Annotated in this window: 54 protein-coding genes, 1 pseudogene and 3 riboswitches (1 of these 58 running past the window's edge); of the genes and pseudogenes, 19 read left to right on the top strand and 36 right to left on the bottom strand. The window is 38.2% G+C overall.

Annotated elements, in window-relative coordinates; all coding sequences use genetic code 11:
* The 7 genes from HNQ85_RS14760 to HNQ85_RS14730 form a co-directional block, all read right to left on the bottom strand.
* Positions 1–394, bottom strand: the 5' end (the start) of a protein-coding gene (locus tag HNQ85_RS14760) for a GGDEF domain-containing protein (protein WP_181538492.1). It extends 707 nt beyond the left edge of the window; the window shows 394 of its 1,101 coding nt (coding positions 1–394); the start codon lies at positions 392–394; its stop codon lies beyond the left edge, outside the window.
* Positions 395–765: 371 nt separating this feature from the next.
* Entirely contained in the window at positions 766–1,422 is a 657-nt protein-coding gene (locus HNQ85_RS14755; protein WP_181538491.1) for a TetR/AcrR family transcriptional regulator, read from the bottom strand.
* A gap of 13 nt (positions 1,423–1,435) precedes the next feature.
* Complete coding sequence (locus tag HNQ85_RS14750; RefSeq protein ID WP_181538490.1) at positions 1,436–2,464, bottom strand: ABC transporter permease; 1,029 nt, start codon at positions 2,462–2,464, stop codon at positions 1,436–1,438.
* Positions 2,461–3,189: an ABC transporter ATP-binding protein gene (locus HNQ85_RS14745; protein WP_181538489.1), complete on the bottom strand. Its 729-nt coding sequence runs from the start codon at positions 3,187–3,189 to the stop codon at positions 2,461–2,463. Before HNQ85_RS14745 ends, HNQ85_RS14750 begins: the two co-directional genes overlap by 4 nt.
* 358 nt (positions 3,190–3,547) lie before the next feature.
* Positions 3,548–4,015 (bottom strand): NUDIX domain-containing protein, encoded by a 468-nt coding sequence (locus tag HNQ85_RS14740; protein ID WP_181538545.1) that lies wholly within the window; start codon positions 4,013–4,015, stop codon positions 3,548–3,550.
* Between the two features lie 91 nt (positions 4,016–4,106).
* On the bottom strand, positions 4,107–7,154 hold the full coding sequence (locus HNQ85_RS14735; protein WP_181538488.1) for an efflux RND transporter permease subunit: 3,048 nt from the start codon (positions 7,152–7,154) through the stop codon (positions 4,107–4,109).
* A gap of 411 nt (positions 7,155–7,565) precedes the next feature.
* A complete protein-coding gene (locus tag HNQ85_RS14730) occupies positions 7,566–9,224 on the bottom strand; it encodes a M3 family oligoendopeptidase (RefSeq protein WP_409994145.1) in 1,659 nt (552 codons plus the stop codon).
* Positions 9,225–9,434: 210 nt separating this feature from the next.
* A riboswitch (Lysine riboswitch) is annotated at positions 9,435–9,617 on the top strand.
* A 96-nt stretch (positions 9,618–9,713) separates the two neighbouring features.
* Here HNQ85_RS14730 and HNQ85_RS14725 point away from each other — a divergent pair.
* Positions 9,714–11,138: an amino acid permease gene (locus tag HNQ85_RS14725; protein WP_181538486.1), complete on the top strand. Its 1,425-nt coding sequence runs from the start codon at positions 9,714–9,716 to the stop codon at positions 11,136–11,138.
* Between the two features lie 76 nt (positions 11,139–11,214).
* Here the strand turns inward: HNQ85_RS14725 and HNQ85_RS14720 are convergent, their stop codons facing one another.
* Complete coding sequence (locus HNQ85_RS14720) at positions 11,215–11,778, bottom strand: phosphate propanoyltransferase (protein ID WP_181538485.1); 564 nt, start codon at positions 11,776–11,778, stop codon at positions 11,215–11,217.
* An 87-nt stretch (positions 11,779–11,865) separates the two neighbouring features.
* Positions 11,866–12,306 carry a MarR family winged helix-turn-helix transcriptional regulator gene (locus HNQ85_RS14715; RefSeq protein WP_181538484.1) on the bottom strand — a complete coding sequence of 147 codons (441 nt, stop codon included), beginning with the start codon at positions 12,304–12,306 and terminating at the stop codon, positions 11,866–11,868.
* A 181-nt stretch (positions 12,307–12,487) separates the two neighbouring features.
* Between HNQ85_RS14715 and HNQ85_RS14710 the strand changes: the two genes are divergently transcribed.
* Together HNQ85_RS14710 and HNQ85_RS14705 are read left to right on the top strand one after the other, a co-directional pair.
* Positions 12,488–13,996: an ATP-binding protein gene (locus tag HNQ85_RS14710; protein ID WP_181538483.1), complete on the top strand. Its 1,509-nt coding sequence runs from the start codon at positions 12,488–12,490 to the stop codon at positions 13,994–13,996.
* A 357-nt stretch (positions 13,997–14,353) separates the two neighbouring features.
* Positions 14,354–14,770 (top strand): hypothetical protein, encoded by a 417-nt coding sequence (locus tag HNQ85_RS14705; RefSeq protein WP_181538482.1) that lies wholly within the window; start codon positions 14,354–14,356, stop codon positions 14,768–14,770.
* A 106-nt stretch (positions 14,771–14,876) separates the two neighbouring features.
* Here HNQ85_RS14705 and HNQ85_RS14700 read toward each other — a convergent pair whose 3' ends face one another.
* Positions 14,877–15,023, bottom strand: coding sequence for a hypothetical protein (locus HNQ85_RS14700; RefSeq protein WP_181538481.1), 147 nt, complete (start codon positions 15,021–15,023; stop codon positions 14,877–14,879).
* 240 nt (positions 15,024–15,263) lie between these two features.
* Here HNQ85_RS14700 and HNQ85_RS14695 point away from each other — a divergent pair, with 240 nt between their 5' ends.
* A complete protein-coding gene (locus HNQ85_RS14695) occupies positions 15,264–16,118 on the top strand; it encodes a GNAT family N-acetyltransferase (protein ID WP_181538480.1) in 855 nt (284 codons plus the stop codon).
* Positions 16,119–16,659: 541 nt separating this feature from the next.
* Here the strand turns inward: HNQ85_RS14695 and HNQ85_RS14690 are convergent.
* The 5 genes from HNQ85_RS14690 to HNQ85_RS14670 form a co-directional block, all read right to left on the bottom strand.
* Positions 16,660–17,202, bottom strand: a complete 543-nt coding sequence (locus HNQ85_RS14690) for a 1,2-dihydroxy-3-keto-5-methylthiopentene dioxygenase (RefSeq protein WP_181538479.1) — start codon at positions 17,200–17,202, stop codon at positions 16,660–16,662.
* Positions 17,203–17,356: 154 nt separating this feature from the next.
* A complete protein-coding gene (locus HNQ85_RS14685) occupies positions 17,357–17,986 on the bottom strand; it encodes a methylthioribulose 1-phosphate dehydratase (protein ID WP_181538478.1) in 630 nt (209 codons plus the stop codon).
* Positions 17,983–18,642: a 2-hydroxy-3-keto-5-methylthiopentenyl-1-phosphate phosphatase gene (locus HNQ85_RS14680; RefSeq protein WP_181538477.1), complete on the bottom strand. Its 660-nt coding sequence runs from the start codon at positions 18,640–18,642 to the stop codon at positions 17,983–17,985. The genes HNQ85_RS14685 and HNQ85_RS14680 overlap by 4 nt, the downstream gene beginning before the upstream one ends.
* Positions 18,639–19,880: a 2,3-diketo-5-methylthiopentyl-1-phosphate enolase gene (mtnW, locus tag HNQ85_RS14675; RefSeq protein WP_181538476.1), complete on the bottom strand. Its 1,242-nt coding sequence runs from the start codon at positions 19,878–19,880 to the stop codon at positions 18,639–18,641. The genes HNQ85_RS14680 and mtnW overlap by 4 nt, the downstream gene beginning before the upstream one ends.
* 199 nt (positions 19,881–20,079) lie before the next feature.
* Positions 20,080–20,187, bottom strand: a riboswitch (SAM riboswitch).
* Between the two features lie 92 nt (positions 20,188–20,279).
* Positions 20,280–21,464, bottom strand: a complete 1,185-nt coding sequence (locus HNQ85_RS14670) for a pyridoxal phosphate-dependent aminotransferase (protein WP_181538475.1) — start codon at positions 21,462–21,464, stop codon at positions 20,280–20,282.
* 99 nt (positions 21,465–21,563) lie between these two features.
* Here HNQ85_RS14670 and HNQ85_RS14665 point away from each other — a divergent pair, with 99 nt between their 5' ends.
* The 6 genes from HNQ85_RS14665 to HNQ85_RS14640 all read left to right on the top strand — a co-directional run bounded on the left by HNQ85_RS14665 (position 21,564) and on the right by HNQ85_RS14640 (position 28,751).
* Positions 21,564–22,352 (top strand): carbon-nitrogen family hydrolase, encoded by a 789-nt coding sequence (locus HNQ85_RS14665; protein ID WP_181538474.1) that lies wholly within the window; start codon positions 21,564–21,566, stop codon positions 22,350–22,352.
* A gap of 127 nt (positions 22,353–22,479) precedes the next feature.
* Positions 22,480–22,637: riboswitch (SAM riboswitch) on the top strand.
* Positions 22,638–22,780: 143 nt separating this feature from the next.
* On the top strand, positions 22,781–23,980 hold the full coding sequence (gene mtnK, locus HNQ85_RS14660) for an S-methyl-5-thioribose kinase (protein ID WP_181538473.1): 1,200 nt from the start codon (positions 22,781–22,783) through the stop codon (positions 23,978–23,980).
* A 17-nt stretch (positions 23,981–23,997) separates the two neighbouring features.
* Complete coding sequence (gene mtnA / locus HNQ85_RS14655) at positions 23,998–25,056, top strand: S-methyl-5-thioribose-1-phosphate isomerase (RefSeq protein ID WP_181538472.1); 1,059 nt, start codon at positions 23,998–24,000, stop codon at positions 25,054–25,056.
* A 64-nt stretch (positions 25,057–25,120) separates the two neighbouring features.
* Positions 25,121–26,248, top strand: a complete 1,128-nt coding sequence (locus tag HNQ85_RS14650; protein ID WP_181538471.1) for a substrate-binding domain-containing protein — start codon at positions 25,121–25,123, stop codon at positions 26,246–26,248.
* Complete coding sequence (locus tag HNQ85_RS14645) at positions 26,248–27,762, top strand: sugar ABC transporter ATP-binding protein (RefSeq protein WP_181538470.1); 1,515 nt, start codon at positions 26,248–26,250, stop codon at positions 27,760–27,762. The genes HNQ85_RS14650 and HNQ85_RS14645 overlap by 1 nt, the downstream gene beginning before the upstream one ends.
* Complete coding sequence (locus tag HNQ85_RS14640; RefSeq protein WP_181538469.1) at positions 27,741–28,751, top strand: ABC transporter permease subunit; 1,011 nt, start codon at positions 27,741–27,743, stop codon at positions 28,749–28,751. The genes HNQ85_RS14645 and HNQ85_RS14640 overlap by 22 nt, the downstream gene beginning before the upstream one ends.
* Before the next feature lie 99 nt (positions 28,752–28,850).
* Here the strand turns inward: HNQ85_RS14640 and HNQ85_RS14635 are convergent, their stop codons facing one another.
* Positions 28,851–29,363, bottom strand: coding sequence for a methylated-DNA--[protein]-cysteine S-methyltransferase (locus HNQ85_RS14635; protein WP_181538468.1), 513 nt, complete (start codon positions 29,361–29,363; stop codon positions 28,851–28,853).
* The gene (locus HNQ85_RS14630; protein WP_181538467.1) at positions 29,347–31,569 is read right to left on the bottom strand and encodes a PAS domain S-box protein; all 2,223 of its coding nucleotides are present in this window, start codon (positions 31,567–31,569) and stop codon (positions 29,347–29,349) included. Before HNQ85_RS14630 ends, HNQ85_RS14635 begins: the two co-directional genes overlap by 17 nt.
* Positions 31,570–31,866: 297 nt before the next feature.
* On the opposite strand from HNQ85_RS14630, the gene HNQ85_RS14625 reads away from it, so the two are divergent.
* Complete coding sequence (locus HNQ85_RS14625) at positions 31,867–33,636, top strand: B12-binding domain-containing radical SAM protein (protein WP_181538466.1); 1,770 nt, start codon at positions 31,867–31,869, stop codon at positions 33,634–33,636.
* A gap of 64 nt (positions 33,637–33,700) precedes the next feature.
* On the opposite strand, the gene HNQ85_RS14620 is transcribed toward HNQ85_RS14625, so the two are convergent.
* From HNQ85_RS14620 to HNQ85_RS14610, 3 genes are all read right to left on the bottom strand, one after another.
* Positions 33,701–33,865: a hypothetical protein gene (locus HNQ85_RS14620; protein ID WP_181538465.1), complete on the bottom strand. Its 165-nt coding sequence runs from the start codon at positions 33,863–33,865 to the stop codon at positions 33,701–33,703.
* 2 nt (positions 33,866–33,867) lie between these two features.
* Complete coding sequence (locus tag HNQ85_RS14615; protein ID WP_181538464.1) at positions 33,868–34,023, bottom strand: hypothetical protein; 156 nt, start codon at positions 34,021–34,023, stop codon at positions 33,868–33,870.
* 72 nt (positions 34,024–34,095) lie between these two features.
* Entirely contained in the window at positions 34,096–34,239 is a 144-nt protein-coding gene (locus tag HNQ85_RS14610; RefSeq protein ID WP_181538463.1) for a hypothetical protein, read from the bottom strand.
* 102 nt (positions 34,240–34,341) lie between these two features.
* On the opposite strand from HNQ85_RS14610, the gene HNQ85_RS14605 reads away from it, so the two are divergent.
* Positions 34,342–34,689, top strand: coding sequence for a DUF3905 domain-containing protein (locus HNQ85_RS14605; protein ID WP_181538462.1), 348 nt, complete (start codon positions 34,342–34,344; stop codon positions 34,687–34,689).
* Here HNQ85_RS14605 and HNQ85_RS14600 read toward each other — a convergent pair.
* The 11 genes from HNQ85_RS14600 to phaR form a co-directional block, all read right to left on the bottom strand.
* Entirely contained in the window at positions 34,649–35,221 is a 573-nt protein-coding gene (locus HNQ85_RS14600; RefSeq protein WP_181538461.1) for a hypothetical protein, read from the bottom strand. The genes HNQ85_RS14605 and HNQ85_RS14600 overlap by 41 nt on opposite strands.
* 74 nt (positions 35,222–35,295) lie before the next feature.
* Complete coding sequence (locus tag HNQ85_RS14595) at positions 35,296–36,432, bottom strand: zinc-dependent alcohol dehydrogenase (protein WP_181538460.1); 1,137 nt, start codon at positions 36,430–36,432, stop codon at positions 35,296–35,298.
* On the bottom strand, positions 36,429–37,691 hold the full coding sequence (locus HNQ85_RS14590; protein ID WP_181538459.1) for an MFS transporter: 1,263 nt from the start codon (positions 37,689–37,691) through the stop codon (positions 36,429–36,431). Before HNQ85_RS14590 ends, HNQ85_RS14595 begins: the two co-directional genes overlap by 4 nt.
* A 277-nt stretch (positions 37,692–37,968) precedes the next feature.
* Positions 37,969–38,796 (bottom strand): carbohydrate ABC transporter permease, encoded by an 828-nt coding sequence (locus tag HNQ85_RS14585; protein WP_181538458.1) that lies wholly within the window; start codon positions 38,794–38,796, stop codon positions 37,969–37,971.
* A gap of 11 nt (positions 38,797–38,807) precedes the next feature.
* A complete protein-coding gene (locus HNQ85_RS14580) occupies positions 38,808–39,707 on the bottom strand; it encodes a carbohydrate ABC transporter permease (RefSeq protein WP_181538457.1) in 900 nt (299 codons plus the stop codon).
* 150 nt (positions 39,708–39,857) lie between these two features.
* Positions 39,858–41,129: an ABC transporter substrate-binding protein gene (locus HNQ85_RS14575; protein WP_181538456.1), complete on the bottom strand. Its 1,272-nt coding sequence runs from the start codon at positions 41,127–41,129 to the stop codon at positions 39,858–39,860.
* 60 nt (positions 41,130–41,189) lie between these two features.
* Positions 41,190–43,286, bottom strand: coding sequence for an amylo-alpha-1,6-glucosidase (locus HNQ85_RS14570; protein ID WP_181538455.1), 2,097 nt, complete (start codon positions 43,284–43,286; stop codon positions 41,190–41,192).
* Between the two features lie 101 nt (positions 43,287–43,387).
* Entirely contained in the window at positions 43,388–44,404 is a 1,017-nt protein-coding gene (locus HNQ85_RS14565) for a substrate-binding domain-containing protein (protein ID WP_181538454.1), read from the bottom strand.
* A 192-nt stretch (positions 44,405–44,596) separates the two neighbouring features.
* Positions 44,597–45,691, bottom strand: coding sequence for a class III poly(R)-hydroxyalkanoic acid synthase subunit PhaC (gene phaC / locus HNQ85_RS14560; protein WP_181538453.1), 1,095 nt, complete (start codon positions 45,689–45,691; stop codon positions 44,597–44,599).
* 50 nt (positions 45,692–45,741) lie between these two features.
* Entirely contained in the window at positions 45,742–46,485 is a 744-nt protein-coding gene (locus HNQ85_RS14555) for a 3-oxoacyl-ACP reductase (protein WP_181538452.1), read from the bottom strand.
* Between the two features lie 77 nt (positions 46,486–46,562).
* Positions 46,563–46,988 carry a polyhydroxyalkanoic acid synthase subunit PhaR gene (phaR, locus tag HNQ85_RS14550; RefSeq protein WP_181538451.1) on the bottom strand — a complete coding sequence of 142 codons (426 nt, stop codon included), beginning with the start codon at positions 46,986–46,988 and terminating at the stop codon, positions 46,563–46,565.
* 220 nt (positions 46,989–47,208) lie between these two features.
* On the opposite strand from phaR, the gene phaQ reads away from it, so the two are divergent.
* From phaQ to HNQ85_RS14530, 4 genes are all read left to right on the top strand, one after another.
* Positions 47,209–47,649, top strand: coding sequence for a poly-beta-hydroxybutyrate-responsive repressor (phaQ, locus tag HNQ85_RS14545; RefSeq protein ID WP_181538450.1), 441 nt, complete (start codon positions 47,209–47,211; stop codon positions 47,647–47,649).
* 28 nt (positions 47,650–47,677) lie between these two features.
* Positions 47,678–48,187 carry a hypothetical protein gene (locus HNQ85_RS14540; protein ID WP_181538449.1) on the top strand — a complete coding sequence of 170 codons (510 nt, stop codon included), beginning with the start codon at positions 47,678–47,680 and terminating at the stop codon, positions 48,185–48,187.
* Positions 48,184–48,645 carry a MaoC/PaaZ C-terminal domain-containing protein gene (locus HNQ85_RS14535; protein WP_181538544.1) on the top strand — a complete coding sequence of 154 codons (462 nt, stop codon included), beginning with the start codon at positions 48,184–48,186 and terminating at the stop codon, positions 48,643–48,645. Before HNQ85_RS14540 ends, HNQ85_RS14535 begins: the two co-directional genes overlap by 4 nt.
* A 118-nt stretch (positions 48,646–48,763) precedes the next feature.
* On the top strand, positions 48,764–48,970 hold the full coding sequence (locus HNQ85_RS14530; RefSeq protein ID WP_181538448.1) for an alpha/beta-type small acid-soluble spore protein: 207 nt from the start codon (positions 48,764–48,766) through the stop codon (positions 48,968–48,970).
* A 123-nt stretch (positions 48,971–49,093) separates the two neighbouring features.
* On the opposite strand, the gene HNQ85_RS14525 is transcribed toward HNQ85_RS14530, so the two are convergent.
* From HNQ85_RS14525 to HNQ85_RS14505, 5 genes and pseudogenes are all read right to left on the bottom strand, one after another.
* The gene (locus HNQ85_RS14525; RefSeq protein WP_181538447.1) at positions 49,094–49,600 is read right to left on the bottom strand and encodes a ferritin; all 507 of its coding nucleotides are present in this window, start codon (positions 49,598–49,600) and stop codon (positions 49,094–49,096) included.
* 69 nt (positions 49,601–49,669) lie between these two features.
* Positions 49,670–50,878: an anti-sigma factor domain-containing protein gene (locus HNQ85_RS14520; protein ID WP_181538446.1), complete on the bottom strand. Its 1,209-nt coding sequence runs from the start codon at positions 50,876–50,878 to the stop codon at positions 49,670–49,672.
* Entirely contained in the window at positions 50,879–51,619 is a 741-nt protein-coding gene (sigI, locus tag HNQ85_RS14515; protein WP_343046540.1) for an RNA polymerase sigma factor SigI, read from the bottom strand.
* 303 nt (positions 51,620–51,922) lie between these two features.
* Positions 51,923–53,335 carry an amino acid permease gene (locus tag HNQ85_RS14510; RefSeq protein ID WP_181538444.1) on the bottom strand — a complete coding sequence of 471 codons (1,413 nt, stop codon included), beginning with the start codon at positions 53,333–53,335 and terminating at the stop codon, positions 51,923–51,925.
* 289 nt (positions 53,336–53,624) lie between these two features.
* Positions 53,625–53,906, bottom strand: a pseudogene (locus HNQ85_RS14505) (amino acid permease C-terminal domain-containing protein); the annotation flags it as partial.
* Positions 53,907–54,214: 308 nt separating this feature from the next.
* Here HNQ85_RS14505 and HNQ85_RS14500 point away from each other — a divergent pair.
* The 3 genes from HNQ85_RS14500 to HNQ85_RS14490 form a co-directional block, all read left to right on the top strand.
* Positions 54,215–54,574: a DUF485 domain-containing protein gene (locus HNQ85_RS14500; RefSeq protein ID WP_181538442.1), complete on the top strand. Its 360-nt coding sequence runs from the start codon at positions 54,215–54,217 to the stop codon at positions 54,572–54,574.
* Entirely contained in the window at positions 54,571–56,112 is a 1,542-nt protein-coding gene (locus tag HNQ85_RS14495) for a solute symporter family protein (protein WP_181538441.1), read from the top strand. Before HNQ85_RS14500 ends, HNQ85_RS14495 begins: the two co-directional genes overlap by 4 nt.
* Before the next feature lie 247 nt (positions 56,113–56,359).
* A partial coding sequence (locus tag HNQ85_RS14490; protein ID WP_181538440.1) for a DUF5667 domain-containing protein occupies positions 56,360–57,671 on the top strand: 1,312 nt, incomplete at its 3' end.

Below are 57,671 nucleotides of genomic sequence, written 5' to 3'. Positions count from 1 at the left end.
CAGCAATAACACTGCCAGTGGATATGATAGCACCTTTTATATTCCAATAAAACGCAGCATGCATAATTACCAAATATGTCATTGGCGCTAGCGGACTGTTCACTCCTCCTGTGACAATAAGCAACCACATCGCCACAAGAAAGTCAAAGCAAACTCCTATTTGAAGGATTTGTTTCGCTGTATGACTTCCTTCTGTTATCATTTTCCATAAGCTATATTGTGTGATTAATATGTAACACAGACTGATTATAAATAAAGCGGAAACCGAGTCTCTCTCCAAATGAAAAAATGCTTGAACTGGTTCAATACAAAATAAAACGACACATATCCCCAATAGAAACCACCTTACGAAAGAGAAAGCCCACTCCATTTTATAACCCTTTAATTTATTCATACCATTCATTTCCTCTTCATTTTTCTGTATTATAAGAATATTACAACACAATATAATACCACAATTTGTTATTTTTTACTATATTTAAAATATTCAGTTATCTAAAATATGTATTCGACTATTGCGTCAAATGTTTGACTCCAAGCACCACTTTCATAGTATTTTTGAACACAATTCCGAAAGAAGTCTCCTAATTCCAGCAAAGTTAAGTGGTAAGTAGTTCACAAGCCTGATAGACAAAAAACGAGACTGACCCAAAAGCAAAGTGTCAGACCCGACAACCACAACAATACATAACATTAGATGAGAACACCATTATATATGGTTTCGAGTGAGGTCAGACACTTTTGGATCAGCCCCGTCTTATCCTTTTATTTTCTTGTTAATCCATGCATAAGAAATTGAATGGTCCGTTCCATTTCAGATTCGTCATCCCATTCTTGGTCCGGCAAGATGATAAATCGAGTAAGTAAAAATCCGGCAATTGTGGTGACCGTCATGCGAATGACAGTTGTTGGCGGAAGCTCAACAATTTCACCTTTTGTTTGAAAATATTCAATAATTCTTTTAAATTTCTCATATACGTTCTCGATAAATACAGCTTGAAATTGTTCCTTAATATCAGAGTGAAACGCCAGTTCCTGCCAAAAGATGCGAATAAGCGGCAAATGCTTTTTTACAAATTCGTAACGATTTTTCATGAGCGCTCGAATAAAATCTTCATAGCTTTTGTATTGATTTTCAAACACTTCCTTAACAAATTCCTTTGCTAAAAACGGAGCAACGACTTTTGTTACAGTCGGAGTGACGATGGCTAACAGCAAATCTTTTTTTGTTTTATAGTGGCGGAAAATCGTTCCTTCGGCAACACCTGCCCGTTTGGCAATTTCACTCGTTGAGGTTGCTGCATATCCTTTTTCGGCAAACATTTCAATCGCCGCTTCTAAAATTTTCGCTTGTTTATCGCTCAGTTTTACTTCTTCATCATTTACTTTCAATAGCTCTTTTAGCCATTGTTGATCATTCATTTGTTTTTACTCCTTACAATCTTCGATATTTCTTTAATGCTATCACATTTAATACCATAAATAACAGAGAAAAGCCAAGTAAAGCATACACATCTAACGCGATTTCTTCCCAGCCGTTACCGCGAATCATAATCTCCCTCAGTGCGTCCGCCCCATATGTTAGCGGCATAATGACACTTAATGAGCGGAGCCATTCTGTCATTGTTTCTAAGTTAAATAGCCCTGAGAAGAAAATTTGCGGAACAACGACTAACGGAATAAATTGAAACATTTGGAGTTCATTGTTTGCAAATGCGGACAATAACGTTCCTAATGTTAAAGCTGTCATTGCTAGTAAGAAAGTAATGAACAGCACATATAAAAATGATCCCTCCATCATCATGTCAAGAATGTCAATGGCAAACCAAGATATTAAACTCGCTTGAAATGTCGTAAAAATACCGAACCCGATTACATAACCAATAACGATTTCCCAACGTCTTAACGGTGTTGCTAATAATCGCTCTAGTGTTCCACCTGTTCGTTCACGAAGAAAGGATACTCCCGCAATTAGAAAAACGAAAAAGAAAACAAAAAATCCGATTAACACAGGACCAAAGTTATCGAATAGCGCCATATCTTCCGAACCATGTAAATAAATCGTTTTTAAATCCAGTGATTGCGTTTGCGGCGCTAACGCTTGAAACGCATTTTGTACAGAAACAAGAACCGCTTTATTGACCGATGGGTCGCTACCTTCCAATGTAATTTTCGGCGCTTGATCATTCATTTCAATAAAGGCGTCGATTTTCTGTTTTTCTAATTGATTGTTTGCCGTTTCCTTGGTCATTTCTTTAATTACAGCATCATTTTTTTCTAACTTTTCAACGATGACATCCGGTACATCTTTGGCAACTCCAATCGTCGGTTTATATTCTTCTCCATTAAATACTAAGTTCATTAAAAATAAGACAAACATTGGAGCAAAAATCATTAACCCTAGCGTTCGTTTATCACGGAAAAACTGGCGAATAATTCGCACGACGATGGCACGAACTCTCATTTCCTTGCACCTCCGAAATATAAAAATGCTTCTTCAATCGTTTGTGAATTTGTCCTTTTCTTCAACTCTTCCGGGCTTCCTACAGCAATCAGGCGACCATCGCGAATCATCGCCAATCTCTGACATTTCTCTGCTTCATCCATCACATGAGTTGTAACAACAATCGTTGTTCCTTTTTGCCTAATTCGTTCAAGTTCTTCCCAAATGGATTGTCGAAGCACCGGATCAATCCCTACAGTCGGCTCATCCAAAATTAATACTTCTGGTTCGTGCAGCAAACAAGCGGCAAGTGATAAGCGCCGTTTCATTCCTCCAGAATAATTGTTTACCGTCTTTTTCATATGTTCTGATAAATTCACAAGCTCCATCACTTCCTCAATCCGTTGCTTTTGCTTTTTTCCTTTTAGGCCGTAAATCGCTGCAAAAAATTGCAAGTTCTCTAGAGCCGTCAGCTCTCCATATAACGCATCAGACTGTGCCATAAAGCCAATGCGCTTCATAACTTGTAAATTGGGCATTTTTGTATTTAGCACATGAATGGTTCCGCTTGTTGCTTCAGCAATTCCGGCAATCATTTTCACTAATGTTGTTTTCCCTGCTCCTGAAGGACCAAGCATACCGAAAATTTCCCCTTTTTTAACATCCATAGTAATGTCTTCAATCACGATCTTTTTCCCAAATCGTTTCGATACATGTTCAACACGTATACATACCGTTTCCGACATATGGTTTCCTCCATTTCTTAATGAGTGATTACTCACTTTCATTATATAATGATACAACCCCATTTGTTAAGTGAGTAATCACTCATTATCGATGAAAAATTTTTTAGGAATAAATCCTTTTCATTTATTCCTCTACCAAATATCCTCAATGTTCTTCCAACCATCACGCAGTGCTTTAAGTGCTTTGTTACCAAGGTCTCCCCTTAAACAACACCTGTATTTTTAAAGTCCCTCATAAAATAAATCATAAGCAATCACTGAAATCAAAGAGAGTATTTCACCCATTTATACTCGAACGTTCAATCATCTTAAAAAATATAACATTCTTCATTTTCATACGTGCGCAATCTTTCCCTTGCTAATAAGTCAGTGTATGTTCCTCAATCAATTCCAATGTTTTTCGGTTTTTGGCGTACTCAATAATATGTTGTTTAATGTTTGGATATAAGATAATTTCATGTAACTTACTAAGAGGAATCCATTTAACCCCTGTCTGATTAAGATCACGAGTTTCTGGAAGCTTGGGGACGGAGTGTTCCTTTCGTTTGCAATCAAATATAATGCTGATTTGATGAATAGTTGTATCGGATGATTTACTTAACAAATGAGGAGCCATCTCGTGAACAAAAGCGATTGGTCCAACCTCGACTTCAATTGCTGCTTCTTCCCACGCCTCCCGTTTGACTGCTTCAATTAACGACTCTCCCTTTTCTACTCCTCCTGCAGGAAGATTGTAGTGAACCCCGTTTTCATCTTCAAATTCAACAAGAAGCACTGCGTCATTTTCAATAATTAAAGCACAAGCTCGGACACGAATATGATACATAAAATCATTCTCCCTTCTTTCGTAAAGGATATATTTACTATATTCAACAAATAAGGAAGAAACTTCCCAACCAGCTTCTTCCTTCTCTACTTTAATAATTTGCCGCGCGTTCAAGTCCAAGTTCACTTTTCTTTTTCTTAGCCGAATGGAGCAAACTGTAAAGTACGGGTACGATAATTAACGTTAAAAACGTTGATGTTGTTAGTCCGCCGATAACGACCACTGCCAATGATTGTGATACTAATCCCGCATGGCTGGAAAATGCCATTGGAATTAACGCTCCTACTGTCGCAATCGCTGTCATTAAAATCGGACGAAGACGAACAACACCTGCTTCCAGCAATGCTTGATGTTTTTCCATACCGCGTTTTTCGTTTTGTTTTACACGGTCAATTAAGACAATCGCATTTGTCACAACAATTCCGTTAAGCATCAGCAAGCCAATCATCGCCGGCATACCGATTGGTTCGCGAACGGTCCATAATCCTGCCAATGCTCCGATAACAGAGAACGGAATGGCAAATAAAATAACGAAAGGAGCTCTTCCTTCGCCGAAAGCAATAACCATCACCAAATATACGAGCAAAATACTAACAGCAATCGCAATCGACATATTGCGGAAGCCTTCTTCCATCGCGGCTGACGCCCCTTCTTTATACCAGGAAACACCGCTTGGAAGGTCTAATTTGTTCAATGCTTCATCTGCTTTTTTACTGATTTCTCCTGTATTTGATTCAGTAATGGTCGCTTGTACTAATACATACTCTTTACCGTTCAAATGGTTGATAGCCACGCGGTTTTTGACTCGTTCAAGTGTTCCTACTTCTTTTAAAGCTACTGGTTGACCAAGCATGTTCGTTACTGTTTGCTCACCAAGCGCTTCAAGAGAATCAACATCATCAAGTTTTACATTAACAAGAAGTTCTGTCGTTGTATCATCAATCATCATTTTTGTCACAACATCTCCGGCAATATAGCTGCGCAAACTTTGTGCCACTGTTGCTGGAAGAAGATGATGCTCTGCTAGTTTTTCATCGTCCAGATTAATTTTAATTTCCGGTTTTTCCCCTTCAAGCGATGTTTTTATGTCAGCAAGTCCGTCAATGTTCTTAAGTGCATCAGCCATCTGTTCGCTTGCTTCTTCAATTTTTTTCATGTTCGGTCCATTTACGATAAATTGAAGCTGGGACGAGGCACCACCCGTCATATCTCCAACCCCATTCATCGTAATCTCTTTTGCCCCTTTCACATCTGTCAACTCTTCGCGAATTTCCTTAATGAGAGAATCTACATCCTCGATCGATTCTTTTATGATGAAAGAAACTCTTGCACTTCCCTCTCCAACAGATGTGGAAATTTGTTCAATATCTTCCTTCTCTATTAATATTCTTTCGACTTTTGCTGCTATTTCATTTGTGCGTTCAGCACTTGCTCCTTGTTCCATTGTTACATGGATATGGTAAGAACGGGACGTTTCCTGAGGTAAAAATGTCGTACCAAGCTTTGGAGCAATCAATATAACACTGCTCACTAAAAGAGCAAAGGCAATAGCAAGTGTCAACCAGCGATGGGAAAGCGCCCAGTTCAACGATTTTCGATACAAGTGCTGCAAGCTGCTTTCACGATGTTCTTCTGGTTCAAGTTTTAATAAGAAAATTCTTGCGAATAATGGAACAACGGTAATGGCTACTAATAGTGAAAACAATAATGAGATAACAATTGTCCATGCAAGCGGCGCAAAGAATCGACCAACAATTCCTGGAACAAATGCCATTGGTAAAAATACCGCAACCGTTGTAATCGTAGAAGAGGTAATCGCTGAAGCAACTTCTCTTGTTGATTGCTCCACTAGCTCGTCATTCCGTTCTTTCGCTGCGCGGATGCGGCGGAAAATATTTTCGATAACGACAATAGAATCGTCAACAACACGTCCGACAGCGACCGCAATTCCCGAAAGTGTCATAATATTTAACGTATAACCTAAGAAGAAATGAAGAACTAAAAACGATGTAAAGATCGAAAGTGGAATGGAGATAATCGCAATAATCGTAGAACGAACATTTCTTAAAAATAATAGGGTTACGACTACTGCCATTACCGCACCCAAAATAGCTTCCCGCAGCATAGCGTAGACTGACTCTTTAATGGTAGTGGACTGATCCAACAATGTTTCAATCTTATATCCTTTTGGCAGTTCTAAATCTTCAAGCTTTTCCTTTGCTTCTTTTACAATCGCAACCGTATTGGCACCACTTTCCGGAACTAACCCGAATGTTACTGCTTCTTTACCGTTAATTCGTGTATAGCTCTTTTCTTCGCTATCAAAAGCGACTTCTGCTATATCTCCTAATTGAACCGATGTTACTGGCATTTCACCAGGCTTTGTTGGCATCTTCGGTTTCGGCAGTAAAATGCGGATATTTTTTACGCTATCGAGCGAGGTTAGTTCTTTATTAACACGCACTGGCAAAATTTCATCGTTCACCGTCAAATCACCAGTCGGAATTGACAGATTGTTAGCCATAATCATCTGTTTCACATGGTCAACGGTTAATCCATATTCTTTTAATTGTTCCGGCTTCAGGCGAACATACACTTTTTGATCTTCTAATCCCGATGTTTCTACTTTATCAACTCCGTCAATTCCTTCTAGTGTCGGAACGATTTCATTTTTCACAAACGTCTGTAGCTCTCGGTCTTCGCCAGTTCCATAGATACCTGCTGAGTAGATGACTGGGTTATCGGGAGTTTGCCGGAAAAACTCCGGTTTCTCTGCTCCCTCCGGCAATTTTATTTTGTCAACTGCTTGACGCATTAACTCTTCTCCCTTATCCATATCAACACTCATCTTATATTCGGCAGTAAGCGAAACACCCCAAGGCGTTCCGTCAGTATACACATTTTCCACACCATCAATATTCATTACTTCTTTTTCCAAAGGCTCCCCGATATCTTTCATTGCCTGCTCAGGCGATGCACCGGGATAAGGGATAAAAACGGTCAAATATGGAATATCGACGTTCGGATACTTTTCGATATTCATATTCATTACCGAATAAATCCCGCCGCCAATTAGCATGATAATTATTAGACATAAAGCAACCGTATTTCTCATACTAAAGCGGATAATCGACCTCATAAACTCTCCTCCTGTTATGGCAACTTTATTGATTCATTCTACACATTCTTCAATTTATTGCGTTTTTCCCGCTTTAAAACAAAAAATAAAAAATTCAACAACATATTTACATTTTTTTGCAGTTTCCCCCTATCCCCCTCAATCGGATACTTTCTGTCTAGTCAATTACCGATCGAAAATTGGATTCTTAAGCATTGAACGATATTGAAATACGGTCATCGCGTCAAATAGTTTCATCATTTTTATTCATCGTGTTCAACTGTCACAATTGTTATTATCCTTTATCCCTTTCATGGTAATGCTTCGAACAACAGTTATTCATAAATCAAGCTTTTCAAGTTTATAAATTAGATATTTTTCTCTCTCTAAACGAACAAAAGCCTGACATCAACAAAGATGTCAAGCTTTTGTTTATAGTTGTTTATCATCAATGCTATTCAGCCAGCTTTCGATTTCTCCAATCACGGATTGAACGCATCCTTCCTCAAATGGTGAAATTAAGTTAGCTGTTTTGACAAGTTCTGTGAACGATTTGCTTCCGCCTTGCTGACAAAGCGTTAAATAATCATTCCAGGCTTGCTCACGATTTTCTCTTGAACGTTTCCAAAATTGGAAAGCGCAAATTTGTGCTAACGTATAATCAATATAGTAAAAGGCTGTTGTATAAATATGACTTTGGCGCTGCCAAAAACCGCCTCTTTCTAAATAATCGTTTCCATCGTAATCCCTTGTCGGCATATATTTTTTCTCTATCTCACGCCATACTCGCTTGCGTTCTGCCGGAGTTACATTTGGATTTTCATAAACAAAATGCTGAAACTCATCGACAGCTACTCCATAAGGTAAAAATAATAATGCTGAACTTAAATGATTAAACTTGTACTTTTCTGTATCTTCTTTAAAGAACAGTTCCATCCACGGCCATGTAAAGAACTCCATGCTCATTGAATGAATTTCGCACGCTTCTAAAGTCGGCCAGTTATACTCCGGAATTTCAAAATGACGGCTTTCATACACTTGGAAAGCGTGACCGGCTTCATGTGTTAAAACATCAATATCGCCAGATGTTCCCGTAAAATTGGAGAAAATAAACGGTGCTTTGTAATTTTCAATGTATGTACAATATCCACCGCTTGCTTTTCCTTTTTTCGCAACAAGGTCCATCAGTTCGTTTTCCGTCATAAAGCGGAAAAACTCATCTGTTTCAGGCGATAGCTCCTTATACATCTTTTTTCCATTTTCAATAATCCACTCCGCGTCTCCTTTTGGAGTTGGGTTTCCTGTTTGAAATGAAAATGCTTCATCATAATATTTCAGCTTATCAACTCCAATGCGTTCGCGTTGGCGTTCATAAAGCTTTATCGCCACAGGAACGATAAATTCTTTTACTTGCTCGCGGAATTTCGCAACCATCTCTGAATTATAATCCGTCCGACCTAAGCGGGCATAACCGAGCTCCACAAAATTTTTAAATCCAAGCTTTTGAGTGATTTTCGTGCGTACTTTTACAAGTTGATCATAAATATCATCGAACTTTTCTTCATGTTCTTTAAAAAAGTTTACTCTAGCCTCACTCGCACGTTTGCGCATTTCACGATCCGGAGACTCTGCAAATGGCTGCAATTGTGCAAGCGTTCTTTCTTCGCCTTCAAAGAAAATTTTCGCTGAAGCTACTAATTTCGTATATTCACTTGTCAGCTTATTTTCTAACTGTAAATCTTCTATAATTTCAGGAGAAAATGTTTTTAATTGAGTTTCTGCCAAAGCAAAGAGTTGTTTTCCCCATTTTTTCTCCAGTTCAGAACGAAAACGAGAGTTTACCAACGCTTTATAATATTCCGTCACTAAACCTTGCATCTCTGGCTCCACTTCATCGAAAAAGTCTTGCTCCTGCTTGTAAAATTCATCATTTGTATCAACAGTATGGCGAATATAACAAATATTTGTCATCGTGTTGAAATCGTTGCGAATTGCATTCATCTCTTTCATCGCTTCATCTTGAATTTCAACGTTTTCTGCCCGTTTAAATTTTTGCAATGCAGCTTGAAACTTTGTTTTTACTTCATCCATATTTGGCCGCTTATATTGATAATCGGTAAATTTCAAACGAATTTCTCCTTTCTTACATTTTTCAACCTTACATTTTATTCAACAAACAATGGTATATTCCTTTTTCATTATAAAACAAAAATATTATTGTATAAAAATACCGTTGACTAAACTTTCATAAACATGTATGATTATGACATCAATTGAATAGTTTTTCTTTCTCGTCAACTTAAATGAGATAGAGGCTGCAATGAATAAGAGTATTTGAAGGAGATGGAGAGAAATCGATGATTTCAAATGAAAGGATTCATTGCCGAAGTTTGTAGCGAACTCTGGCGCTACAAGCTGGGACTGTTTCCGAATAGGGGCAGAACTGCCATCGTTTTTATAAAACGATGGTGAGCTATCGGTCTTAAGTTTGATGCGGTTGTTTAGTACGCCTGTAGAAAACTTAGGGTGTATTTTTTTGTGTAAAAATTTGTGTATAAGCGATGGAAAGGAGATATAACATTGCAGCAAAATAAACTAGGAATTTGGCTTCTAACGGCATTAGTTGTCGGAAACATGGTAGGGTCAGGTATATTTATGCTTCCTCGTACTCTAGCAGAAGCAGCAAGTCCTGCCGGTGTAATTCTAGCATGGCTACTAACAGGAGCAGGGGTGCTTATGACAGCTCTCGTGTTTGGAAGTTTAGCGATTCGCAAGCCGGAGTTAAATGGCGGACCGCAAATTTATGCGAAAGAGCTGTTCCCAAAAGGGTCTAATGCCTCAATATTGTCTGGCTTTATGTCTTCATGGGGATATTGGATCGGAAATTTTGCCGGAAACGTAGCAATCATCACGACATTTACGAGCTATTTGTCCACATTCTTTCCGATTTTAACGAGCAAACAATCATTGTTTATGATTGGCTCTCTAGATTTGAAGCTTGGAAATTTCTTGACATTTATTATCTGTACCCTTTTACTGTGGGGAATGCATTTTATTATTTTACGCGGCATTGAAGGCGCTGGAAAATTAAACTTTATTGCTACAGCCGCGAAAGTACTCGGATTTTTCTTATTTATTGTCATTAGTCTGTTCGCTTTTGAAAAAAGTAATATTGGTCCGTTCGCTGCGCCGCGTTATGACGAAGCAGGACAAACAATCGGACTTTTAAGCCAAGTAAACAACGCAGCTGTTACGACATTGTGGGCCTTTATTGGCATTGAATCGGCAATCGTATTTGCTTCACGCGCTCGAAAACAATCAGATGTAAAACGGGCAACCATTCTTGGACTTTTAATTGCCCTTGCCATTTATATTAGTATCAGCGTACTTGTTATGGGCTTGCTGCCGCAAGAAGAGCTTATTCAATCAGAAAAACCGCTTGTTGATGCGATTGAAACCATTTTAGGCTCAAACGGCGCTTACATTCTTGCTGGTCTTGGTTTAATCAGCTTATTAGGTTCTACATTAGGCTGGGTATTATTAAGTGCTGAAGTTCCTTACCAAGCGGCAAAGCAAGGATTATTTATTCCTGCGTTTTTAAAAGAAAACAAAAAAGGAATGCCAAAGTTTTCATTGATTATTTCCAACGGACTGGCACAAATCTTTATTTTTTCAACGATCTCTAATTCCATGTCAGCAGCATTTGACTTTGTTATTTATATCGCGACATTGGCATATCTCGTTCCTTATTTAATCGCCTCTTTGTTCCAGTTAAAGCTTACGATCACTGGGGAAACATATGAACTTTCCAATAAAGGGCGAGTTGCTGACGGTATCATTGCTGCCTTGGCAACCATTTATTCAATTTGGGTCATCATTGCCGGAACGGCGGATTTAAAAACATTTATGCTTGGAGTTGCCTTGCTTGCGAGCGGAATTTTCTTCTATCCACAATTGAAAAAAAGTGAGCAAAAAACCGTTCAATCAGAAAAAATTTCTGCATAATGAATCAACATTTTCTAACATAACGGAAACGCAGGCTGATCCAAAAAAGTTTACTTTAGGATCAGCCTCTTTGTTTTTATAATAACAGCTCTACGTGATCCCCCGTTTTCAATCCAGCGGCGTTGGCTTCGTCTGTATCAATATGCATATCTAAAGCAAACTTTTCATTCACGCGAACAACCACTTCATCAAAAATTAAGGCGCGCTCTCCAAATGTTTTTACTTTAACAACTTGATTATCTTTTACACCAAATTTCTCGGCATCGCTAGGCGCCATATGAATGTGACGCTTAGCAATAATCACTCCCTTGTCGACGGTGATAGTACCTTTAGGTCCATGAATGATGATTCCTGGTGTACCTTCAATATCTCCCGATAAGCGAACAGGAGCATTTATTCCAAGCTTAAAGCTATCCGTTTTCGAAATTTCCAGTTGCGTCATCGGCCGTGCAGGTCCTAGAATACGGACATTTTCGATTGTACCTTTTGGCCCCTCAACTGTAACCGTTTCATTGGCGGCAAATTGCCCCGGCTGAGACAATCCTTTTAATACTGTAAGCTCAAATTGTGGGCCAAATAATTGAGCCAAGTGTTCCTGTGACAAATGGATATGCCGATTAGAAACTCCTACTGGAATCATTTTAAATGAATAACCTCCTACGTCATTTCTTTTTATTATCTTTCCCTTATTTGCAAAAAAATAAAGCGGCCGCTTTAAGCAGCCGCTTTATTTTTTTGCACTATATCCTAATTTTTTGAGCAATTCGATCAACTGTTCTTTCTCCTGAACCGTAAGTCCTGAGACAATTTCATGAATCGTTTGTTCATGCTCAGGAAATACATTTTCAATAAATTGCTTCCCTTTTTCCGTAATCGAAGCATAAGTAACACGTCTATCTTTTTCGCAAGCTTTTCGGACAATCAGCCCTTTTTGTTCCAGCTTATCGACTACATAGGTAATACTTCCACTAGCAAGCAAAATTTTTTCACCGATTTGCTGCAACGGCTGATCGCCTTTATGATAAAGCAACTCTAAAACGGCAAATTCTGTCGGATTGACACCGAAACTATGAATCGATTTATTTACTTGATCGTTGACCGCCCGATATGCCCGTGATAAAACAATAAACAATTTTAGCGATTGATCTAACTCTTCTCTTCTTGTCATTTGTATCAAACCCTTTAATCTCGAATTCAAAATAATTTTACTGAAAATATAATATTTTGTCAATCAAGCTCGTTATGAGCGAGAGATTTTCTAATAAATCCATATCTATTAATGACTGATTCATTTTTATTATATTATAATGTATAGTATGAGCAATGATTGTTCTAAGGAGAAATAGCTAATGAAACAAAATAGGTTCAGAAATCTAGCATTATATATCGTAATTGTTATCATTCCTTCCATTATAGGAATTTTTTATTTTACACATGCAAAATATAATGACTTAGTTCGTGAGAATATAACTGAAACAAAAAAAATGGTTGACCTTCATAAAAATCATATTGAACAGTTTATCGGAGAAACCGTTACAAGTTTAGAAATGCTGTCTCTTGTACTAAGCAGCGAAAATCAGTTACTTTCAAATAATCAATATATAAAAGATATATTAATGAAAACATATTATAAAGATCCTCGTTTTTTTGGTATTTATTTAACAAACCCTAATGGTGAAATGATAACAGGAACGAGGACTGCTCAAGAAAGAAAGACGATTTTTTACCGCGATTATTTTCAAACAGCGCTGCAAACACGGAAAACTTCCATCTCTGAAGCATATTATAATGAGAAAAGCGACCAATTTATCGTGACAATTGCTAGCCCTGTTTTTAATCAAGCTAACAAAATTCAAGCATTTTTAGTCGCTGATTTACGTCTTGATTATATTGAAAATATTATTAAACTTGTTAATCCGGATTTATCTTTAAAAATTTATGATATGAATCACGTTGTGATTGCTGAAACGAAACAGCAAGAAAATGATGATGACAAAGAATTTTCAGTTACGAGTTATCTAAACAATGTACCTTGGATGATTGCCGCAAAACCGTTGCCGTTCGACTATCAAAAACTGCTGTCATTATCGGTTGTATATATTTTGCTTATTCTAGTAATTACTCATATTATATTTTTATTAATTAAGTATATATTGCTAAAACGAAAAGCAATGTATGAACGCATGCAAAACGAAGCACAAAAATTAGAGTTAGTCGGCACATTAGCAGCGAGCACAGCTCACGAAATTCGTAATCCGCTTACAGGAATTAAAGGGTTTATTCAATTGCTAAGTGAAAAATACAAAGATGAAGAATCCCAACTTTACTTTTCAGTGATTAAGAAAGAAATTAATCGAATCAATCAAATTGTCAGCGAGTTTTTAATGTTGGGAAAGCCGACCGTACAAAAATTTGAGCTTCACGATTTGCAGGAAATTATTGAAGAGCTATCACCGATTATCGATTCTCAGGCTCATTTGCATAACGTCGTTTATCAAACGTTCATTGAACCAGCTCCGTTAACCGTTCTTTGCTCGAAAGACCATATTAAGCAAGTGATTTTAAATTTAACAAAAAATGCGCTTGAAGCGATGCCTTTAGGCGGAGTCTTAACCGTTTCTTTAAGTAAAGAAAATGATGTATGTAAGCTAGAGATTTCTGATACGGGTCAAGGAATTCCAGAAGAAGCTCTATCCAAAATTTTTACACCATTTTTTACGATGAAAAATACAGGAACGGGGTTAGGCCTTGTCGTATGTCAACGGATTATTCATATGCATAAAGGGAAGATTGAGGTAAAAAGCAAAATTAATGAAGGAACCGTTGTAACGATTTTCTTGCCTATTAATAAAGAATAAGTATTACATCCTGTATAACAAAAATTCATTTTAGAAGGATAGACATGGAACAAAAGACACATCGTCTGCTCTTTCAAGTTTGTTTAGGTGTCTTTTACCGGTTCCATTCCCCATCACTTGTATAACATTTGATAAAGAATCGTTTTCAGTTACTATGAACAAACAACAATCGACTCCTTTATTCTCGGATGGATGACAATCATTTTTTTGAAAACTTTTTTAGGACATACACTCAAGCATGTGTATGTCTTTTTTATTCGTTCTACCATTAAAAAACTTAAATGAATCGTTTGGATCGCATGATTTTGTTTTTACTTGGACATGTTAATAATAAAATGAACAAAATAGGTGAAACATATGACTGAACTTCATCATCCGTTTTATTTAAAGTTAAAAGAAATGCTGAAAAATGCTACACACACAATAAAAGATGCAATGGCAGATTTAATGGAACAAGAGCTGGTTACCATTGAAGAAATTGCTGAAATGATGAAACAACATCCGGACACATTGATTGAACAGCAAACTTTACTTGGAATTACATATCGTTTTTATCGTCTAACAATTGAGAATATGGCGTTTTATATGGAAACACGAGTGATAAACAATAAAAAACATCTTGAGCGAGTTTTATTTGTAACTTTTGGAACAACAGAACATTCACTTTTAACATATCGTTCTTATGACGATCAAATGCAGCTAAATAAACCAATAAAAGTAAACAACACCATTAAAACCCTTGTGAAAGACGGTATTGAAAAAAGTTTTGTCTAACAAAAAGAGGCTACACCATAAGTGTCTGACTTCACGCGTAACTCACAATATATATGATGGTTACCATGTCTGACACTTGCTTTTGGTTCAGCCTCTTCCAATTTATTTATCCTTTAATGCCCTGTAGCCATTCTTGATAACAATCTGGACATAATGTCTCTTCTCGTTCCTCATCATTCGTGTAAAAAGAAACTTGATGGATTGTTTCTTGTTCATCTATATCAGATTCGCAGTAAAAGCATTTCTCAGACATTGTTTTTCCCTCCCTTAGTCATTATTTTGGGCGGGTCAAACAATTATTTTTCCTGTTAACTCGTTCCATTTATTTAGAAGTGTATAAATTTATGTTATCTTCACCTTCAACATCTAATCCTCACTATCCTAGAAATTTTATCTTGTCATCTTTTCTCTCTATACTTATTATAAACAGTAATCCATTTCCATACCTTGGCTTTTTTGTTTGGATTTTAATAACTATAGTGAGGGAAAGATGATGAACAAAGAAATAATAATAGATCGTATCCACTTACATGATCTGCCGGCTTTATTAAAGCTTGCTGAAAGTGTCGGCTGGTTTTTTGATCCTAAGCGTGCGAACATGTATGTCTCTTCTGGAACCATGTACGGCCACCGAACAGGAAATCGTTTCATATCAAGCGCTGCGTTGTTTCAGTATGGAGCAGTCTTTTCTTCACTTGGAATTGTGATTGTTCACCCTGAATATCAAGGACAAGGACTTGGAAAAAGTCTTGTTCAGCGATGTCTGCACCAAGCAGAACAAATGAACATGCCTGTATCGCTTGTTGCTACTTCGGAAGGCTATCCTTTATATAAATCACTCGGATTTCGTACATTCGGATCTATCCATCGATTGAGCTTGAAGAATTTAGCAAGACAACGATTAGACATAGGCTGTAGCGGACTGGACGAGTTATGTGCTGCTGATTTGCCTGACATCATTCGTCTTGACAAAATTGTATTTGGCGCTGATCGAAGCCGTTTATACCGACAACTTTTTAAACAAATGGATACGGGATTTATTGTCAAGGAACAAGACAAAAGGATTCGCGGATTTGTTATGACGTTTCAAGTCGGAACCGTTCTTCATATTGGTCCGTTGCTTGCTGAACATGCAGAAATTGCGTTACGACTAATACAACCGTTTCTGTTCTTTTCCACACAATCCGTTAGAATCGATGTTCCTGATAAGCAAATCTATTTTATAAAGCAACTTCAAAAATTGGGTTTTCAGGAAACCCTCATATCTCCGCTTATGCTCAAAAATGCCGATACGTTGCCAGGAAAGCGCGATTATATGTTTGCTATTGCTGATCCAGCACTTGGTTAAACCTATTAAAATTCAGGCAAAACAATGGCAATCGTCGTCTTATGAATGACAGTTATGTAAAAAAACGTTACTATTATATTGATAAAATGATAGATTGGGATGGAACAAATAGAACAGCATCGAGAATGGAAATATTACTTTCTATTATTTATTATTTACCAGCTTTTTATGGGGCGGTAATTTGGTTGCTGGAAAATTTCTTCTCGTTGGGCATGCCTCTCCTCTTGCACTGACAGAAATGTGCTGGTTTTTGGCGATTGTTTGTCTTATCCTGTTTGTTTGAGAGAAAATAAACGATTCAAACCAAAAATTAGTTAGAATACTAACCTATTTTTAAGGCTTTTTATAATTTAGGTCTTGATCAAGTAACTTCAGTCTTTTTTGCACGCTTTCATCAACCGACCTGCACCATTAGTTGAAAAAGAAAATCAACAACGTTATTACATGAATTCAATTCATTCCAACTGTGAACGAAAATAAAGTAAAGAAATAAAAAGCGTAGAAATCAAAGAATGACCTCTACGCTTTTTCGCTCTTTCGCTTATTTAATGACTTCTTCTTTTTCTTCATAAGGATGCGCAACCCAACCTGATGGGTCAATGAACAAGCGAACCGCTACTACTTGGCGGTCTTCCATCAATGTGAAGAAGTGCGGATTGCCTTCTGGTACTGAAATAACATCACCAGCTTCTAGCTCGACATCAAAATAACCCGTTTCCTTATCTCCCTTGATGATAAAAATACCGTGACCTGCTGTAATCGCTCGAACTTCGTCTTCCGTATGAACATGTACTTGTTCGAACTTCTTCAGTAATTCATCTAGGTTCGGAGTAGCATCTGATAAAGCTACCACATCCCAAGTTTTATAACCTCTTCTTGCGGCTAAATCTTCAATCTCTTCTTTGAAGATGGTTAAAATCTCTTCCTTTTCTTCGTCAGTAAGTACAAATTTTTCTTTCAAACGATCTGGTAATTTACTTATATCCCAATGCTCATAAAGAACACCCTGCTTTTCTAAAAAACTTAATACATTCTCATGACCTTTAATAATTTCCCCTGTGTTTCTGATTTTAATGACTGCCATTTTGACTTCTCCTCCCTATATTTATTTGTTTGATTAAAAAATCCATCATATAATGAAACCGTCTAAGCATTTTACATAGAAACAATCTTTATTCTGCTACCTCGTCCTGTAGCCGAAGCATCAACATCAAAATTTGAAAACTAGTTTCAAGCGTCTAAACTAAAGTAGTGACACGCTTAGAAGCTAATAGTTTTACATGATAACTAAATAAAAATTCCCACGCTTCTAAAAACTTCTTCGCTTCAAATGCGTCGCGTCCCCATACGGTAATTCCGTGATTGCGAATAAGAACCGCCCCAGCATCGTCTTTTACATGCTTCGAAAATTCCTCAGCCAAGGTTGGAATATGGGCGTAATTTTTGATAATGGGGATGCGAATGATAGCATCTTCTTCCCATAAACCGAACGCTTTAATAATCTCTTGTCCGGTAAATGACACTTCTTTGGCATCACCGTAAAGTTCAGAAATAACATTATTGTCAACCGTATGAACATGAAGAACGCATCCAGCCTTTGTTTTGTTATAGATCTCCACATGCAAAAGCGTTTCAGCAGAAGGTTTCAAATGTGTTTGTTCCGCTGGCTTGCCGAATGAATCAACAAGGAGAAAATCTTCAGTTGTCCGCTTTCGCTTATCCTTTCCGCTTGCAGTGACAAGAAAAGTAAGTGGTTCATCAGTTACTTTGATGGAAAGATTGCCGCTTGTAGCGAAAAACCAATCGCGCTTTGCTAATTCATCCTTCACATCCGCTAACTCTTCCCATTTTTTTACTAGCAAACTCATACGTTCACCTCCATCCTCTCTAACAAATCAATAACATCAAAAAATGTAGAAAATGGTGTATGGGAAAGACCTAGTTCCTTGCATTTTGCAAGGAGAAAATCACGAGCAATGACATGGTCAGCTAATTTTGCCGCCTGCAAATCGGTAATTGAATCGCCAATGACAATCGTGAATGGTTTATTCTTTGCTAGCTTTCTTAACAGCGACGGCTTACAGCAGCCGCATTCATTTTTACAATGCTCATCGCAAGGATACGGCCATAAAATTTTAATCGTCTCCCCGCTAAAATCAGAACCATTGCAAAAAATTTTTTCTTTTTCTACCAACCCTTGAAGAAGCGGATAGACAAAAAAATCGATTCCACCACTGACAATATAAAGCGGGATATCGTTTTGTTTTGTATAGGCAACAAATTCAGAAAATCCATCGCGAATAACAGCGTTTTCTAATACAAATTCCGTAATATTCTCTTTCCAGTTTGACGGAAGCAGGGAAAACATCCTGCCTACTCCCTCCTGAATGGATATGCGCTGCGCCAACACATCATCCTTAATGGCTTCCCATTCAGGAGGAGCAAATTGTTTCATAATGGCGACAATGTTATCACTGTTTGTAATGGTTCCATCAAAGTCACAAAAAATGATCGGCTTTCTCATACGTTCACCTCATGCGCTCCCCACAAAGCAATTGCTTTTTTTAGAGCCTCATTTTCCTTTGCTGCTTCGTGTAGTGACCGTCCTGATAAAACGGCAGCAACTGCCGAACGGAATGCTTTTCCGCCGCCAACAGCCCCATCTGGATGACCGTGTACACCACCTCCTGCGTTAATCACACAATCATTGCCAAAATCACGAACCAACAATGGTACCAATCCTGGATGAATGCCAGCTGATGGAACTGGGAACGTTCTTTTCAATTGCTCATCTTCTTTCGTCAGTTCGTCAGCAATGCTCTGCGCCTCACTCTTATCAAGAGCAACGCTGCCGTACGGCGATGGGAATAATGAAAAATCAGCTCCTGCCAAACGAAGCAGTTTTCCTAGCAAGAGTGGACTAGCAATGCCATAAAACTCAGAAGATGTAAGCGCACCGCTAACAGCTGGATGAGCCATAATCGGAATCTCAATCTCTTTATCTTCACGTAAACCTTGCAATACATCTAGTCCATAAGCAAACACATTAAATAACAATATATCAGCGCCAAGCTCCACCGCTCGCTTTGCTTTGTCCTTCAACTCGAATGTCTTACCAGATAAGTTAACAGCATATAGCGTTTTCTGCCCCGTCTTCTCATAAACTTCCTGCAATACTGCTTTCCCTACAGCGATTCGCTTTTCAAACGGCGTTCGTTCATTTTCAAATAGAATCTCATCGTCTTTTATCAAATCAACCCCGCCAAGCGCTTGTTCTTTTAACTGTTCGGATAAATACTCTAAACTTCGGCCGATAACACCTTTAAAAATGCTCATTACAAGAGGTCGATCGTAAACTCCTAATTTTTTGCGAATTCCTTCAATACCATATCGCGGACCCGGAAACGCTTGTTTCAATTCATTGGAAAACTGCAAGTCTATTAATTTCACTTCCCCATCAAGTGAAAGTTTTCCGAACACCGTCGTTAAAATCGCTGGTAAATCAGCGCTGAAATTAGCGCTCGGATAAGCGATTTTAACAAGTGCACGATTGACTTTTTTACCAAGATATTGATTTGTTCGTTCATTCTCTTCAAGCGGTATAATGCTAATAACCGTTCCTTTATGCTTGCGAAGTTGCTCTTGCTCTAACAGCGGCAAGTCAGTCCAAGAACCAACCGTTAAACCAAGGGCAATCCCTTCAGCTTTTTTCTCTAAATCTTTCACGTCATGAATGAGATATGTCGCAATTACTTGACTCATTGTTGCACCCTCTTTCTGCGCTTTTCAATAAAGTGCAACTTCATCAGTGGGGGTTTTTTTCTTCATCCCCCACTGATGTTAGTTGAACTTATCGGGTTCTTAGCGTCCGTTATCTTCCACCTGTAGAGGTGGGAGTCTTACGGACGATTAGAACGGGATAAAAAAACCTCTTCATAAGAAGAGGCTTAGTCTTTTGCTCTTCTTATCTCTCAGCGTATCGCTGCAAGAATTAGCACCGTGCTTAAGACTAGTTAAGCCGGTTGCCGGGCTTCATCGGGCTCGTCCCTCCGCCTACTCTTGATAAGAATGCTGCTCTTATATTCATTTTTTTCAGAATTTTTATTTCCACAAATTTAATTCGAATTATGACAGTAATTTTTTGTGATGTCAATCATTTTTTTACACTTTAGCATGAAAAAGGTTTAGCTTAGCGATTCGTTCAGCTGCTTCCTCTAAGCGCTCTTGGCTTGTCAACAACCCCGCACGCACATATCCTTCCCCATATTCCCCAAAACCAATTCCTGGAGCAACAACTACGTGCGCTTTCTCAAGAAGCAAATCAGCAAACGTTTCTGACGTGAATCCTTTAGGAACAGGAAGCCATGCAAAAAACGATCCTGCTGGAGCAGTGACATCCCAGCCAATGTCTTTTAAAGCACGAATAAAAATATTGCGTCGCGATTCGTATAACTCAACAAGTTCGCACACACAATCTTGCGGTGCTAAAAGCGCATGTGCTGCCGCTTCTTGTATCGCGCCAAAGATGCTTACATAAAGATGATCTTGCAACAGATTGAGTGCCTCGATGACACTTTCATTTCCAACGGCAAAGCCGACGCGCCAGCCAGCCATATTGTATGTTTTTGAAAATGTATAAATTTCAATACCAACTTCTTTTGCTCCATCTACTTGCAAAAAGCTAAGCGGCTTTTTACCGTCAAAACCGATCGCACCGTAAGCGAAATCATGAACGACACATATATCGTTTTTAGCGGCAAAAGAGATGGTTTCCTCAAAAAACTCCTTTGTGGCAATGGCCCCCGTCGGATTGTTCGGATAGTTGAGAAACATTAATTTCGCGTTTTCTGCTACGTTTGGAGACAGCTCCTTATAATCAGGCAAAAAGCCATTTTCCATCCTTAAAGGCATTATTTCCATTTTCGCTCTCGCAAGTGCAATACCAGACCAATAATCCGGATAACCCGGGTCAGGAACAAGAACAACATCTCCAGGATTGACTAAACATTGCGGAATTTCAACAAGACCGGCTTTACCGCCAAATAAAATGGCCACCTCCTTTTCTGGATCGAGCTTGACGTTATATTCACGCTCATAAAAGGTCGCTACTGCCTCTTTCAAAAAGTGATATCCGCGAAACGGTGAATATTTATGATAATGTGGATTAGCAGCTGCTTTTTGCAGCGCCTCGACAATATGAGTGGGAGTCGGCTGGTCAGGATTCCCCTGTCCGAGATTAATGACATCGTGCCCTTGAGCAATCACTTTTCCCACTTTTTCAACGAGAGAAGCAAAAAATTGCTTCGGCAAACTTCGCAATAAATCTGACTGTACAAAATTTTTCATCGCTTACACCTACTCAAAAATTTCTTGAAATTCTAGTCACAAATCATATATCGTAAAAATCAAATTGTAAAGTTTAAATTTTTTTCGAGGTGAAAAATCATGGCTTTAAAAATGGCTTGTATTCAGCTTGATATCGCGTTTGGCAATCCCGAAGAAAATAAAAAGCGGGTTCGCTCCGAAATTGAAAAAGTGATGTTACAGCAACCAGATATTATCGTCCTTCCTGAATTATGGTCAACAGGATACGATTTAACGCGGCTTGATACAATTGCTGATGAACATGGTTCTGATACAAAGGCATTTATTAGCGAACTTTCCCGTCTGTACAATGTCAATATCGTCGCCGGTTCAATTGCCAAAAAAACAGATACGGGAGTTACAAACACTATGTACGTTATGAATCGTCACGGAGAAATTGTCTTGGAATATAGCAAACTTCATCTTTTTAAACTAATGAATGAGCATTTATATTTGCAGCCAGGGAAAACAGAAGGACTGTTTACTCTTGAAAACACGTTATGCGCGGGAGTGATTTGTTATGACATTCGCTTTCCGGAATGGCTTCGCGTTCATACAACGAAAGGAGCAGAAATGATTTTTGTTGTTGCCGAATGGCCTCTTCCCCGCCTTAACCATTGGCGTGTGCTACTGCAGGCGCGGGCAATCGAAAATCAATGCTACGTCATCGCCTGCAATCGCGCCGGAAGGGACCCAAATAACATATTTGCCGGACATTCGATGATCATTGATCCATGGGGAGAAATTATTAGCGAAGCGGATGAAAATCCTTGTTCCATCGTCGCAAAAATTGATTTAGATAAAGTCAAACAAGTTCGCCAACAAATTCCCATTTTTACTGATCGCCGCCCTGATTGGTATATCAATTAAAAAAATTTTTTCAAAAAAGGTATTGACAAAAAATCCATTTTCCATGTATGATTCGAATCAAGCGAAAACCGAAACAATTTTCCGTTGATTCAAAAAATTAAGAACAACAAAATATACTGGTTCAGAACTCTTATCAAGAGTTGGCTGAGGGAATTGGCCCAATGAAGCCCAGCAACCGACCGTAATACTATCGTGAGATAGGGCGCACAATTCGCGCCGGAAGAAATTCCGCAAGGCACGGTGCTAAGTCCAACAGAAAGAGTAACTCTTTCTGAAAGATAAGAGGTGAGAAGGAAAAATCTTCAAGCCTCTTTCCATATGCGAAAGAGGCTTTTATTTATGCGTGAACTCCCTGTCCACTTAACTTTGCTTAATTGGGAGACTTCTTTCGATTATGTAAAAAAAAATCATGAAGGAGGCGTCATCACATGGCGATTTCTAAACAATCCGTATATGAACCGTTAACAGAAAACACGGCTATTTCTCTTGCTCTTCGTTTAGGGCTGTTCCCGGAAGGTACACCGCTTACATGCCGCGAAATCGGAGACGGCAACTTAAATCTTGTATTTCATGTCGTTGATCAAACCAAGAACAAAGGAGTTATTATAAAGCAAGCGTTGCCTTACGCGAAAGTTGTCGGAGAAAGCTGGCCGTTGACGTTAAAACGTGCCACTATTGAAAGCAACGCATTGCGTACATTTTCCAGCTATGTCCCAGAGTATGTCCCGAAAGTTTACTATTCCGATGAATCTTTAGCCATTACAGTGATGGAAGATTTATCTCATTTGCAAATCGCGCGCAAAGGCCTTATTGAAGGAAAAACATATCCGCTTCTTTCACAACATATTGGCCAATTTTTAGCAAAAACATTGTTTTATACGTCTGATTTCGGGCTTAACCAACAGCAGAAAAAACAGCTCGCACAAAGCTTTGTTAATCCGGAACTATGTAAAATTACTGAGGACCTTGTATTCACTGACCCATTCTTTGATCATGACACCAATAACTTTGAAGAAGAGCTGCGCGATGATGTTGAAACACTTTGGAACAATTCATCATTAAAACTTGAAACAGCAAAACTGAAAAGAAAGTTTTTAACAGAAGGCGATGCGCTTTTACATGGTGATTTACATACAGGAAGCATTTTTGCAAGCGACGAAGAAACGAAAATCATTGATCCGGAGTTTGCCTTTTATGGTCCGCTCGGCTTTGACCTCGGACAATTTTTGGCCAACTTGCTCTTAAATGCGTTGTCCCGAAATGAAGAAGAAAGAGAGCCTTTATTTGCTCATGTTGAGAAAACGTGGGAAGTGTTTCAACAAACGTTTTCCGAGCTTTGGGAAAATCAAAATGTAGAGACTTATGCAAAAGTCCCAGGCTTTTTGCAGGAAGTATTAGACAGAACATTTACGGACGCCATCGGGTTTGCCGGCTGTGAAATCATTCGCCGCACGATTGGTTTAGCACACGTCGCCGACCTTGATGGCATTAAGGATAAGGAAGAACGCCTAAACGCCAAACGCCATGCACTTCGCCTCGGAAAAACGCTGATTTTAAAGCGTGAATCTATTAACAAGATCCAAGAAATTCGTCAACTATTCACACAAACAACATTGGTAAACAACTGAATAAGGAGAGGGCTTCAATGAATGAAACAGTAACAATTCCACGCTCAGTAGAATGGAATGAGACCCATATTACGATTTTAAACCAACAAAAGCTGCCATTAGAGACTGAATATTTAGAATTAAAAGATGTTAAAGACGTATGGGAAGCGATTTTCTCCCTGAAAGTACGTGGTGCTCCTGCTATCGGCATCACAGCAGCATACGGACTTGCTCTAGCAGCACAAAGTTATGAAACTGAATCCATTCCTGAATTTAAGCAGCTTTTACAAAAAGACCGGGACTATTTAGCAAGCTCACGTCCAACTGCCGTCAATCTTTTTTGGGCTCTTGACCGCTTGCTTTCTAGCATAGAAAACGTCTCTTCCGTCAATGAAGCAAAGACAACGCTCGTTCACGAAGCGATTCGCATTCAAATCGAAGACGAGGATATTTGCCGTCAAATCGGTGAACATGCTTTATCGCTTTTTAAAGATGGCGACAAAGTATTAACGATTTGTAATGCCGGCTCCATCGCTACTGCCAAATATGGCACCGCGCTCGCTCCTTTCTATTTGGCTAAAGAAAAAGGCATTCATTTAAAAGTATTCGCTTCTGAAACGAGACCTGTATTGCAAGGAGCAAGATTAACCACTTGGGAACTTATGAAAGCTGGAGTTGATGTAACGCTTATTACAGATAACATGGCAGCGCAAACGATTCGCGCGAAAGGAATTAACGCTGTCATCGTTGGGGCGGATCGCATCGCTGCTAATGGTGATACAGCAAACAAAATCGGCACATTTGGGCTCGCATTGCTAGCTAAAGCATTTAACATTCCGTTTTATGTTGCTGCCCCTCTATCAACAATCGACTTGAAAACAAATACCGGGGCCGACATTCCAATTGAAGAGCGAAGCGCAGATGAAGTTACCCATATCCATGGAACTCGTATCGCTCCTGAAGGAGTAAAAGTATATAATCCTGCCTTTGATGTAACACCAAATGAACTGATTACCGCCATTATTACAGAAAAAGGAATTATTTTCGGAAATTATACAGAAGATCTTGCCAATTTATCCCGCTCTAATCGTCCGTAAGACTCCCTCCTCTACAGGTGGGAGATAACGGACACTATTTCACTTTATTCAAGGAGGGACAAGTGTGAAATCGTTAAAAAAGTTGTTCATTTCAGCCGCTTTATTCAGCTTGCTTCTTAGCGGCTGCACAAATGAGCAAGATGCCGTTAGTCAACCAAAAACAGAGCAAGCTACTGCACAAAAAACAGAAACAAAATCAGTAACAACCGAAAACTTAGAAATTCCGGAAAAATTGAAAAAACCAATAAAAATTGCCGCGATTATGCAAATGTCCATCGGGACATTCTCCTCGCAATATATTTCAGGAGTAAAAGAACAAGTTGAAAAGTTTGGCGGCGAAGTACAAATTTACAACGCTGACAACGACTTATCGAAAATGGCTTCCTATGTAGAAACCGCGATTACACAAAATGTTGATGCCATTCTCTTAGATCATGGACGCGCCGATGCGTTGCAAGGTCCTATAGAAAAAGCCGTTGCTAAAGGAATTGCTGTCGTCGCATTTGATAACGATTTAAACGTGCCAGGCATTACCGTCATTGATCAAGATGATTACAGCTTAGCGTGGAAGACATTAAAAACGCTTGCAGAAGATTTAAACGGTGAAGGTGAAATTGTGACGATTTGGGTTGGCGGATTCACACCGATGGAGCGCCGTCACGTCATTTACGACGCGTTTAAAAAACGCTATCCAAATATTAAAGAAGTAGCGAAGTTCGGTACAGCCAGCGCCAATACCGCACTCGATACGCAATCGCAGATGGAAGCAATTTTAAAAAAATATCCAAATAAAGGGGATATTGATGCCGTTTTCGCGACTTGGGATGAATTTGCGAAAGGTGCTGTCCGTGCGATTCAACAAGCAGGACGCAATGAAATTAAAGTGTATGGTATCGATTTAAGCGATGAAGACTTGCAAATGATTCAACAAAACAACAGTCCTTGGGTAGCGACAACGGCTACCGATCCTGCGGAAGTCGGAAGAGTGCAAGTTCGCTTTGCTTATCAAAAAATCGCTGGAGAAAAAACACCAAATATTTATTCGCTTGAGCCTCATTTAGTGAAAAAATCTGACTTACCCAATGAACAAATTTCAATGAAACAACTTGGTGAATATATCGAAGGTTGGGGTAAATCAAATGTTGCCGTTTCACCATGGATGAAAGCATTGGAAGAACAGGTGAAAAAATAATGAATGAGTTGCAAATGTTTAATATCTGTAAATCGTTTGACGAAGTAACCGTGCTCAACGGCGTGAACTTCCATGTAAAGCAAGGGGAAGTTCACGCCCTTTTAGGAATGAACGGAGCTGGGAAGAGCACATTAATGAAAATTCTTGCAGGTGATTTTCCTCCTGATGACGGAACAATCATGATCGATGGGAAACAATGTACGTTTTCTTCCCCTCTCGATGCGAAAAAAGCAGGAATCGGCCTTGTTGCCCAAGAGGTAGACACGGCTCTTTTTCCAGCCCTATCAGTCTGTGAAAATATTATCGCCAATGAAATTGTGGAAACGAAGACATCTCCGTTTCTCTCGTGGAACAAACAAAAGCAACGGGCAAAAGAGTTATTGCGTCAGGTCGGATTGAAAATTGACGTCAATAAGCTTGTTCATGAATGCAGTCTTCATGAAAAACAGCTTATTTTACTGGCAAAAGTGCTGTCTTCTTCAGCCAAATATATTATTTTAGATGAACCGACAGCTCCTTTAAGTACGGCAGAAACAAAGACATTATTTCAAATTATCCAACAGTTAAAAGCGAAAGGAGTTTCATTTATTTACATTTCTCATAAACTAGGAGAAATTAAAGAGATTTGTGACCGTGTTACGATTTTACGCGACGGTAAAGTGGTTCATAACTCACCTATATCAGACATTACAATCGATGAAATGATTGAACATATGCTTGGACGCACTTATCAATCCGCCAAAAAAGAAAAAAGAACACTTAACGAAACAATCGCTTTCGAAGTGAAAAATTTATTGATTCCGAAAACAAAAACAACCGTTAATCTACAAATTCGCAAAGGCGAAATCGTCGGAATTGCGGGTCTTGTAGGAGCAGGAAAAACGGAACTCGCTCATAGTTTGTTTGGATTAGAAAAAACAAGCGGACAATGGTGGATTAACGGAAAAAAATATACAATTTCTTCTCCCATCGAAGCGATTGAAGCGGGGATTTCTTATATCCCTGAGGAACGACGCAAACAAGGCTTATTTATGAACGAGAGCGTCCAAAAAAATTTAACCGTTCGTCTCCTATCTTCACTGACAAACTTTCAGTGGATTTATAGCCAAAAAGAAGAAAAAATGGCATTGAGCCTAATCCAAACTTTAAAAATTCGTCCTTCTCTTCCAAAAATAACAGTGAAACATTTAAGCGGCGGCAATCAACAAAAAGTAGTCATCGGCAAATGGTTAAACACAAATAGTGAAGTGTTCATTTTTGATGAGCCAACGAAAGGGATTGATGTAAACGCCAAAACAGAAATTTTTTCCATCATCCAATCACTTGCTAAACAAGGGAAAGCGATTCTGTACTTGACGAATGAATTTCAAGAATTACTCGATATCGCAGATACCATTCATGTCATGGTAGATGGCGAACTTGTAAAAACCTTTTCAGCTGAGGAAGCAACTCATGAAAAACTTGTTTATTACAGTAGTGGGGGTGAAACTTTGTGGCACAAACTGCCGTCTTAACAAAAGAGAAAAAACAAAAAGTTTCTCTTCTTCAAATTTTATACAAGCACGGGACATTGCTCGCTATTTTGGCAGTGATTACTTATTTCAGCATCATGATTGAGCAATTTTTTACGTATGAGAATTTCAGCGATATTTTACGTTCCATTTCAATCGTAACACTTGTTGCAATTGGCATCACCTTTTCTTTAATTGTTGATGGATTTGATTTATCGGTTGGCTCTACGGTCAGTTTATCAACGATTGCCAGTGCAGCTGCGCTTGTATTATATCGTCAAGAAATTCTTGTTACATTGCTTGTACCTATTTTATTAGGCATCGTAATCGGACTTTTAAATTCGCTGTTGATTGTAAAACTAAAACTTCCTGATTTACTTGCCACATTAGCAATGATGTACATTATTAATGGAATACAGCTTACTTACACAAAAGGTTTTTCCATTTATAATGATATGCCGCTTCCCGAAGGCGGAATAGCACCTGGAAAATTTATTCCTTCTTTTTTATTCATCGGACAAGGTGAGTGGCTTGGCATTCCATTTTCTGTATTGTTAATGCTCTTTTTAGTTTTCGTTTCTCATCTATTTTTGACGTACACAAAACCGGGCCGTCTTTTTTATATGACAGGTGAAAATCGTGAAGCTGCCCGGCTTTCCGGAATTCCTGTTAACCGCTATCGCACATATGCCTACGTCATCAGCGGCTTATTTGCCGCCATCGCTGGAATCGTTCTTGCCTCCCGAATCGGCACAGGACAAGTTTCAGCAGGAGCACCGTTATTAATGGATGGGGTTGCTGCGGCTTTTATTGGTGTTTCCGTTTTCGGCATCGGAAAGCCGAATGTCATCGGAACGTTGTTTGGCTCCATTTTAATTGGCGTGTTGCTTAATGGATTAACAATGATGAACGTACCCTATTATGCTCAAGATATCATAAAAGGCGGAATTTTAATCGGAGCCTTGGCATTATCTCACATACAAAAGAAATGAGAATATATCTAGGCTGTCTCAAAAACAAAGGGTCAGACCCCGCAACCACAATAGATTGATGCTTGATAGGCACATGATCTAATGTGAACGCGCACGAGGTCAGACCCTTATGAGACAGCTTTTGCTATTTTCTTTTTCGAGTTCAAGCAATTTTTCTTTTACATCGATTCGATTCCCTGCATATCCAACTAATTTTTTATTTTTCCCAATCACCCGATGGCATGGCACGATAATTGCAAGGTTGTTCGCCCGATTCGCCTGTCCAATTGCCCTTACTGCTTTCGGATGACCAATTTTTTCAGCAATATCCGCGTAACTGACTGTTTCCCCGTATGGAATTTCACACAGTGCCTTCCATACTTTCTCTTGAAAAGCAGTCCCCTTCCATTTGAGCGGCAAATCAAATGTTTTTCTTTTGCCAGCAAAATATTCCTCAAGCTGCTTTACCGCACTATGTAACAACGGGGAATCACTTTTTATCATTAGTTGTTTTTGGCATAATTGTTGCCAATCCTCTTCAAAAAGCTCAATGCGGACAATTGCTTCTCCATCAGAAACAACATAAATCGGTCCAAGTTGTTTTGACATATAAACGCTATATTCCAAGCTCATCGTACTCTTCGTTCTCCCTCTCTGTTGGCAACGTAATATAAAACGTCGTACCAACTCCTACTTGGCTTTTAACCTCTATTTTTCCTTGATGTTCTTCAATAATTTTATAACTTACCATTAAGCCAAGTCCAGTTCCTCTTTCTTTCGTCGTGTAAAACGGCTCACCTAGCTTTTTAATTTTATCTTCAGGAATTCCGCATCCTTGATCAGTAATGGAAATTTGAATATGCTGTTCATCGATTTGTTTAATTGTCACTCTAACCATACCGCCTTTGGGCATTACTTCAATTGCATTTTTCAACATATTAATAAATACTTGCTTTAGTTGATTAGGCTCACAATAAATCAATGGCAACTCTTCACTATATTTAGAAATAATTTCCACATTATGCATCATTGCTTGCGCACCTAACAAATCAATCGTATCTTGCATAATTTTTCTTACGTCATTTTGTTTATACTGAACAGCTTGCGGTTTTGCCAAAACGAGAAATTCAGTAATAATCGACTCTATGCGTTGCAATTCTGATGTGATAACATTGAAATACATCGAATAATCTTCTTTAATACTGTTTGGCAACAGTTGAATAAATCCTTTTAAAGCTGTCATTGGGTTGCGAATTTCATGGGCAATTCCCGCCGCAAGTTCACCTACAACATTTAATGTATCAGATTTTCGCAATCGTTCCTCTAATTCTTTTCGCTCCGTCACATCACGAAGCATCATCATGCTGACACCGGGAATAATCTCCCGCTTTAACGAAAACTCGACAATTTTTTGCTTCTCATCATCAGAACTTAAGTTCATTTCTGCATAAGCTTCACCGGTGCGTTCGCACTGTTTAAGCAATTTGCAAAAACTTTTTCTTTCTTTCTCCGAGATAAATTCACAGACGGGTTGATGAAGCAGCTGTTCCTTTGAGGCATTAAAAATTTCGCAGGCAATCGGATTCACATCAATAATTCGATATTGATGGTCCCATAAAAGTATACCATTCATTGCATGGTCAAAAATACTACGGAATTTTTGTTCGCTTTCCCGTAATATTTTTTCCATTTTTCTCCTTTCACTAACATTGCGGAAAATCGTCAAGTGGTACCCATCAACGACTCCACGCTTTGATGTAAATTCAAGCTGCTTATCTTCTCCATTCGGCATATGGAAAGTGAGTTCGTCTCGGATTTCTCCAGCCATATAAAAATGCTGAACAATCTTCCTCACTTTTTCGTCTTTATAATCGACAAAGTCTTTCAAGTTCCGCTTTACGAGCTGATTAAGCGGTAATTCAAACGTACGGCTCGCTGCTGGGTTGGCATTTAAAATATTTCCAGAATCATCACAAATAATAATCGCTTCATGTGCTTGTTCAAAAATAGCGCGGAACCTTTCTTCGCTTTTTTGCAGCTTAACCTCCATATTTTTCTTATCTGTTACATCGCGCATAATCGCCATATAAAAACCGCTATATACATTTGAAGTTGTCGTCAGTTCAAACATTTTAACGGTTCCGTCAAAAAGAACTAAAGAAAGCTCTCCTTTTGCCGTCCCCTCTTCCTTTAATTCCCGCAAAAGTTTTTCAAAATCTTCCTTATATTCGCTGGAAATAAACTGTTGAAATGACAAGGAGAGTAGTGTCGTTTTGTCCAAGTTTAAACTCATACAGAAAGCCGGATTTACATCGATAAAGCGTCCGGATTCATCAAAAATAACAATTCCATCTACGGCACGATTAAATACATCTCTAAACAAAAATTCATTAATTGTTCGTTCGCGTTCCAATGCTTTTCTTGAGGAAATGTCCCTCATAATCGCTAAATCAAAATTATTGAATGCATTTTTTTTAATAGAAAACTCAATATGTTTGATTTTCCCATTGTTCAATTTAATAATGAGTTCATCGCTAAATGAACCGAATTTATGTAACATGGAGCATTGAAATTGCAATATATCAGGTGGAACAAGATCGAGGAATATTTTAAAATTTTGACCGATAAGCTCTTCTTTTTCCATTTCGAACAATTTACATGCTGCTTCATTTACTTCAACAAATTCACCATTTTGATTAAAAATCATAATCGCATCTAAAGACCGTTCAAAAATGATAGAATAGCTATTTAATTGTTCCTTCAGCCACTTATTTTCTTCCTCTAGCGATTTCACATTTATTTGCTGCTGTTCTTCACGAGGAGAAAGGCTGCTACTCATTGTTCCCCCCTCCTTTTCTTAGAGGATTTCCGAAGTTTATCATTCATTTTATATTCTCTATAGAGTTTCATAATCCTCCCTGAATTTTGGTAAAATTTTAAATTAATTACCACTTTTATATTACATACGCATTTTACTGTAATATACTATAAATTTTCTAGGGTCTCATTTCCTATCTAAGATAGATAACAGAACTTTTTTCATTATTTTTCAACTGCCTTTTGTCAAGAATGTGTTATAATAGAATGTTGTTTTCAAATCAATACACTCTTTAGGAAATAAAGGAGTTTTGTATAAATGAACATTATTTGTACAACGTTAAATGCGAAATATATTCATACAAATTTAGCGATTCGCTATTTAAAAGCGTATGCTCAACCTGAGTTTGATATACAACTTGTCGAGTACACGATTAAGGACCCAGCGATGAATATTGTCATTGATCTTTATCGAAAAAAACCGCATGTCATCGGGTTTAGCTGCTATATTTGGAACATTGAAGAAACGATTAAAGTCGTTAAAATGCTTAAAAAAATTGATCCTTCCATCATCATTGTCGCTGGCGGCCCAGAAGTTTCCTACGATGTGCGAGAGTGGATGGAAAAGGTAACAGAATTTGATTTTATTGTGATCGGCGAAGGCGAGGAAACGTTTAAACAATTTTTATTCCAACTGCACGATAAGAAAAATTTTGAAAAGGTAAATGGCCTTGCTTTTCGTAAAGATGGCGAAATCATTATTAATCCACAGCGCAATAAAATCAATTTGGCAGAGATGCCATCACCGTTTCGCTTTCCAGAAGATATTCCGCATTTATCAAAGCGTATCACATATATTGAGACAAGCCGCGGCTGCCCATTTAGCTGTCAATTTTGCCTGTCTTCCATTGAGGTAGGAGTACGCTATTTTGACCGTGAAAAGATCAAGGACGATATTCGCTATTTGATGAAGCATGGGGCAAAAACCATTAAATTTGTCGACAGGACGTTTAATATAAGCCGCAGCTATGCGATGGATATGTTTCAATTCCTTATCGAGGAACACGTTCCAGGCACGGTATTCCAGTTTGAAATCACAGCCGACATTATGCGTCCTGAAGTCATTGAATTTTTAAATAAAGAAGCACCGCCTGGCCTTTTCCGCTTTGAAATTGGCGTACAATCAACAAATGACGAAGTAAATAAGCTAGTTATGCGCAAACAAAATTTCGAAAAGCTAACCCGCACCGTCACAATGGTAAAAGAGGGAGGAAAAATCGCCCAACATTTAGATTTAATCGCCGGACTTCCGGAAGAAGATTATACTTCATTTAGAAAGACGTTCAATGATGTATTCGCACTTCGCCCGGAAGAGTTGCAGTTAGGCTTTTTAAAAATGCTTCGCGGCACCGGCCTTCGCCTTCGTGCTAAAGAACATGATTACGTCTTTATGGATCACGCTCCTTATGAAATTTTAAGCAATAATGTTCTTTCGTTCGAAGAGATTATTCGCATTAAACAAGTAGAAGATGTGCTTGAAAAATATTGGAACGCCCACCGAATGGATGAGACAATTGAATATTTAGTATCACATGTATTCCCGACTCCGTTTGATTTCTTTCAAGAGTTTGGAACGTATTGGGATGAACAAGGATGGGCGCGTATCGGCCATCAACTAGAAGATTTATTCCGTCGACTTTATCAATTTTTACAGAAAAAAAATGTCGCGAATCTCCCAATCATTGAGGGATTGATGAAATACGACTATTTACGCAATCAAAAACATAAGCCGCGCAAACCGTGGTGGGAGGAAAAAACAGATAAAAACTTACGCTCAAGCATTTACCAACAATTATTAGAGAAACCAAGTTTGCTCGGTGAGGAATTTGCATCACTACAGTTGAATGAAAAAGAACTTTTTAAACATACAGTGATGGAAATTGTGCCGTTTGACTTGCAGCAATACGTCAAAACAAAAGAAGTACAGCAAACTCCAACAGTCATGATTATTTATTTTGACCCCGTTCATTTAATTGCCAAAACTTATTTTGCTTCATTATCATCTTTTCAGTCCGTAATAACAACATGAGGCTAACTTAACAAGTAAAGGGTCAGACTTCCTCCATATAATTTGTCAGAGGAAGTTAGACCCTTCAAAAGTTAGTCTTTTTTTGTCTTCTCTTCGCTTCTTCTATTAATTCCATCATTTTATATGAATTGAAATCGCCCGTTTCTGTCCCAAATTCTTCGCGCAGAATATCTCCTGAAATTGGGATAGTACGCCCAATTTCTTGATTTTTCGTCTCTTTCTTTGTCATTGTTACTCTCCTTGTCTGCCTTGTTTTGAATTGCGATTAGCCCCTCGTATCATATCCTCTCCGCCCGCATATTGCGCAGCCACTTCGTCATTCGGCAAACTTTCCTTTGGGGTTTTATTATTTGTTTTTGCCGCATCGAAACCTGCTTTTCGTTTCATAAAAATCCTCCTTCATTTTTATCACGTTATTAATTTGTGCCAACAACTGCTTAATCATTAAAGGAATTTTGTTCATTTCGCATTTGTTTCTTTACGTTGATATGCAATCAAGACGATTTCTTCGCCTGTTTCTTCCCGCAAATTTCTTTCAAGCTCCTGCACTTTCGCTAGTGTAGTACTTTCTAAATCAGCTACTGGAAATGAAGGATTTTTCAACTTTTCCCCCTCCTTTTTTATTTTTTCTTAATGTCATTCAAAAGGAACTTTTTTATTCATAACAGTCGTCATCACGGACAAACTAAAACGGAGGTGATCATAATGGAAAAGAAAAAAGAAGAAATACAGTCACCCATTTTAGATGAAACACAGCCGCACCAAATTGATGCTCCTTCCTTTAAAGGAACAGGAATAAAAATGCAACCGCCATTTGTTAATAAATATGGAGTGGTTATCGGTGATAGTAAATACAATTCTCCGAACTCCCCGCTCAATCAATGGAGTGAAAACACTGACCCAAGTATTATGGCAGGAGACGAGTGGGTTCATCCAACGAATGACATCGGTTGGAATACGGAAGAAAACCGTGAATTATTAGAGGCAAAACGACGACCACAAGGAGTACCATTTATGCATCCGAGCATCGATGTAAGTTATGGTCAAGACTAAAAAGATACGGCTGTCTCATAAAGGTCCATTTTTCCTCAAACCATCCTAACTTCCTTAATCGATATTCAAGAGGACAACCTTTTTTGAGACAGCCCTTTTGTTGCACTTCTTCTAAACGAATTCTCCCTTTCACGTTATGAATATCCTTTTCAATTCTTACTAATGTATATGGATAAGTTTTATCGTCAAGATACAACTTCTCTTCTTCCATTACCGAGTAGTAGAGAATCAGTCGATAGAAAATACTTGTTTTTATGTCGACAATTTCAATGAAATTGTTATCAGTTACAACAAGAACAAACAACGACCGTTCATATATACAAGAGACAATTTTCATCTCTGCATGAGATACAAAAGATAAATTTCGCAACGGATTCAATAAAAATAACAGCCGTTTACGGAGTGTCTCATCAATTTTCCTCCATCTTAAAAACGGAACAAAACTTGGCTTGCTTACTCTGTATTCCCGATGTATTGAAAAAGAAATCATAATAATTGGAAAAAGAATTAACAACTTCACAAAAGTTTTCATTACTTTCCCCATTTTCACTAAAAAAAGGATAGTTAGTCTTTCCAGGGACAACTATCCTTTCGCTTCTCATTTTACTATGGTTTCAGCACAACTTTAATGCAGTTGTCTTTCTTTTCATCAAAAATTTCGTAAGCATGCGGTGCTTCTTCTAAAGGCAGACGATGTGTAATAATATCAGTTGGATCAAATTTTCCTTCAACAATCCACTCGTACAGCTTCGGAATGTAATGAATGACAGGGGCTTGACCCATTTTCAGCGTAATATTACGAGCAAAAAAATCGCCGAGCGGGAATTGATTATATCTTGCGCCGTACACACCGACTAGCTGGACGGTTCCGCCTTTTCTCACCGCCTGTGATGCGATAACAATGGCTCCCATTGCCCCACCGTGCATTTTTAACGCTGAACCAATCATTTCAAGAGCCGTCATTTTCCCATCTAAACCGACACAATCAATGACGACATCTGCCCCACCACCTGTTATTTCCTTTATATATTCACCGACATTTTCGTATTGTGTAAAATCAATTGTTTCTACATGATTCGTTTTTTTCGCATGTTCCAATCTGTATCCGATATAATCAACGGCAATAACGCGCTTGGCACCTTTCATCCAAGCAAACTTCTGCGTTAACAGACCGACTGGACCGCAGCCTAATACAACGACCGTATCGCCATCTTTCACACCGCTATTATCCACTCCCCAAAATGCCGTCGGAATAATATCAGATAAAAACAACAATTTCTCGTCTTCTAATTCACAGTCTTTTGGAATAACAAACGGAGCAAAATTAGCAAACGGAACACGTAAATATTCTGCCTGACCGCCTGGATACCCACCGAATGTCTCCGAATATCCAAAATATGCACCGCTTTCTCCATGAGGATTAGAAGTGTCACATTGGCTTTCTAAATCATTTTGACAGTACCAGCATTGCCCGCATGCAATCGTAAACGGCACAATGACACGGTCGTCTTTTTTTACTTTAGTTACACCTCGTCCTACTTCTTCGACAATCCCCATCGGTTCGTGACCGATAATGAAATCGTGTGGCATATTTGGAATCATTCCATGAATAAGATGCAAATCGGAGCCGCAAATAGCTGTACTTGTAATTTTTACAATAATGTCATCATCCTTTAAAATTGAAGGGGCTGGCACATTTTTTACCTTTACATCTTTCATTCCTTGATATGTCACAGCTTTCATGCTGAATCACTTCCTTCTATTGATGGTTTTATCGCTGTTAAAATCACAATGCTGGCTAACAGACACAAACCAGTTAACAAATAAAACATCACATTTGTCGATTGCTTCATTAATAAAGCGATTATTGGCGGCCCTAAAGCAACACCGATAAAGCGCATGGAACTGTAAATAGAAGTAATCGTACCTCTTTCTTTCTTCTCAATCCCTTCCGTAATAAGCGCATCTAAACACGGTAAAGCGATGCCGATACCGATGCCACTAAAAAAGAAAATCGTCAATAAAATCCAGATATTTTCAAAAAAACTTAACAAAAATATAGCAATCGCTAAAATGGAAATCCCTATAAATGTGAGCCATTTCATTAGCACCTTGTTTTTGTTAATCTTTTTTCCAGCTACAAAAGCAGCTAAACAAAGCGCACCAAGAGGCAATGCAAGCATAAATCCTTTTTTAACCCCATCCATTTGATGTTTTTCTTCCAACATACTTGATAAGAAAAACAATACACCAAACAACACAAACATTAAAATGCCTCCGATCGCGAAAATCGCGTAAAGCCAGCGTCCTTCTCGTTGGAATATTTGTTTTACCCCATATAAAAACTGCTTCAGTGGCACTACTTCTTGAATCGTATGAGGAGCTCTAATGAAAAATAACATCAGCGCAATCGAAATCGCGCAAAAGACAGGAAATGCAAAGAATGGCATAAACCAAATGATTCCCGCAAGCAATGCCCCTAGTATCGGACTAAGCACTTTACCAAATGTGTTTGCCGTTTCAATGATTCCTAAACAGTTGCTTACTTCACTTTCATTTTTATACATATCTCCGACGAGCGGTAAAACAATTGGAGCTGCCCCTGCTGCCCCTACTCCTTGAAGTGCTCGGCCTATTAAAATAAGCACATACGGGTTATCGACCTTCCATGAAGCCCATCCAGAAATGATGCCTCCGATTGCTGCCAAAACTAAACTGGGAATAATGACTTTTTTCCGTCCAATCCGGTCGCTCAAATAACCTGCGATGGGAATTAAAATAATCGCGACAATCGAATATACGGTAATAATCATGCTCGATTGAAACGCCGAGATATTTAACTTCTTCTCAATCATCGGCAAAACAGGGATTAGCATGGAGTTTCCTAGCGTCATCACTAGCGGAATTGATGCTAAAGAGACAATTGCCCATCGTTTTCCTTTAAGGCTATCGTACTTTTTGTTCGTGTTGCTTTGTTGATACAAATGTTCCATCCATTCCATATCACATTCCTACCTTATTATTAATGTAAGTTTTCTCGTACTAGTACATCAGGCTTTTGCTTGTCTCACTTCCTTAAATCAAGAACCACTTTCTTTAGAATGAATGTGTGGAATAAGCAGTTACAAAGCCATTTTACAGTTACTGATTGTAGCCAGCTTGGCAATTTTATTCGTAATTTATCATCTCCTTAAGATTTATTATCATTCTGTAAAATAATAACAAAAAGAGACTGTCTCAACATCAGGGTCATCCCCCCTTATGAGACAGTCTCTTCGCTTATTTTCCTCCAGTAAATGAAATTCCTTTAATAAAATAACGGTTAAAAAATACGTAAATGACTAGCATAGGCAATGTAAACACCATCGATGCCGCCATGATGTAATTCCAGTAGCTAATATACTGGCTTTTAAACGTATTCAAGCCAAGCGGCAGCGTAAACATCGCCGGATCGGAAAGAATGATTAACGGCCGCATAAAATCGTTCCAAGAACCCATAAATACGAAAATCGCTTGTGCTGCCAATGCCGGGCGTGCGAGCGGCAGAACGATGCGGAAAAAGATGCCAAAACGGCTTAACCCATCAAGTGCCGCTGCTTCTTCAAGTTCTTTTGGAAAGTTAATAAAAAATTGACGCATCATAAAAATAAACGTTGCGTTAATCATCACTGGAACAATCATTCCTTGGTAAGAGTTTAACCATCCAAGCTGTTTTAAAATTAAATAGTTTGGAATCATCGTTACTTGCGCAGGAATCATAAGCACCGCCAAAATAATAATAAACAATGTTTTCTTTCCTGGAAAACTTAAACGTGCCAGCACATAACCTGCCATTGAGTTAAACAATAAATTGAGCAATGTGACTGTTACAGCAATAAATAAACTGTTAAAAAGCCAACGTGGGAACATTTCCTGCTCGATAAAAATTTGTTTATAGTTATCAAGCGTAAAATCTTTTGGAATAAAGTTAATCGTTCCACTTACAATTTCCTCTAGATTTTTGAATGATGAAGATAATGCCCATAAAAACGGAATAAGCGTTACAATCGCATATAAAACGAGCATCGTGTATAAAATCGCTTTTCCAATGTGAAATTTCTTTTTCATAACATTGCCCCCTAATAAAGAGACTCTTCTTTCGAGAATTTCCGCTGCAACAATGTAGCTACGAGAATAATGATCGCTAAAGCAAACGCTAATGCTGCTGCATATCCCATCGTTCCTAAGTTTTTAAACGCATATTGATAAATTAAAAGCACAACCGTTAAAGTCGAGTTATTCGGTCCACCGGAACCTTTTGAGAAAATATACGACTGATCAAACAACTGGAATGTCCCAATAAGCCCCATAATGACGACGAATGATGTGACTGGTTTTAAGTATGGAACGGTAACATACCAAAATTTTTGCAGTGTATTTGCTCCATCTAGTTCCGCTGCTTCATAAAGTGAATCCGGAATATCTTGCAACGCTGCTAAGTAGATAACCATAAAGAATGGCGCTGTTGACCAAATATTCATAATCATGATGGCGTTAAGAGCGACATCTGGATCGCCTAGCCAGTTGTATGTTGGGAAACCAAACAACTTAAGAACGTTATTAATTAAGCCATTTTGGTTGTACATCCACATAAAAATGAGCGTCAATACTGCCGAAGAAGTAAGCGTTGGCAGGAAATAAACGATTCGGAAAAACTTTTCACCTTTTAACCCCGCATTCAACGTGGCTGCCAACACTAAAGCGAGAAGCGTTTGGCAAGGTACAACGATAATCACATATTTTACCGTGTTCCATAAAGCGATTTTTGCCCGCGTATCCTCTAAAATTTTTTCAAAGTTGCTGAACCCGACAAATTCAAACGATGTTATCCCCAAGAGCTCCACTTTGTGAAAGGCAAGGTAGACGGCAAACAAAATCGGTCCAATAATAAATAAAAGCAAGACAAATAAAGTTGGCGAAAGCAATAAATAACTTGATCCTGCTTCTCGCAGCGCCTTTTTGGAAATTTTCTCTTTCATGAACAATTCATCTCCCTTGCTAAAGAGAATCAATTAAGCTACTCCCCTCTTTCTAGCAAGGAAGATTCGCTAGAAAAAAGGGAACAGCTCAATAGTAAATGCGTGTTCTGATAAGAAGAAGGCTGCTCTTCCCATCAGAACACAACGTGATTATTTCGATTCAATCTCTTTATTTGCTGTTTCCTGAGCTTCTTCTAAAGCTTTCGCTAACGGACGTTCACCTAAGAAGGCGCTTACGAATTGGTTATTGAAGTTGTTAACGATAATCGGCAAGTTCGTTCCTTGCTGCCATACGGTTGCATAAGAAGCACCAGCTACAAGCGGAGCGCGCAATTCATCTTTATCATAACCTAACTCTGCAGCAACTGATTTACGTGTTGGAAGAGCATATCCTTTGCTCGTCCATGTTTTCATTCCTTCTTTACCTGTTAAATAAGAGATAAGCTTCCACGCCGCTTCTTTTTTATTTGAGTCTTTATTCATTACATACGCAACGGTATAAGCCATTGTCGCTTTTTTTCCATCAATTGTCGGAACTTCTGCCGTTCCGTATTCTAGATTCGGGAACGTATCTTGTAAAAATGGAATTGCCCAGTTTCCTTCAATCACCATCGCTGCTTTTCCTTGTCCAAACATTTCACCGCCCCAGCCGGCACCAACTTCATTTGGCTGAGCCGCTGATTTATCTTTTAAGTGCATATCAACAATCGGTTGCAGAGCTTCGACGACTTTTGGATCGGCAAAGCTTGCTTTATTATTGGTTACGACTTTGCCGCCTTTTGACTCGGCGATATGGTATAAACGCGCTAATTCAGGGTTAACACCAAGCCCGTATACTTCTGTTCCTTTTGTTAATTTTTTCGCTACTTCACGGAGTTCATCCCATGTTTTCGGTACTTCTACACCTGCTTCTTTGAACATTTTTTTGTTATATAATAAAGCAAGTGTTGAGTAGTCTTTCGGGAATCCGTAAATTTTGCCGTCTTTCCCTTTGAATGCATCAAGTAACGGTTTTTCGAAATCATCAATGTCAAAATCATCTGTTACATACTCATCAAGCGGCTCTAACACCCCTGTTTCAATTAGAGCCGGCGCTTCAAACGCATCAAGATAAAATACATCTGGACCTTCCCCACCGATTAAGCGTGTTTTAATAACATCCATATATTGTGCTTGTTCAGAAATAACTTCCAGTTTTACATCAATATTTGGATGTTTCGCTTCGAAATCATCCAATGTTTGCTGCAATAGTTTTTGTTCCGTTGGGTTACCGCCCCAGCCGGCTAACGTAACTTCTACTTTTTCTCCTTGTTTGCCTTCTCCGTCTTTCTTCTCTGCATTTTCACCGCCACAGCCAGCTAAAAGGCTGCCGAAAAAAACAGACGTAACACCAATAGTCGCTAGCCATTTTTTAGGACTCATGCAAAAAACCCCTTTCAAACTATTTTTATATTAACAGAGCAGGAAAAACCTTCCCTGTTGTTAACCAATGACTACTTTATATCCTGTCGTATTTTCTTCAATCTCAACTTTCATTTCATTTTCCTGACGAGTAACCGTTAACGATAAATGTCCCTCACCGATAGAAATGTTTTCAACTCTTAGGAAACTCATTGAATCAAGCAATGTCGGTGACAAATAAATTTCCTTTTTCAAGCTGTTTGGGAAAAGTCCAAGCAACGATTGAATAAAGACAAGCGGTGTTCCTGCCGCCCAAGCCTGCGGTGAGCATGCAATCGGATATTTTACAGGTTTTCCAAGGTCTTTACTATGCCCGCAGAACAATTCTGGTAGACGGTCATATTCGAAATGCGCAGCGGCTTCAATGAGACCGTCAATAACAATATTCACTTCATCTTGTCTTCCCAATTTGCTTAATCCAAGTAAAATCATACTGTTATCATGAGGCCACACACTTCCATCATGATAGCTCATCGGATTGTAGCCAGCTTCTCCTTCCCCCATTGTGCGAATGCCGTAACCAGAAAACATTTTTGGCGAAAGTAAAGTAGCTATCACTGCATTGACCCGCTCGTTATCAAGCATTCCTGAAAATAATACATGCCCTGGATTGGATGTAATTGTGCCGACTTGCTGTTTCTTTTCATCTAATGCAATCGCATAAAACTGAACATCTTCCATCCAAAACTGCTCATCAAATTTTTCTTTTAATGCTTTTGCTTGATCGCGAAGCTCTGCTGCTCGCTCTGTTTCGTTCAATTGTTCAAAAATATCCGCTAGCCCCATTTTTGCTTGGTAAACATAACCTTGTACTTCTGCAAGTGCAATCGGTGATTTTGCATATTCGCCATTGCGATGAACAATGGAATCATCAGAATCTTTCCAGCCTTGATTAGCGATTCCTTTGCTTGACTCTTGATAATACTCGACAAACAAATCCCCATCACGGTCGCCGTATTGGTCAATCCACGTTAACGCTGCATCAATATTGTCCTTTAACTGCTGTACAATATCGAAGTCACCAGTCCATTTGACATATTCAGTCAACAACACAAGAAACAACGGTGTTGCATCAATTGTTCCGTAATAGGGAGTAAACGGAATTTGATTCGTATTCGCTAACTCTCCAAAACGAATTTCATGCATAATTTTCCCTGGCTGCTCGTCACGCCATGGATCAAGATTTTTCCCTTGATAACTTGCCATTGTTAAAAGCGTTCCTTTAGCTACTTCAGGGTTGAAAGCAAGCATTTGTAATGCCGCGATTAAGCTGTCTCGTCCAAACGGTACACCAAACCAAGGCAAACCCGCGACTGGGAATTGGCCGTATCCTAAGTCTGTCAATAACACCCGCAAGTCGCCAATTCCACGATTGACAAGGCGTTGAAGTGGCTCATAATCAGTAGTTACCTTTGTAATGTTACTTTCCCATTCAACATAGGAAGCTTTTAGATTCTCTAGCGCAACTTCTGGGCTAACAATCCCTCTTTCTGTTTCTTCGCCAATCTGTGGTTGAATCATTAATGTAACGGACTGTTCTTCGGCATGATCAAGTGAGAATACAAAAACTACTTCTCCTTGCTCTGAAGCTAATTTGGCTTGACGATTCCAAATGACCTTTGTTGCACGTTTTACGCCATCGACTCCTTCATAATGAAACATGAATGAGTTTCCTTCAATTGTTTTTCCAGTACACTGTCCGACCGTTCCCGTTTGAAAGCCACGAACAATAAACATATCTGCAAAATCAACATCCATATGTACGCTGATCTCAAATTGCACCGGCTTTGGATAGTAGTTTTTTAGCTTAATCGTTTCATAAAGAACACCTTCATATATAAAGCGCTTTCTTTCGATTTCTACAGATTCACGCCATAAAATTAATTTCCCGTCTTTCTCCATGTGAGGATTTGTTAACAAAATCGTTGCGACATAGTTTTCCGCTGCATCAGAAGATAACAATATCGGTTCCTTACCATTAATGCGCAAATCCAACTTACTTAAAAAACGGGTATCCTTTGTATATAAACCTAGTCCATAGGGATGATTTTCTGGAATATTTCCTTTTATATCCGTTAACAAAAATAAATCATTTTCTTTAATCACTCTGTAGTCCATCGTATTTCCTCCTACTTTTTCCGAAACGTTTTGGATTCCGAGTAAAAAAATTGAACTCTTCCCAAAACGTTTTGGATTTTACGTAAGTTAAAAACCACTTTTTAGCAGTGGTTTTTAACGGTTGATTCTCGTATTTTTAATTCGGTTTCAAGAATTTTTACATGAGATTTCGCTTTTCCTTCCAGCATTTCAATAAGAAGTTTTGCAGCTTCATATCCCATTGCGAATATATTTTGGGCAACGGTGGATAGAGCCGGAGTTGAATAAGAAGCAAGGAATATATCGTCATAGCCGATTACAGCAATATCTTCTGGCACACTCTTATCAAGCTTCTTTACAGCATTTATAACCCCTAAAGCCATAAGGTCACTTGCACAGAAAAACGCCGTAATTTCTGGATATTGTTTAAGGAGCTTCAGTGCTTTCTCTTCCGCTATTTCTTCTTCAAATTTACCATCTACGACCCAATGCGTACAAAAAGGTAAATTGGCTTCCAAGAGTGCTTGTCTATATCCTTCTAGTCTTTTTTGGCTCACAAATGCAAACTCATACCCATTGACCATTGCGATATTCTTATGACCAATGTCAATTAAATGCTGCACAGCTTTTTTCGCTCCAAGAACATTGTCGGTTGTTACATATCCTACTGTTTCTGATTCAATTGGAATATCGATTAAAACACATGGAATGTCGCTTTCGACAACTTCCTGTAAATACGGGTCATCTATTCGTATCCCTTGGAGAATCGCCCCATCTACGCGCCGTTCCCGACATAGCTGTGTGTATGTTTTTTCACGTTGTTTTGTCGAGTTCGTGCTAAATAAAATCATATCGTAGTCTGTTTCCCCGACATACTGATTTACGCCCGCCAATACTTCAAACGTAAAATTATCTTTGGAACTTTCCCGCTTTAGTCCAGAAACAAGCAATCCAATCGTTTTCGACTTATTCATCACAAGACTGCGCGCGAGCGTATTTGGACTATAGTTTAATTGCTTTGCTATTTCAATAATTTTCTGTCTAGTGTTTTCGTTAACGTCTGAATAACCGTTCAAAGCTCTAGAAACGGTCGTAACGGATACACCAGCGACTCTTGCAATATCTTTAATCGTTGCCACTACTTCTCCTCCAAAACGTTTCGGATTACTTTCTATTTGAATCTTAACCTATAATGTAAACGTTTGCAATAAAAATTTCACTGTTTTTATAAATAATATTTAAAATTACGAATTATCTTTTACTTTCTCAACACCTCTATTTTTAATGTCATAAAAACAGGAGGATGTTTTAAAAACATCCTCCTGTTTTCTTTAATTTGACCGTTGTTCAAGCCAATCTCCAATGGTCGGATACGTCTCTTTTATAGCTTTTGGTCCAAAGACAACAGACACGTGACCCGTTTCCATTAATACATATTCTTTATCTTCGCTTGAAATAGCATCCATTAAAGCTTCGACCTGATGCGGCATTGCGATATGATCACGGCTGGCAGCAATGTTTAACACATTCGCCTTAATATTTTTTAAATCAACGCGGCGACCGCGAATCAATAATTCTCCTTTAATCAGCTTATTTTGTTGATAAAACTCGCGAATCCACTGACGATATGCTTCACCAGGGAACGGAATTCCGTCCGTCACCCACTTTTGCATTAACTTCCAACTTTCCACAAACTTTTGGTTTTCTGAACGATCCAGCAATGTGACATACGGTCCATAAAAGTTTGTTAACGGCTTAAGCATTTTATTGCCAAAATCAATCATTTCACCAGGAATAATGCCAAACGTGTCTACTGCTTTATCTAAATTAAAGTAACGTTCATCGAGGAATTTACCGTATAGCCCTGTATCGGTAAAATCGAATGGACTTGTTAAAAAGATGAGGTTGCGAATTGGTAAGTCTGGATGCAGTGCTGCAAAAATAGAAGTCATCGTTCCGCCCATACAATAGCCTAAGACTGAAACTTCTTCTGCCTTAGAAGTCTTAAGCACTTTTTTTACTGCACGCGGGATATAGTCCAAAATATAATCATCTAACTTCAACTTTCGATCTTCTAATCCCGGTGTCCCCCAATCAAGCATATATACATCAAAGCCGCGATTCACTAAATATTCAACTAAACTGTTTCCAGGTGTTAAATCAAGAATATATGGCTTGTTAATTAAAGCATAAACAAGCAAAATCGGCACTTTATGAAGTTTCGTCTGCGTTGGAACGTAACGATATAACTTTGTTTTATTTTTTTTCCAAATAATCTCTTTAGGTGTAAGTCCGACTTCTGGTTCCGCTTCGACCGTAACAATTTCTGCCGCTCGTTTAAAACGACTGTAAGAGCCTTTCAAATTGTCGGGCATGGCATCTAAAAGTTTTTCCCATTCTTTTATCAATGAAGAAGTTGAAAACATCGGCTTTCCACTACCTTTCCTTCATGGTATATGTACCTATACCTGAACGATTACATATATAAGCCGCCGTTAATATTTAATTGTTGGCCTGTAATATATTCACCGTCCTGGCACAAATATAGAACACCGCGCGCGATTTCATCAGCATGCCCAAAACGACGCGCTGGAATTTTTGCTTTAATTTGTTCACGAATATTGTCTGGCACTTCTGCTAACATATCTGTCTCAATAAAACCTGGACAAATCGCGTTAACAGTTACTCCTGTTTTCGCTAATTCTAACGCTAATGATTTCGTAAATCCGATCATTCCTGCTTTAGCTGCCGAATAATTCGTTTGTCCAAATCCACCGGCTTGGCCGATAATCGATGAAATATTAATAATTCGTCCGGCATCTGATTCCGTAATATAAGGAAGCGCTGCAGCCGTTGTGTAATAAACGCTATTCAAGTTAACGTTAATGACTTCATTCCAGTCTTCGTTTGAAAGCTTTTTAAATGTGCGGTCGCGTGTAATTCCTGCATTGTTCACTAAAATATCGAGTCTTCCGTATTGTTCAACAGCAGCAGCAATTAGCTTATTTGCTTCCTCTTGTGTAGAAACATCAGCCTGAACAGCGATTCCCTCACCACCATTCTCTTTAATTTCTGCGATGAGTTGGTCGGCTGCTTCACGGCTTTTGTTATAGTTCACAACTACTTTGACGCCGTTGCGTGCCAATTCTCTTGTGATTGCCGCTCCGATTCCTTTACCGCCTCCTGTAATTACGGCTACTTTCCCCTCTAATTTAACCATCAAACATTCCCCCTAATTCGTTAGTTTGTGCACAAAAGTATTTGTATGCTTATAAATATAAAAATATTTCTGTCTTCCTATTGTTCACCGTTTGGCATGCGTTCTTCCTTTTCAAAGAGGGCCAACAGCTTGTCTACTTTGCCTTCTAAACGCTTCATGTCACTCTTTAACTTTGTTATTTCTTTTTTCATTCCATTTGCACTATCCTGTTGTTCTTCAAGCAGCTCCTCCATACCCTCGATTTTTTCTTCAACATTGATAACGAGCGAAGCAATGTTTGCTACATCTTCTTTCGATGGCATATTTGCTTGCCAAAGAGTACGTTCAGTTGTTTCTTTAATTATTTTCTGTAGCTGAAGATTAAAATTGAGTACACTCCCCATCCATTTGGAAAAATCTTCACTGTTCATTGTTTCCCCGAGCATTTTTCCCATGTAGCTTTCCGCTTTGTCGTACATTTCCTTCCAGGCTAAAAATGGATCAAACACTTTTTGATCATTCATCTAGTGATCCCTCCTTAAACTCGGTAGTTAGCAAAGTTGCATCTAACTTTAATTTTATTATAGTGAAGTAAAGTATTGTATAACAATTTATAATTTTCGATTAATTTATACATATATTTTAAATCCATGTCATAATTCGTCGAACCCCAACTATTGACACAATGAACATATAAGTGTAAATTACACTTATAGAAAAAACGCATATTAATGAGGTGAGCACATGACGAACAAAGAAAATAAACAACCATTGCACGAAAAATATCCTGCCGGTGCTCCAAAAAACTTTATTGTACCGTTTTTACTGCTCAGTCTGCGCGGCTTCAATCTTCATGGATATAAGCTGATTGAACGTCTCAGTCACTTTGGGTTTCAATCGCTAGACCCTGGAAATATTTATCGAACATTACGTCAATTAGAAAAGGATGAATTAATTACTTCCGTATGGGATACGTCTTCAGGCGGGCCTGCGAAGCGAATTTATTCACTGACAAAAACAGGAGAAAAATATCTTGAAGTATGGGCAGCCTCGCTTGAACAATATCAGCAAATGATTGACACATTTTTTTCTATGTATACAAAAATGTTATTCCCATTTAATGAAAAGAACCATTCAGAAAAAACAACACCAAATAAGATTGAAGAAGGAAGCCAGACTGAGTAAAATAACATATTTTTAAGGAGGAAGACCTATGAAAGAAAATGTCACGCAAGTAATCGATACCGTATGGGATGGCTGGTTTAAGGGAGTAGATTTATTTCTTCATTCTGGAAATCAAGTAGAACAAACCATTATGGAATATTTAGAGCGTCAGCAACAGTGGTTCACTCAAGTGTCAGAAAATGTTGAAAAAGCAAAAAGTGAAATGAAGCAGCAACTTGAACAATTCCGCCAAAAAGCAGAAACAGAACTGCGAAATACATTAGGAGACGAGGCAAGTCAAACAGCAACGAAATGGATGGCGCAGCTAGACGAAATCACCGAACGGTTCATGCAAATTGCTCTTACTCCAAGCCAAGAATTGGTTAATGCTTCTGAAGCTTTTTACAAGCAGACTTCCAGTTTATTTAAACAATTTTTTTCACAACAACAATCTAGCCGAGAAGAAGTGGAAAAATTTTTAAAATCCTATTTTGAACAAATAAAAGAATCACAAAAATCCTTCATCGAGAAGGCTGTCGATTCTCCTTTTTTCAAATAAACATTCTTGAGGAGAGTGATTTACAATCCTTATCCAAATTAGTTCCTTCTGTTCCGTATAATGAGATTCAAATTGGTGATTGTCGTTCAATTACAAAAACGATTACAAACGAAGACATCGTCGCCTTTGCAAAATTAACCGGCGATATCAATCCGATTCATCTCGATGAAGAATATGCACAACAAACACATTTTAAAGAACGAATCGCTCATGGGCTTCTCACAACGAGTTATATTTCTACTGTTATAGGAACGAAACTACCGGGGAAAGGCGCCATTTATTTATCACAGCATATACGATTTAAAGCACCGGTTAAAATTGGCGATACGCTTACGATCATCGGCAAAGTTATTAATAAACAAGACGATAAAAAAATCATTACATTAGAAACAAATGTTATCAATCAATATAATCAATTAGTTGTTGAAGGTCAGGCTGTTATTATGAAAATGGAGTAGCCATATTGCTGTGACTGCCAGAAAATTGCGGTATCCTCTGTAATTACCATTATAGATGAACAAATTAAATAACATAATAACCTTACAAGCTGTTATTCAACATAAGGAGGAAAAAACAATGGCTAGAAGCAGCAATAAATTGCTTGTACCAGGTATTGAACAAGCACTTGACCAAATTAAATACGAAATTGCACAAGAATTTGGCGTTCAATTAGGTTCTGATACAATGTCCCGCGCAAATGGTTCTGTTGGTGGAGAAATCACAAAACGTCTAGTTGCCCAAGCACAAAGTCAACTTGCCGGAACAAACAGAACTCAATCATAACGAACGATGAATTTAAGAGGCTGACCCATGAGTGTCTGATTACATGTAAACCCCACAATATATCACTCATGTACGATCATATTGCGGGAGCATTGACATTCTTTAGGTCAGCCTCTTTGCTATTTAATTCTGCTCTGGTGTAAATGTTCGTTTCGCGAATTCATTATCAAGCATAAATAAAGCATTATTATCATTTTGAATTCGCTTTAGCTTTTGAATAATGCTATCAAACATGTCTTCTTCCTCAACTTGCTCATCAATAAACCATTTCAAAAAGTTAATCGTTGCATGTTCCCGCTCATCCCACGCGATGTCAGATAGCTTATAAATTCGTTTTGTTACTTCTTTTTCTTGGGCAAGCGCCTTTTCAAAACAATCAAGCACAGAAGTAAATTCATTATTCGGTGACTGAAATCCGGTAATAATGGCCCGTTCACCAAGTGCATTTATAAAATTATAAAATTTCATCGCATGAAATCTTTCTTCTTCTGCTTGCACTAAAAAGAAATTAGCAAATCCATCCAGTCCTTCTGATGAACAATAGGCCGCCATTGCCATATAAGCGTGCGCAGAAAAAAATTCAAAATTCATCTGCTCATTTAAGCTTTGTAATAACTTTTCACTTAACAATTTCGTCACCTCTTTTTATATACTCTTCCCTATTATAACAAGAAAATCCAGCGCACCATAGCACTGGATTTACTCTTTATCTCTATGTTCATGTTCTTTGTCATCATCTTCTCTCCACTTCTTCTCTCTCTTTTCTTGCTTTTGCTCATGCTCCCTCTTTCTTTTTTCCCACTTTCGTTCATGCTCTCTCTCTTTTTTTCCTTGCTTTTGTTCATGCTCCCTCTTTCTTTTTTCCCACTTTTGTTCATGCTCTCTCTCTCTTTTTTCCCACTTTTGTTCATGCTCTCTCTCTCTTTTTCCTTGTTTTTGTTCAAGCTTCTTCTCTTTTTTTTCCTGTTCTTTCTCTTCTTTTTCTTGAAATTTATCTTTTTTCTCCTCTGGTCGATAGAAAGGAGGCGCTTGAACTTTTCCAAATTGCTCCTCTTTTTCTTCTACATGAGAAGGCACTTGTTGACTTGGATTCCATTGTTCCCTTTGTTCTTTCGTATCAGAGTTGTTCAGCTGAGATGGAACCGTATCTTTTGCTCGATCTGTTTCACTGCCGCTTGGCACAGTTGGTACTTCTTTCTTCCCTTCTTCATCTGATGGCAGTGACTGTAGATTTGATTCTCTCTTTTCTTTTACTTTTTCCGTTAAACGCAAATATTTTCCTGTAGTAAATCCTTTTTCAACAGCCTCTTTTCTTACCTCTAATGTGCTTGTTTTCGTTGTGACAATAATATCTTTTGCTTTGTAAGATTGTTTTACTTCATTTAACTCTTTCACTAATTGTTGCGAAGAAGAGCGGTTTGTTTCCTTTTTGACAGTTGTAATGAGAACTTCTTCCCCTTCCTGTAAATAACCGTTTTTTATACTTAGCTCAATAATTTCCTTAGTAATGTCAACAAATGGTTCCCCTTGCCAATCAGATAGACGGGTAACGATCATTTTTCCATCTTGGTTATATCCCTTTATTTTGACAACTTTTAAATCTCTATTTACAGCAATTTCAATACTAGGATTGATATCGATTGACAAATAAGCATACACCTTATTAGAGGTTGAACCAGAAAACATCGTAAAAACAAGGAAACAAACGGCAACCATACTTGTTAACGCCATTTTAAATGAAGAAAAACGAAAAATTTTTTTTTTCATCCTTTGCCGTTGTATTGGTAATTTCTCAACTTCTTCTCCAATTTGATAAGTTCCTTCTTTCTTGACTTGAATGAATTCTCCTTCAGGGGTTAAGAGTGTAATGAAATCCTCATCAACCTCTAATACAATCCCTCTTTTCATTTATTGAAGCACCCCTTTAATATAGTCTTGCAAATATACATAATCACCTGTTAAAACAATGGTAATCGCAATAATATATTTGCGGTTTCTTTCTAATGTTTTTCGACTTAAATGAACCATGCTCTGCAATTGTTTAATCGGCAGTTGTTTTTTCTCGAACAGCTTTGTACAAAGTTCACGATTCTCTGCCAACAGTTTTGCTACTTTAATTGCATTCAGACGGGCATCGAAATGTTTGGGAGACTGTTCCACTAATTCTTGAAAGTTAATTCCAAACTCCTTTAATACCTTTTGGTAATGGATAATCTCCTCACGGCGCTGTTCTTGTTCTATTTTTCTGTAAAATTCTTCCATCGACAACTTCGTATCTAAATAGGTCTGAGCCGCATCTTTTTCTTCTTCCTCTTCGATATGAATCATTCTTAATTTTGCCTCTTTGCGAATATAATCGATCACTCTTCTTTTAATTAACAACTCAGAAAAGGCAATAAACGAACTTCCTTTCTCAATCGAGTATTTTTCAATAGCTTCATTAAAAGCAATTAACCCGATGCTAAATTCATCGTCACTTTCGTTAATAAATCGTTTACACACACTGGAAACTGTTTTTGCAATAAATGGCTTATAATCATGAATGATTCGATTTTGCAACTCCGTATTTCCTTGCTGAATTTCGGCAATCTCATGTTCAATCGTTTTCTCTTTTTTAAATTTCAATAATATACTAAGCATCAACTTCACCTCATTGCAAGAGAGACCGAAACTTAATTTTTCCAAGATATGATTCGTAAATCATAAAAAATTTTTGTCGGTAGCTCAAGTAGAAATTTCATCCATTTATAATCACATTAAACAAAACATTGAGATGAAGGAGATGACTCACTATATTTGTACGTACATAAGAAAAAAAATTCAACGGTCGATTTTAAAATAAAAAAGAGCTGTTCCACAAACAAAGGGGCAGCCCCCACAACCACGATACATAGTGATATATCATGGTTGGCGCGTGGGGTCAGCCCCTTATGAAACAGCCACTTTTAAAGTTTAGCCAACTTTCTTTTCTACATCTATATTGTTAAGTGTACTATATTTACGTCCATACAAGAAATAAATAACTAATCCAATTAATAACCACGTACCGAAGCTAAGCCATGTTGTTACTGGCAATTGAAGCACTAAGTAACCGCAGAATGCAACAGCTAATAAAGGAAGAAGCGGAACCATCGGAACTTTGAATGCACGTTTTAAGTTTGGCTGTGTTTTCCGTAAAATTAATACGCCAATGGATACAGTGATAAATGCGAATAATGTTCCAATGTTCGTTAGTTCCGCGAGTTTGTTTAAAGGAACTACCCCTGCGAAGAACGCAACGAGTAAACCGGTTAACCACGTATTTACAAATGGAACTTGTTTTTCTTTACTTACTCTAGAAAATACTTTTGGTAATAATCCGTCACGACTAATCGCGTAGAACAAGCGAGTTTGACCATACATCATAACAAGCAATACGGTTGTAATACCTGCGATCGCACCTAACGAAATAAATCCTGCTACCCAGTCTTGGTTAATATAATTCAATGCGAATGCAACAGGATTTTTAACACCTAATTGATCATACGGAACAATCCCTGTTAGCACTAAAGATACGGCAATATATAAAAGCGTACAAACCGCTAAAGATGTAATGATACCAATCGGCATATCACGCTGCGGATTTCTTACTTCTTCTGCAGCAGTTGAAACAGCATCAAAACCAATGTAAGCAAAAAAGACAGTCGCTGCCCCAGCTGCGACACCGGAAAAACCAAACGGCATGAATGGTGTCCAGTTTTCTGGTTTTACATACCAAACCCCCACACCTAAAAATAACAATACAACAGCAATCTTAATAATAACCATAATTGCATTAAAACGGGCTGATTTCTTAACACCTTGAGTCAATAAGAATGTAATTAGAAAAACAATAAAAATGGCGGGTAAATCAATAAGTGTTCCTTTTTCTGGGTCATAAGCACTTGTTAACACTTTGGGAAGCTCGATTCCAAACCCGGCAAGCAAGCCTTGGAAATATCCTGACCACCCAGCCGCAACAGCCGATGAAGCTACCCCGTATTCAAGAATTAAGTCCCATCCTAAAATCCAGGCGATAATTTCACCAAAAGCCGCATAACTGTATGTGTAAGCGCTTCCTGAAACCGGTACAGTCGAAGCGAATTCTGCATAACAAAGTGCTGCAAACACGCATGCAAGCCCCGATAGAATAAACGAAATGACAAGCGCAGGGCCAGCATGCTCTGAAGCCGCGACTCCTGTTAAGACGAAGATTCCTGTACCGATGATAGCTCCAATCCCAAGCATTGTTAAGTCAAATGCTCCTAAGTCCTTTTTCAAAGACACACCTTTGGTGCCTGTTTCTTTCAGAAGAACATCAATAGACTTTTTTCGAAACAAACTCATATAATGTCTCCCCTTGTCGTTTTTTGTCACTCTGTGTAGAACGTTGCAAAAGAAATTTTACAACATATTTCAATTGTTGTAAAGTTCTAAAATGAAAGAAAACTCAAAATCCTTTATTTTCCTTATTTTCAATTTTCATCTTTTACTAAACCCAAAAAATGAAATCAGAAAAATGGCAGCTTACTATTGAGTAGGTTGACAATTAAATGCCATTACTATTCACCTTAAACATATTTCCCACATTTTAAAAGAAAAAGACCTTCTCCTTATTTGGCAAAGGTCTTATGAATTAGCTAACTTTTTCCTCAAGTTTCTCAATATCATTAAGTGTGCTATTCTTGCGTCCATACAAGAAGTAAATAACGATTCCAATAAATAACCATGCAGCGAAGCTAAGCCATGTTGTTGCTGGCAATTGAAGCACTAAGTAACCGCAGAATGCAACAGCTGACAGCGGAATCCAAGAAACAAATGGAACTTTAGACGCTCTCTTTATATTCGGTTGTGTTTTCCGCAAAATTAGAACACCAACGGATACAGTTATAAAAGCAAATAATGTACCGATACTCGAATGAACAGGTCTTACCACTACGAAAAAATATACTTCATATACTCTCTACCCAGCCATCTATATCTTATCTTTAATACTTCCATATCCCCATGTCATAAAAAGTAAAAAATGAAATCTTGTTTTTTCGAATCGAAAGACAGCGAAATTTGTTTTAAACATGTTCATGCTGAAACAAATTTCTTAATTTACAAATTTTTCTGATAAATATATAATGGACTTGTGACAAAATTGTGAACTACAATACAACAAAGAAGGAGGGGGTTTCGAAAACGCTTTCTTAACATAAATAATTAAGGAGGTTTGCATGTATGGGAATTCAAGAAAGATCATTACACCAAACTACTCATCAGCAGCAAGCATCATTGGACTACACAAAAATTGTTCAATCAGCATCTTTTCAGCATTTAATGAAAGAAAAAAGAAAATTTATTTTGCCTTTATCTCTATTCTTTTTGGCATTTTATTTTACTCTTCCGATCTTGACTTCTTATTCTACAGCATTAAACAATCCAGCACTCGGTTCGATTAGCTGGGCTTGGCTCTTTGCTTTTGCTCAATTTATTATGACTTGGACCCTTTGCAGTCTTTACTCAAAACGCGCCTCTAAATTTGATGAATTAGTGGAAGAAATTAAACGAGAAGTTAGTAAAGGAGGCGAAGAATCATGAACGTGTTAGCATTCCTGTTGTTCCTTGGCATTGTCGCGCTAACACTTATTATCACTTACTTCGCTTCTAAAAAGACAAAAACAACAAGTGAGTTTTATACAGCAGACGGTGGGTTAACAGGCTGGCAAAACGGATTGGCAATCGCCGGTGACTATATGTCAGCCGCATCGTTTTTGGGTATTGCTGGAATGATTGCCTTATCTGGCTTTGACGGTTTTTTCTACAGCATCGGTTTCCTCGTTGCTTATCTAGTCGTTCTGTATATTGTCGCAGAACCTCTTCGGAATCTAGGCAAATATACGATGGCTGATATGATTGCTGCTCGTTTTAATGATAAAAAAGTACGCGGAGTCGCAGCTTTAAACACGATTTCCATTTCCATTTTTTATATGATCGCACAGCTTGTCGGTGCAGGTGGCCTTATTAAACTTTTACTTGGCATTGATTATGTGTATTCCGTTCTCATTGTAGGTACATTAATGACAATCTATGTTGTATTTGGAGGAATGACAGCTACAAGCTGGGTGCAAATTATTAAAGCTGTGCTATTAATGATAGGTACATTCATTATCTCTGTTATGGTGTTCGCTAAATTCGATTTTAACCTTGTTAAAATGTTTAACGAAGTAAAAACTGCAACTCCATTAGGTGAAGCCTACCTCAATCCTGGCAACAAGTTTAAAGATCCACTCGATACCATATCACTTAATTTAGCTCTCATCCTAGGTACAGCAGGACTTCCTCACATTTTAATCCGTTTCTTCACAGTAAAAGATGCACCAACTGCACGTAAATCTGTCGTATATGCTACATGGATTATCGGTTTATTCTATATTATGACTATTTTCTTAGGATTTGGCGCTGCAGCGTTTGTCGGCTATGACAAAATTGTTCAAGCAAATCCAGCAGGAAATATGGCTGCTCCTTTATTAGCGGAAGTATTAGGGGGAGACTTCTTATTCGCATTCGTTTCAGCGGTGGCGTTTGCGACGATTTTAGCGGTTGTTGCCGGTCTCGTCTTATCTGCTGCGTCTGCATTCGCTCATGATTTCTACAGTCATATTGTACGCCGTGGTCAAGCAACTGAAAAAGAACAGATACTTGCCGCTCGCTGGGCTTCTGTCGGTGTTGCTGTATTATCCATTCTTTTAGCGTTATTTGCTCAAAAAATGAACGTTGCTTTCCTGGTAGCCTTAGCATTTGCAGTCGCCGCAAGTGCAAACTTGCCGATTATCCTTTTAACCATCTTCTGGAGACGCTTTAATACAACAGGTGCCGTAACCGGGATGCTCATTGGATTATTTAGCTCTCTATTATTAGTAGCTCTTAGCCCCAACGTATGGTCACCAGAAGTAGGAAAAGCAATTCTTGTTGGTGAACCGCTTTTCAAACTAGCAAATCCAGGAATCGTCTCCATCCCATTAGGCTTCATCGGTGCGATTGTCGGTACGCTCGTCTCTTCTAAGAAAGTCGACGACAAAAAGTTTGACGAAATTCTTGTGAAAGCAAACACAGGAATGAAAGAAGCGGCAAACTAGTTATTAGGAAAAGCCTCATTCTCGCAGAGACGAGGCTTTTCTTATTTTAAAATAAATCAATAAACGTATCTCTAACATCGATATTCTCTTTTAGTTTTTCTCGATAAATATCTCTCCTCTAATCAACGTGTAAGCTAGGCAGTTGTTCCTAAATCATAAAAATTTCTGCCACTTTCGGACAAATAGAAAGAAAAGATAGCGAATATGTATAGTGAAATAATAAAAACCACCATAGAGGAGGATACAAATGAAGTTTGACAAAAACATTCGTAACGTTCTAGCGACTGGAATCATCACAACAGCATTCACTCTAACACTTGCGACAGGAAATGTGTATGCAAATGAGCATGAATCAGCGACACAAACGAATAACACAACTGTTGTTGAAAAAGGCACACTCATCGTAAACAATACAGAAACAGTTAAAGCTCCACAAGAAAACACGACAAATGAGACTACCCTTGAAGATTCAACAACGGCTCATAAAAATAAAGCGGAAGAATTAGATTCTTCTTTAGATAAAACGTCAGAAACAAAACAAAAAGTTGAAACGAATACAAATGATAACAGTGAAGAAACAGAAGTAAAAACTTCTCCCCTTCTTCCAGGTGATTTCTTTTATTTCTTAGAAGAAATGACCGAAAAAATCCAATTAGCATTAACATTTAATGATATCGAAAAGGCAAAGTTATTGGCGCAGTTTGCTCAAGAGCGAATTACGGAAGCGGAATCTCTTTTAGCTAAAGGTGAAGAAGAATTAGCGAAAGAAGTACTTGAAAAAGCTTTAGAACAACAAGAATTAGCGATGGATACATATGAAACACAGCAAAAAACAGACAACAAACAAACAAATGGTAAGGAAACGCCAGAAGAGCCAACTGTTCAAGAGGATTCAATCCGTCAACAATTAGAGGAAAAACTCTCGCGAAACATTGCCGCTCTACAAGCAGCTTTAGAGAAAATAGAAAACCCTAAAGCAAAAGAGGCCCTTGCCAAAAATATTGCAAAAGCACAAGAACATCTAGAAAAGAAAATTAATAAAAAGTTAGCAAAACTTCAAGAGAAAGAGCTTAAGGCAGAAAAGAAATTGGCTGAACTAGAGGAAAAAATAAAATCTGGCCAAATCAACCAAGAAGAATACGAAAAAGCACGATTAGAAATCCAAGAAAATTTAGCGAAGGAACAAGCAGAAACAGTGGAAAACACTTCCGAAAAAATTGATGAAATCACAGAAGAAACATTAGAAAAAGCCACTGAAAAAAGAAAATCTAAACCATCTGCCATTCATACTACAGATAGTAATACTCATATGAAAGAAGCACAGAAACAAATAGAGAAACAACGTGAAGAAGTAAAAAAAATGAAAGAGCAAAAACGTGAAGAAATGAAAAAACAGCTTGAAGAAGCGAAAAAAATGAAAGAACAAAAACGTGAAGAAATGAAAAAACAGCTTGAAGAAGCAAAAAAAATGAAAGAGCAAAAACGTGAAGAAATGAAAAAACAGCTTGAAGAAGCGAAAAAAATGAAAGAACAAAAACGTGAAGAAATGAAAAAACAAC

The sequence above is a fragment of the [Anoxybacillus] calidus genome, from assembly GCF_013760845.1.
Classification (GTDB): Bacteria; Bacillota; Bacilli; order Bacillales; family Anoxybacillaceae; genus Paranoxybacillus; species Paranoxybacillus calidus.
The sequence above is the reverse complement of the archived record's forward strand: the minus strand, read 5'-3'. Positions and strand labels throughout refer to the sequence as shown.

Bases quoted from the DNA above. Each gene is read 5' to 3' on its own strand.
- HNQ85_RS14755 (WP_181538491.1), bottom strand. From the start codon at position 1,422: ATGAATGATCAACAATGGCTAAAAGAGCTATTGAAAGTAAATGATGAA.
- HNQ85_RS14750 (WP_181538490.1), bottom strand. From the start codon at position 2,464: ATGAGAGTTCGTGCCATCGTCGTGCGAATTATTCGCCAGTTTTTCCGT.
- HNQ85_RS14745 (WP_181538489.1), bottom strand. From the start codon at position 3,189: ATGTCGGAAACGGTATGTATACGTGTTGAACATGTATCGAAACGATTT.
- HNQ85_RS14740 (WP_181538545.1), bottom strand. From the start codon at position 4,015: ATGTATCATATTCGTGTCCGAGCTTGTGCTTTAATTATTGAAAATGAC.
- HNQ85_RS14735 (WP_181538488.1), bottom strand. From the start codon at position 7,154: ATGAGGTCGATTATCCGCTTTAGTATGAGAAATACGGTTGCTTTATGT.
- HNQ85_RS14730 (WP_409994145.1), bottom strand. From the start codon at position 9,224: ATGGATGAAGTAAAAACAAAGTTTCAAGCTGCATTGCAAAAATTTAAA.
- HNQ85_RS14720 (WP_181538485.1), bottom strand. From the start codon at position 11,778: ATGATTCCAGTAGGAGTTTCTAATCGGCATATCCATTTGTCACAGGAA.
- HNQ85_RS14715 (WP_181538484.1), bottom strand. From the start codon at position 12,306: ATGACAAGAAGAGAAGAGTTAGATCAATCGCTAAAATTGTTTATTGTT.
- HNQ85_RS14710 (WP_181538483.1), top strand. From the start codon at position 12,488: ATGAAACAAAATAGGTTCAGAAATCTAGCATTATATATCGTAATTGTT.
- HNQ85_RS14705 (WP_181538482.1), top strand. From the start codon at position 14,354: ATGACTGAACTTCATCATCCGTTTTATTTAAAGTTAAAAGAAATGCTG.
- HNQ85_RS14700 (WP_181538481.1), bottom strand. From the start codon at position 15,023: ATGTCTGAGAAATGCTTTTACTGCGAATCTGATATAGATGAACAAGAA.
- HNQ85_RS14695 (WP_181538480.1), top strand. From the start codon at position 15,264: ATGAACAAAGAAATAATAATAGATCGTATCCACTTACATGATCTGCCG.
- HNQ85_RS14690 (WP_181538479.1), bottom strand. From the start codon at position 17,202: ATGGCAGTCATTAAAATCAGAAACACAGGGGAAATTATTAAAGGTCAT.
- HNQ85_RS14685 (WP_181538478.1), bottom strand. From the start codon at position 17,986: ATGAGTTTGCTAGTAAAAAAATGGGAAGAGTTAGCGGATGTGAAGGAT.
- HNQ85_RS14680 (WP_181538477.1), bottom strand. From the start codon at position 18,642: ATGAGAAAGCCGATCATTTTTTGTGACTTTGATGGAACCATTACAAAC.
- mtnW (WP_181538476.1), bottom strand. From the start codon at position 19,880: ATGAGTCAAGTAATTGCGACATATCTCATTCATGACGTGAAAGATTTA.
- HNQ85_RS14670 (WP_181538475.1), bottom strand. From the start codon at position 21,464: ATGAAAAATTTTGTACAGTCAGATTTATTGCGAAGTTTGCCGAAGCAA.
- HNQ85_RS14665 (WP_181538474.1), top strand. From the start codon at position 21,564: ATGGCTTTAAAAATGGCTTGTATTCAGCTTGATATCGCGTTTGGCAAT.
- mtnK (WP_181538473.1), top strand. From the start codon at position 22,781: ATGGCGATTTCTAAACAATCCGTATATGAACCGTTAACAGAAAACACG.
- mtnA (WP_181538472.1), top strand. From the start codon at position 23,998: ATGAATGAAACAGTAACAATTCCACGCTCAGTAGAATGGAATGAGACC.
- HNQ85_RS14645 (WP_181538470.1), top strand. From the start codon at position 26,248: ATGAATGAGTTGCAAATGTTTAATATCTGTAAATCGTTTGACGAAGTA.
- HNQ85_RS14635 (WP_181538468.1), bottom strand. From the start codon at position 29,363: ATGAGCTTGGAATATAGCGTTTATATGTCAAAACAACTTGGACCGATT.
- HNQ85_RS14630 (WP_181538467.1), bottom strand. From the start codon at position 31,569: ATGAGTAGCAGCCTTTCTCCTCGTGAAGAACAGCAGCAAATAAATGTG.
- HNQ85_RS14625 (WP_181538466.1), top strand. From the start codon at position 31,867: ATGAACATTATTTGTACAACGTTAAATGCGAAATATATTCATACAAAT.
- HNQ85_RS14620 (WP_181538465.1), bottom strand. From the start codon at position 33,865: ATGACAAAGAAAGAGACGAAAAATCAAGAAATTGGGCGTACTATCCCA.
- HNQ85_RS14615 (WP_181538464.1), bottom strand. From the start codon at position 34,023: ATGAAACGAAAAGCAGGTTTCGATGCGGCAAAAACAAATAATAAAACC.
- HNQ85_RS14605 (WP_181538462.1), top strand. From the start codon at position 34,342: ATGGAAAAGAAAAAAGAAGAAATACAGTCACCCATTTTAGATGAAACA.
- HNQ85_RS14600 (WP_181538461.1), bottom strand. From the start codon at position 35,221: ATGAAAACTTTTGTGAAGTTGTTAATTCTTTTTCCAATTATTATGATT.
- HNQ85_RS14595 (WP_181538460.1), bottom strand. From the start codon at position 36,432: ATGAAAGCTGTGACATATCAAGGAATGAAAGATGTAAAGGTAAAAAAT.
- HNQ85_RS14590 (WP_181538459.1), bottom strand. From the start codon at position 37,691: ATGGAATGGATGGAACATTTGTATCAACAAAGCAACACGAACAAAAAG.
- HNQ85_RS14585 (WP_181538458.1), bottom strand. From the start codon at position 38,796: ATGAAAAAGAAATTTCACATTGGAAAAGCGATTTTATACACGATGCTC.
- HNQ85_RS14580 (WP_181538457.1), bottom strand. From the start codon at position 39,707: ATGAAAGAGAAAATTTCCAAAAAGGCGCTGCGAGAAGCAGGATCAAGT.
- HNQ85_RS14575 (WP_181538456.1), bottom strand. From the start codon at position 41,129: ATGAGTCCTAAAAAATGGCTAGCGACTATTGGTGTTACGTCTGTTTTT.
- HNQ85_RS14570 (WP_181538455.1), bottom strand. From the start codon at position 43,286: ATGGACTACAGAGTGATTAAAGAAAATGATTTATTTTTGTTAACGGAT.
- phaC (WP_181538453.1), bottom strand. From the start codon at position 45,691: ATGTTTTCAACTTCTTCATTGATAAAAGAATGGGAAAAACTTTTAGAT.
- HNQ85_RS14555 (WP_181538452.1), bottom strand. From the start codon at position 46,485: ATGGTTAAATTAGAGGGGAAAGTAGCCGTAATTACAGGAGGCGGTAAA.
- phaR (WP_181538451.1), bottom strand. From the start codon at position 46,988: ATGAATGATCAAAAAGTGTTTGATCCATTTTTAGCCTGGAAGGAAATG.
- phaQ (WP_181538450.1), top strand. From the start codon at position 47,209: ATGACGAACAAAGAAAATAAACAACCATTGCACGAAAAATATCCTGCC.
- HNQ85_RS14540 (WP_181538449.1), top strand. From the start codon at position 47,678: ATGAAAGAAAATGTCACGCAAGTAATCGATACCGTATGGGATGGCTGG.
- HNQ85_RS14530 (WP_181538448.1), top strand. From the start codon at position 48,764: ATGGCTAGAAGCAGCAATAAATTGCTTGTACCAGGTATTGAACAAGCA.
- HNQ85_RS14520 (WP_181538446.1), bottom strand. From the start codon at position 50,878: ATGAAAAGAGGGATTGTATTAGAGGTTGATGAGGATTTCATTACACTC.
- HNQ85_RS14510 (WP_181538444.1), bottom strand. From the start codon at position 53,335: ATGAGTTTGTTTCGAAAAAAGTCTATTGATGTTCTTCTGAAAGAAACA.
- HNQ85_RS14500 (WP_181538442.1), top strand. From the start codon at position 54,215: ATGGGAATTCAAGAAAGATCATTACACCAAACTACTCATCAGCAGCAA.
- HNQ85_RS14495 (WP_181538441.1), top strand. From the start codon at position 54,571: ATGAACGTGTTAGCATTCCTGTTGTTCCTTGGCATTGTCGCGCTAACA.